We start from the raw sequence: 53738 nt of genomic DNA on the forward strand, positions 1-53738 counted from the left end.
CCTAACTCCCGAACTAAATGCCTCTTATACAATCTTTGTTGTAGGCTCAAATGATACTGCAAAAGGAAATCGAAGTTTAAATACAGTTCCACCACCACCGCCGCCTTCTCCTTGTGCAGGAAGTGTCAATGCCCCTACCACGATAGGAAATTGTGCGACTCATTGTTTGGTAGTTGATTTAGTTGGGAACCAAATGCAATTTACCGCAAAAGCTACCATTGGAACAACAACTGAAGAATATCTATCGCTAGATACAGCAAGCACAACACCAAGTGGAGGAACTGGACCTACTACTTTAGCTTGGAAGGAATTATTTTCTCCCATTGCCGCAGGAGAGTATCAAACAGATTTGCGGACTTTTGATGTAACTACTTATAACCATTCATGTGTGGTCTTGTCGTCTTACCTTGTATTGGATGGTCTAGATGGATTTAGAGATAATTACATATCAGGGAAAATCAATGTCCCATAACTTAAATATTTTTTATTAATCCGAAACTTAAATTTGGATCGGATTTTGATTGAAAGTGGGAAATCGAATTTCAAAAACAGTGCCATTCTTTTTTTCGATTAACATGGTTCCACGTAATTGTTTGACTAAGTTCTTAACAAGAGTCAGTCCAATACCTTTTCCATCAAAAAGTATTTCTTCCATTCCAAGTCCATTGTCTTTAACAACAAAAATAAATTCGTTCTGCCTTTGAGTCAAATTCACTTCAATCCGACCGTGATTTCGATTCAGAAAAGCATGACGAAAGGAATTAGAGACAAGTTCATTTAAAATTAGCCCCATCGGAATCGCCCGATCCAAATCCATCTCCAATCCTTCTTCAATACTTTCAGTCAATTCAATGTTGTTTTTATCAGTCACATACATAACTTTGAGATTAGTCAGAATAGAGTTAAAAATTAAATTTAGATCCACATACAATAAATTCGGTGATCCATAGATAATTTTATGAACCGAAGCAATCGCCATAATTCGATTTTGAACCAAACCCAATGAGGTAGTTAATTTCAAATCATTTTCCGACTCCGCTTGCATTGCCAAAAGACCGGAAATAATTTGTAAGTTGTTATTCACACGGTGATGAATTTCGGTAAGTAATTTTGATTTTAATTGTAGATCGAATTTAATTTGCCTTTCATGTTCTATCCTTTTGGTTTGTTCTTTTTTTACCGAATGGACATACAAAAAAATCAATAAAAACATAACATAAAGATCTTTAAAAAAACCTTCATAATCATCAAAATAATCAATCCCATAACCATGTTCAAATAAATTAGAAATACTAATATAACAAGGAATGATTGCGAGAATTAAAACAAATATACCTTCACCGCGATAGTTTGGCCGACGAACCAAAGTTTTGAAAATTATATAAATTGCGATTCCGTAAACGATCAATGATAAAAAATTAAGAACGACTATCAGATTCATACTAATGTAACGATTCCAAAATTTCTTTTTTTAAACTGATCAAAAACAGAAGGGAGGAAATGAAAAAAAAGGAATGTTCTAAAATATTAAAAAAATCAGGAAAAAAATAACCTTCGACTACAGTAAAAATATTACTGAGCCAAATGCAGAAAAAACCTAAAATCAAAAAATGAAATTTGGGGATAAGTCCCGTCCAAAACAAACGCAAAGTAATGAGCAAACCTACGCTATCAAAAATAAGATTTAATACTTCACTTATTTGATACATATTTCACCAAACCAATCCAATTCATCGATTTCCTAGAGGACAAAGTATAACAGGGTTTTGTTTATGGTAAAGTGATAATTTAGAAAAAAAAGGAACATAAAGTCCGCTAAAAACCTTTTCAAATTCATCTGCTATAAATAAATTCTGATTGATTGGGATTTTAAATCTTACATACAAAAACAAAATGAAAAACTTTCCCTACCTGTCTTTTTCTGCCAAAATTGAAATAATAGGAATCAACCCTTTTGTTTTTTTACCTACTTCCATTTTACAAAAATTAATGTTACAAGCTGGTACAAGTAAGGGCAAAATTAGAGTTTACTTAAAAATCGAAGGTTTCGAATTTACTCAAACGCTCGTTAAATACAGTGGGCACTGGAGGTTGTATTTAAACACACCCATGCGATTAAAAGCAAAAAAAGAAGTTGGGGATAAGGCAAATTTTGAAATTAAGTTTAACCCAGAAGAAAAAATACATCCTGAATCTCCCGAGCTAAAAAATGCTTTAATTCTAAATAAAAAAGCAAAAGTCAAATTCGAAAGTTTAAGCCCTTCTCTTCAAAATGAAATAATGAGATACATTTCTGGACTCAAATCAGAAAAAACCAAGGAAGAAAATGTAGATCGTGCCATTCAATACTTACTAGGCAAAGGAAAATTTTTAGGTAGAGAAACAAAATAATCTCCACCGAAACATTAAAAAACTTTTTTATAGCAAATCGATTGGATTTGTTTTAGCTAACCGCAAAACGTCTGTTAAAAACTTCCTATGACTAATGATTGATTCTTGTTTGGCTTCACGAGCAGGATTAAAGATCCCACGTTTACGAAATACCTTCCATGGGTCTAACTGGATGTCCGACCAAGTCCCAATCTCCAAAGTCAATGGTAAAAATCTGGATCCATTGGAACCAGTTTCTACTTTTACTTTTTGGTATTTATTGTACAATCTATCCCAAAGATCACCATGTGTTGTGTAAGTTTCACTCTGTGGCCCAAATCGATATAAAATATGATTAAATTTTGTTGTTAGATGATTTGCAATTTTCTGAAACAAAGTTTCATCAACACATTGTTCATGAGTTCCTGCATACGGCCACCAAACATGATCGACAACACCAAAACCAGAATGTATATCAACCACCGGAATCATCGCGTTTTCAGCAGGAACAAAATATTCATTATAAAAACGATCTAATACTTTAGATTCTGCTTGTAGAACGTTCCCTCTGTAATAAGGAAACACATTTGATATCTTATGGCCTCCAAAAAAGAAAGGGGCTTTTACTGCCTCCACACCAGAGTTTCTCATTAAATCAACCCCACCGGGATTGGATCGACGTTTGAGAGCAACTCCACCGGGATTTAAAATAGGAATACAAACAATGCCAAGTTCCCCATCCTTAATCTCTCTATACAATTCAGAAGTTTTTCGAGAAAGAAGATCATCCAAAAAATCCAATAAAACTCGAATCCCGATGGTTTCTAATCCATGAACTCCTGCCACAAGACCAGCAAGATTTCTTTTGATTGCTTTTTCTTTTCCAATTTCTAATACATAGATCGGGAAACGAAAACCTTCTTTAGTTTTTGTGGAAAATCCGAACTGTTTAAACCGAACCAGTTTGCCACCTAACTTTACAATTTTTAAAATTCTGTTTTCGTATCGATTGAGACGTTTCATTCCTCTGAGCATTAATGATTAACCTAAAAACCTTTGTTGTTTCACTAAAACGACGGAACCAAAACGAAGAGGCACCGACAGATCTCAATATCTCAAATAGATTGGATTTGGAGAAATTCTATTTAATCAGTTTATATTACAATTTGATTACGAAAAACCAAGTCAGGATTAAGGTAAAAACATAATTACTAACGAATGACCAATAAACCAAATAGAAATTTGTGAATTTCATTTACGTATGAATTAGATTCCTTTTCAGTTTAAACAATGAAACAATCTCTACCAAAAGCCAAACTCCAAAAATTTAAAGAGGAATCCATAACAACCAATGGGATCAAAATCAATTTGGGAATTTGGCCGGGGAACAAACAAACGATTGTTTGTCTACATGGTCTATCGGGAAATTTGTATTCCATGAAATCTTTAGCCGAACGTTTGAATCGTTTGGGATACAAGGTGATTTCCTATGACTTACGTGGTCGAGGAAAGTCAGATAAACCAATTTCTGGATATGGATTTCAAAATCACATCCAAGATCTAAAGGGGATTCTCACTCACTACAAAATCAAAAATCCAATTTTTTTTGCTCATTCTTTTGGTTGTATGATTGCCCTACGTTATGCGATTCTTTATCCAGAATCAGTTCAAGGAATGATACTTATGGATGGAGGAGGACTTCTAACATTACCCAAAAGAATCCAAGTTCTAAAAGTATTAAAACAATCCTTCGAAAGATTAGATGTTACCTTTTCAACGGTATCCGAATATCTAAAATTAATTCAAAACTCTCCACTCATTCCAAAATGGTCCAAAGAAATAGAAGAGTACTTTCGCTTTGAACTGATGAAAACAAAAGATGGTTTTGTTTGTCATATGCCTGGATACGTCATGGAAGAAGAATTAAAAGAAATGGGTGGATCCATGCATTTTAAAAATATACTAAAAAATTTGATTTTTAACCCTAAAAACGTTCTTACAAAAATGAAAGAAAACAGATCTTTGGCCTTTGAAACAATACAAGTCCCTACTCTCATCCTTCGCGCCACAGAAATGAATTTATTTCCAAACGATGATTTATTACCAAAAACTTCCTTTGAATTTATGTTAAAACAAATCTCCAATTCCCGTGGCAAAGAAATCAAAACAAACCACTATGGGATCCTTTTTGATAAAATCAAAGAAAGAGATACCGTTATTGAAGAATTTTTGGCTGGACTTAAAAAAACAAAAATATAACACTAATTAATTTACTTTTCAGGTGAATATTTCATTTACAATAAACTAACAATGCATATATTTTGGAATGAATGAATGTTAGGCTCCTATTTTTACTCTATTTTTGTTGGATGATCCCGTTATTTCCACAGGTAAAACGCCAAGAAATCAAAGAAGAAAAACCAGAAATAACAGATGATCTTTATAAACTAACATTAAAGAAGCCAGATGGCCCCAAATTTTTAACCATCTATCCTGGCTTACAAATCACCACAAACAACATTACAATGAAAACACCATACGGTAGTACGGCCTCTATGACAAATGATACGTCTATTGGTAGGAATCTCCGTTTTTTCTTCGATCTAAAATCACCAGAATGGCAAACAGGAAAATATGTAGGGTTCTTTTTGTTCAATCGGAACGGTAAGTTTCAATTAACAAGTCAGGTAATCAAACGAAATGAATTTGCTGCTGCTCAGGAAGGTGAAGAACAAAATAGCACTTACACTGCAAGTATCGGTACAGAAGTAAGTGGCTCTTACTCAATGGTTTTACCAGTCATGTATTTTGGTGAAAAAGGATCTGACCACTTCCGAATTGGACTTGGGTATGGAATATCTCAAGTTAATATAAAAGGTACTAGCGACTTCAATAATGGGCAATCACTCCAGAACAATACTTTAATTTACTTATATGGAGGTTCAACCTTAGAGAGTAGAGTCGATACAATAGGAAGGTATTCTTTGTTAAGCACAGGAAACATCGATAGAGATCCATATCGAGCCTATCTTTTAAGTAATTTATCAACAGGCAAAAATCTCGAAATCCTTGGTCTCTATTCGGCTCTACAAGGAGAGATGACACCTAAATCATTTGATCCTTTGGTTTTATATATGTTTAATTCATTAACCAATGGCCAATTGAATCCAATAGAACTTTATGCTTTAAGTACATTATTAAAAGGAAGAGTGAATACAGCTTCTAAGTATGCCCAAACGTATTATTTCTTCTGGGAAGTTCCGTTTGGTCCAATCAACTGGAGAGTTGGTGTAGGCATAATCGATTACAAACAAAATCACTTTGATGTTCAACTACGAAACTTTGAAACAGCGTTATATGTTCCAATCGACCTTTAAAATAACCAACATCAATAAATCATAACGACATTTAAAAAAGAGGGAATTTCCGCGCAGCAAAATTCCCGCCCTATCAATCCTCAAGGATGGCCTTTTCCCTTACACTTTCCACCCTTCACTGTAGAATCCCAATAACAATCAGGGTTTTTCAAACATTTAGTGCTGTCTGGTTTTTTTGTGCAAAGTTTATGAACGTTATCTTCCACCTTATCAGGGTTTAATGCTGGTTCATTTTCAGCCGTTTCGACTTTTCCTTGCATTTGACAAGCGAGATCATTTTCTTCACATTCTTCCGCAAATATTGGAGAAAAAGAAAAAAGGAAAACCACTAGTAACTCTAGAATGAATGATCGATTCATACCTGCTCCTTAAACTTCTAAATTTGATAGAGGGTAAGTGTATCAAATACCACAAACAATAGGCAATAATTTTTTTACCTTCTTTTAAACAATGATACAAATCTAACTTGGTTCCCTTGGAGACCAAAGATATACATTCGCATTGACTAATTTTCGTACAATTCCTAAGTTATGTTGAGATATGAAAGAAACGGAATCAGAACGTTGTTCCTGGTGTTTGAAATTTGACCAATACATAAAGTATCATGATGAAGAATGGGGAGTGCCCGTCCATGAGGATCAAATTCATTTTGAGTTTTTAATTCTTGAAGGTGCACAAGCAGGACTCAGTTGGTCTACCATCTTAAAAAAACGTGAAGGTTACAGAAAGGTGTTCGCAAACTTTGATCCAATAAAAGTAGCAAAGTTCACCGATAAAAAATTAGAAAAAATCCTCTTAGATCCATCAATCGTTCGTAACCGATTGAAAGTATATGCTGCAGTAAATAATGCAAAACGGTTTTTAGAAATTCAAAAAGAATTCGGCTCCTTTGACAAATACATTTGGAGTTTTGTAAATCACAAACCAATTCAAAATCGGAGAAAAAGTTTAAAAGAGGTTCCTGCTACAACCAAAGAATCAGATCTTTTGAGTAAAGATTTAATCAAACGTGGTTTTAAGTTTGTCGGTAGTACGGTAATTTATGCGCATATGCAAGCATGTGGCCTTGTCAATGACCACATTGAAAGTTGTTTTCGATATAAAGAAATACTTTCTATCTCTTAAGCACTCCATAAAAAATAACATTCACAACTTCAGCTTGAAACTCATGTATATTCAAAGGAATTGTGATTGAATTTTTGTTGCTAAGTATCATCTCAATAGACGAAAGAAAAAGATGTACGGCAACTTCGGGCATATATCCCTCTCGAAGTTCACCTTTCATTTTTGCCATTTGGAAAATTTTTCCAATAGACTCAGGAATTTCTTTTTCTCTCCTTTTTTTAAATCGCTCTAATTGTTGAGGAAACATTTCCGATACTTCTCTAATAAACAAATCATTCATTACATAAGGAGATTCTTCTATTAACGATTGATGGAGTTTCGAAAACTTCTGTACCGCTGTTAAAGATTCGTCATTCGCTATTTGTTGAATGACTTTTTGAATCTCATTTTGTCTATACTCCATAAAAAATTCCATAAGGTCTTGTTTATTAGAGTAGTATTTATACAATGTTTTGCGGCTGATTTTCAAAGAACTTGCTATTTCTTCCATTTTTGTTTTGGAATATCCATACTTTGAAAATAATTCTTCAGCTTTTTCTAATATTCTAACTTGAACAGGATCCAAATCAAAACCCTCACTTCTTTTTTTTGTTCATAGAATCAATAAAACGAGTAATATATTGATACACAGCAGGAATCACATACAACGTCAAAATTGTGGAAGAGATTAAACCTCCAATCACTGTTACACCCATACTGGTTCTTTGTTTGGATGCTTCATTGAGACCAATGGCCACAGGCAACATCCCCGCAATGAGAGCAATTGATGTCATCAAAATAGGTCTAAGCCTCGCCCTACCCGCTTCTATTAATGCAGTCCGTGTATCCACTCCAGTATTTCGTAAGTCTTTAGCAAAATCAATGAGAAGAATCGAATTTTTGGTGGCCAAACCAAAAAGTAAAATCATTCCAATGTTGGCAAAGATATCCATTGATTTTCCTGTGAGAAATAAACCCCAAAAAGCTCCCGTCATCGCTAAAGGAATTACCACAAGTATCGAAATGGGAATGATAAAACTTTCGTATAAGGAAGCAAGGACTAGATAAATAAACACAACTCCTAATCCCAAAGCAATGGCCATGTTCTTTCCCGTAGATTCTAAATTTTCCGTTTGCCCACTATACGATACTTTTAGTCCATCTGGCATCGGTAACTCTTCTTTTAGAATTCTTTGTAGTTCTGCCATTGTATATCCTGAACCTCGACCATTGGGATTGGTATCAGCAGAAATTTCCACGGAACGATTTCTATTTTGTCTTTGGATGGTTGCAGGCCCCGTTGTGGAAATCCCAGCACTCACAAAAGACAATGGAACCATATAACCATTGATATTTGGAACAACCACTTGGTGGAAGTTCTTTTCAATATTCCTTTGGTCTTCTAACATACGAACACGAATATCATATTCAAGATTATTCTCTCTGAATACTGCTTGTGTGTCACCTTCTACAATGATCCTTAGTTCTTTACCCAAAGATTGTGGATTCACCCCTAATTTTACAATTTGTTCTCCTTTGGGAACAATTTTGAATTCCGGAGCACCTTCCCGCAAACTAATGTCTGGATCTGTTAGGTCAGGCATTAGTTTTATTTTTTCAAAAACTAATTTACTATACGATTCTACTTTTTCTGCATCATTTCCAGTGATGACAAATGAAAAAGATCTTTGTCCGCCACCAATCGCATCATAGTTTTTTACGATCGGTTTCGCATAAGAATAAGGTATGAGTTCTTTTCTTATGTATTCTTTAAATTGTGGTGTATTTAATTTTCTCTGTTTTGATGAGACCAACTCCACATAAATATCAATTTTGTTTTGTTTTACATATCCCGCAGTCAAAAATACTTCTTTTTTAGATCGAAGAAGTTCACTCACCTTTTTGTTTAACTCTTTTGTTGCTTCCACACTGGCACCAGGAGGTAACTCGAAGGTAACAGTAAACTGACCCAAATCTTGTGTGGGAATAAACTCAGATTTTAATGTTTTAGAGATAAATATACTACTTATAAAAATCAAAACAGCTACAGACAATACAAATAACGGACGTTTGGTTGATACTACTAAAGTTTTAACATAAAGATTAGTCAGTTTATCCTGAAATTTATCAAAAGTCCGAAGTGGAACTGAGAGAATTTTTTCTATTCGGCCTGGTTCTTTTGGATTATGTTCTCCGCCGAAGTAGGCAGACATCATCGGTGCAATGGTTAAGGCATCGTATAAGGAAATCAACAATGCAAAACATACAGTAAGTCCGAAGGGGCATAAAATTTGTCCAATCACTCCATCGATAAAAGCGATGGGACCAAATACAGCAAGGATGGCAAATGTAGTGGCAAGTACGGCAAGAGTCACTTCTTTTGTGCCATCCAAAGCAGCTTGTTTGCTATCCTTACCCATTTCTTTATGTCTATGTATGTTTTCTCTGACAACAATGGCATCATCAATGAGCAGTCCTACCGCAAGAGACATCGCGAGTAATGTCATTTGATTGATGGTAAACCCCGCTAGTTTCATCAAAATGAAGGAACCAAGTAAAGATGTAGGAAGGGCAAGCCCTGTGATAAGTGTGGATCTGACACTCCCTAAAAAAAACAAAACAACAATAATGGTCAGAACAATTCCAATATAAATAGATTCCTCAACGTCCCAAACATTGTCTTTTACTACTTTAGAAGAGTCGTTATAATAATCAAAAGTTACATTTGGAAACTCTTTCTGCAGATCAGTAACTTTCTTTTTTACTGCCTCAGCCACCTGAACAGAGTTAGCTCCTGATTGTTTATACACTAACAAAAATAGTGCCGGTTTTCCATTCCAATATGCTAAGGATGTCACTTCTTCAGAAGCTTCAACCACTCGGCCTACATCTGATAATTGAATGGGAATTTCGTTATTCATAAAACTAATAGGAACATTTCGGATTTCATCAAAACTTCGATATTCATTAATAGTTCGAAAAGACAAATCAGATTGTTCACCACGGATTTTTCCGGCAGGTATGTTCGCACCACCAGCGGCAATTTTTTGTGAAACTTGTGAAGCCGATAAATTTCTTGATTTCAATCGGTTCCGATCAAGTTCCACCCAAATTTCTTTTTTTCGACCTCCCACAATATCCACAGAACCAACATTTGAAATAGAGATTAATCTTTGTTTTATAGTCTCTGATGCAAAATCATAAAACTCATTATCTGCTAACTCCGATTGTAAGGAAATACTAATGATTGGTTGGTCAGCTGGATCCAAACGTTTAATAACCGGTTCTTCTAGTTCCGCCGGAAGTTTTTTCTTGGCAAAAGCCACCTTATCTCTAATTTGTTGTTCCGCATAACTAATCACAGTTTCAGAAGTAAATTCAGCCACAATCACAGCAGAACCTTCATTACAAATAGATCTTAATTTTTTTAATCCAGAAATGGTTGAAAGTTCATCTTCAATTGGTTTGGCAACCAAAGTCTCGATTTCATTCGGTGCTGCACCTGGGTATGTGACATTGATCGAAATTGTAGGAATACTCATGTCTGGAAAGTTTTCAACGCCGAGTTTACCAAAACTTACAATCCCAACGACTACGATAAGGATGACCGTACAGGCAATAAATACAGGTCTTTGAATGGATAATTTTGCTAAATTCATTGGTTTTCCTCTGTGTTCAGTAAAGATAATTGTTCGGGATCTAAAGAGTATTTTTCAAAGAAAGTTCCTTTAGAAATTTCGTATTGGACAATTGCTATATTGTAGGTGATTAAAGATTGTGAGTGATTGGACTGAGATCTTACATAAGCATCCATTGCATTTTTTAATACTAGAGATGTCCCTCTTCCATTACGAAAGGCAGACAAGGCCTTATAATAAAAAAGTTTACTTTCCTGTTTGTTTTTCTTTGCTTCTAAAAAAAGTTCATAACTCACTGTTAAATTTTCTCGTTTCGATAATAGGTCGGCCCTTACTTTGTTTTGAGTTTCCGTCCATTCCAACTGAGCTTGTCTTTTTTCAGATTCAGCTTTTTTGTATTCTGCTTCCGCAATTTCATTTCCTAAGGGATATTCTAATTTGAACTCTGCAGTATTTTGGTTAAACCTTCCGCCAAGGATTCCATAAAAATCTTGAGGAAACTGTTGGTCGTAATTTTTAAAATTATAAGTTCCACCGACAGAAAACTTCGGCAACAAACCATTGTCTGCCGCCTTTAAATTGTCTTCAGAATTCTTTAATTGTAATAAAGAAGCACGCACATCATATCGTTTCTCAAGAGCGCTTAAAACTTCTTCTTCATAATTGGAAGTCACCTCCAACTTTTCTTCATTCAAAATTGGCAAAAAAGAAAAGTTTCCATCAGGTTCTTTACCTAAAGATGTCAGCAGATCTCTTCTGTTTCTATTTCTTTCTAACTCAGAATTTTTAACGGCACTGGTTGCAGAAAGTACGATAGAATTCCATTGATGAATATCACCGGTGGTATCAAATCCGAAGTTTGCTTTTTTGGAATAGATATCACGAATTAACTTTGCATTTCCAAGTAAAGAAGTATTGGTTTCAAGAACCTCTTCCGCCAAACTCAAGTTCCAAAATTCAATTAACGAGTTTACCAAACTTTTCGATAATGAATCAAGTGTATTTAATCGTTGGATCGATGATGATCGTCTAGCACTCGCTAATTTCAATCTATCTTGATACCCAAAAAAGTTTTTTAATAGATCCTGGCTAATATTGATTCCGACGGTTGCAAAATGATAGGATGGTTGTGCAAAACTAGAGAACCCACTTGAACTTTGTGTTTTACCAGCATTGGTTTCAAATCTGTTGTCAATGACAGCAATCCCAAGTGAAGTTCCCGTATTAAACTTTTTATTGATCCCCGCCTGTAAGCTATTATCTGTAATCCTTGTTCCTTGGATGGCATATTGCGGGAGGTTAAAGTTTGTGGTGTTTTTGGCCGTTCCCTTTGCCTCAGCCGTCCAGGCGTAAGCCCCATTTGCCTTTTCCCACTCGTAATTCGTGGTTTTTAGCTGCAACTTCAATGTTTGTAGGCTGACCTGGTTATCCCAAGCCATCTTCAGGATGTCATCCATTCGTAAGGATGTGGTGGGAGCGGGTTCCTTCGCAGAAATTGGCATGATAAAGCCAAAAAGGAGGAAGGCCATTGCCATCCGCCAATGGGTGGGAGTGAAAATCTTCATTTCGTTCATTTGCTTTGGAAACATTTTTTGTATCCTTTGTATCTACAGGAAACAAATTTTGACTTCTTTGTTTCCTGGCAAGCAAAAAACGAATTTTTAATGAATGGGCCCAAATGCTAGGATTACTACGGAAAATAAAGGGAAAATGTAGGGAGAATTATGAATTTGGGAATTCTTACTTTCTTTTGGAACTTCAGATTCCCCGCTTGCAGGAAAATTTTAGAGAAAATGAAAGAGCTGTCCTTAAGCACTTTTTTCGGAATTACTCTGTAAGGTCGGACTTTAACCCGTTTAAGAATGGTATCCATCAACGAATTTGCAAAATTTCAAATAAAATAATATAAAGTTTTAGCAATATTCTTTTTACCCTATTTTTGTTTACCGTTAGGTTGTAAATGAGGAAGTGTTCATACTGCAACTTTGTTAGTTGCTACATAAAGAAAACTCAAAAAGGAAACCTAATGGTAAAAAAAATAGAACTGCTTGTATTGATGATATTTATAATTAGTTTAACTCTAAACTGTCCTAAAGAATCTAAAAAAGATGATTCCGCTGCATTGTTGATCCTACTAGCGGCAAACTCAAGTGGAACAGGTTGTAATGTTACAATTAGTGGTTCATCCGATAATTTTGCACTCACACATGCCACATCTGTAGTTCAAACCATTAATAGAACAGAATCATCTTCCGGTGCCTTATGGGTAGTCAGCGCTAAAGGATTATCGGCAAACTCAAAAGTTGTTTTTACTGATGATCCAGGTTCAGTGAATGTTTACAAACAATCAGATTGTCCGATTGTCTTTGGACAAAATAGTGCTTTCCAAGGTATAAACTATCAGCTTGTAACAAATTCTTCAACGCAAACCTATACAATCATTACTCCAGGAGATTATTTATTTATTGGAGTTTCATCAACAGGGAAAATACCGAAAGTTCAGATCCAATAACCAATCCGTTTTGTGTCAGCTAGGATGGTTCGACCTAGTTGACACATTGTTTCACTAGGTTTATTTTTTTTCCGCAGCTACAACAGCTTTGATCATCTTCCATTCACCTTCTTCAAAGTAGAAGGTATACATAGATTGGAATTTCATAACCTTACTTTCCAAATCCGCTTTCACAAAACCGAACTTGTCCAAAAAATCAATAGAATGGATATTCACCGCCCTTTCCACTCCTCCGATTTTTCCATCCTTTAACGACTCAATGTACTTAATTTTATTGGAACTGAAAATGAGATCACTCCCTTTGATATATACACTATCTGAATACTCAGTATGAAACTTTTTTTCTACTGCCGAGGTATTACCCTCATCAATGTTTTTCATTAACATAAGAAATTCTTCTTTTAAAGAATCCTCATTCATTTCAGCCTTTATTTGATTTGTGATCATAGTTTCCTCCTTTAATCACGAAAGTTTTAAGATTTAATCATTCATAAAAAACTCTATTTGTTGCTATAGCAACAAATAGTAAAAAAAATTAATCTATCGATTCTTCATAAATTTGATCAATAATTCGTTTGAAAGTTTTAAAATCTTGTGTTGATAATTTTTTAAACATTCGTTTTCGTTCCTCCGTCACAACAGAAGCCATCAAATGATAGATCTCAGAACCTTTTTTGGTTGGATACACTTGATTTTTTCTACGATCTTCTGGATCGGCTTGGATTTTGATCCAACCCTTTTCTTCCATATTGCGAAGGGCTCTTGCCATGGAAGGCCTATCATCAAAATCTCGCCCCAAATCCGACTGGCTACATCCAGGTTGTTTCATCAAACGAACTAGAACAAACCACTGTTCGGGAAAGAGATCAAGCCCATTTGCTGCTGCCAAACGCATAAACTGACGTCGCAAAGAGCGCACCGTCCGATAAATCAGATAAGCATAGGAGTTTTCTAAATCAAATGAATCCGACATATTGTTGCTATAGCAACATTATTTCTCTATTAAATCCTGTCAATACGAATCGGATCTAATCGAATTTGGAGAAAATGCCCCGGAATTTCCGGGACATCGAAGAAGATTAAAAGATTAAATCAAACCACCAAAAGAATAAAAGATCAGCAAATCCGTAGAAAATTTCTCTTCCTTCTTTCTTCAAAACAAATTCCGGTTTTTGTATGTCAGGAAACTTCTCTAATAATAATTTCTGTGCTTCTTTTGCTTCCGGATTTTCGTAAGCAAAAATCCTTTGAAATGCCGTTCTGTTCGAAGTTTGGATTTTGTGATGTAAAATATCTAAATCAATATCTTTTTTTAAAACTTCCTTCAACATTTCCAAAGATAATTTTCTTACTCGTTCCTCTTTAGAATTCAAATTATAGAACCCAATCATAGGAGCTTGCACTCGGTTACAACAATTCAAATTCAGTTTTTTTTCCATATACGATCTAAACAAATCGATAGAATCAAAATAAGCAGGATAGTAACTTATGATTTCGGCAGCCAACGATTCATTCGAATAATCTAACTTACTATTTAAAGAAGACACAAACTCAATAACTTGTTTGGCTTTTCCTTTTTCTTCGATTCCTCGTGCTGATGAATCATTAGAAAACAAACCTTTTTTCCAAGCGATAGTCATGATTGTATAGTTCCTATATGTTTTCGCGTTTATGTTTGCACCTTTTGAAATTAAATACTTCGCAACTTCAATATGTCCATAATCGATTGCAAGATGTAACGGAGTTTGATAACCTTCCTTTTTCCCAAATGTATAAAAAGTTCCCGACTCGGCATTCACATCGGCGCCTTTTTCGATTAGTTTCTTAACCAAGTCCAAATGTCCATACTCAGAAGCATAATGCAAAGGAGTTAATCCAAATTTGCCTTCTTTATCCCACTCAGGTGAATTGTTTTCAATCGACTCAGCCGCTTGAGTAACTTCGCCCGCCTTAATATTTTTAATCAAAACTGTATCACTTGAACAATTAACCAAAAACAACAAAACAAATGAAATGGAAATAGTTAGCTTCATATACACCTTTTATTAACTCCTTTTTACAAATGTAACTAAAACCACATTTAACATGCGTTTTTTCAATGTCTTTTTAATTTCAAATTCAGAACCAATAGATTTACAACAACACCGAACCGATAACAATCTTCTTGACGAAAAAGACATCCTAAATATAGTCTAAAGTTTTTGCCTAAAATATATTGGAGTATTGAATATGAATACTAAAAATAAAATCTATATGACTCATTTTGATTATCATCGACTAAAAACAATGGTTCTTGATTATAAAAAGAGAAATATAACAAACAACAATCTAAAAGATCTGTTGGGAGAAATGGAAAGAGCTCAAAAAGTGGACTCTCATTCAATTCCACCTAACTACGTCACTATGAATTCTGTGATTGAACTTAAAAATCTAGAAGAACTAGAGTTTCAAGAATTTCGATTGGTATTTCCAGAAGATGCAAATACCGAAGAAAACAAAATTTCCGTACTCGCACCCATCGGAACTGCTGTTTTAGGTTATAAAACTGGAGATGTCATCCATTGGAAAGTCCCTGGCGGAGAAAACCAGTTCCAAATTACCAAAATCAAATACCAACCAGAAGCCAACGGAGACTTCCATCTTTAAGTGAAGTTACAAAAATAACTCTAGTTAGTTTGGCGTTCCCAATCAAATCTAAGATATAACTCTAATAGATCAATGGGCCGGGCTCCTTCGGGGTCCGCTCACGCTCCCGTCTGCCTTATCGGCAGACCAAGCCCTTCAGATCCCTAACGTTTGTCATACTTCATTTAAAACCGTTTTACACTGATTGGATATTGATGTCTCATGTTGAAATAAACATTTTAAAATACGGCCACCGCCAGGAATGATCCAACGGCAATATTCACTTACATCTTCTTTACAAAAACCTTGTGACTTAGTTTTCATTGTATCCGAAAGTGTACTTTGGGCATTTTCACACGCGTCTGATAAATTTTTCCCACGTTCCTTTAAACATTGTAAAATTCGAGCCTTTGTTTGTTTTACTCCCTGACAGTAAGTAACGATCTCAGGTTGGCAAACTTCATAAATGGTTTTTGCCTCTGCAAACAAACCAAACTGAAAACAAAAAATAAGAATCAGTGACAAACGTTTCATATACAAATGAATCCTTTATATCTAGAATGATTTTCTATAGTTTCTACAATTTTCATTTTCGTATCCGTAAATTGACAAAACAAGTCCATTATTTTGAATCAATTGTAGTTTTTATTGATCAAAAATGTTACCATTACCGAATTCCTCACTCCAAAATATTACTTTTGCAGAATCTTCCCTATCTCTGGTACAAAGAGAACAATAGCGATGACGGCAGGTGGAGGAAATGGCCAAATTTCAAGATTTGATTGAGTAATGACTGTTTTATGACACCATTTTTGGTGTAACGGTGCGCGGAAGTAATAGCAGGATACGGAAGCAAAACTGGCCACAATATTTTTCTAAACTTTAAACTTAATTCGGTGTCCTCAAATATTGCTTCAATACTTAAATCCGACTTCCACAACCTGCGATCAAAAAAAACACAATGATCAAGATAAACAATTCCTTTCCACTTCAAACGAATGAAGTTGGAATACCATGAGATAAAACGCAAAAGAAAGTGGTTCTTGTCAAATTGATGGAAACATCCACCCCAAACCATTTCCCTACTCGAATCACAACTTAACTTGATTAGGTGATCAATTGCTTCTTTCGGAAGCCCAGTTCTTGGGTGATGAAACAGCACCACCTCACCTGTAGATCGATGAAAACCAATATTCAATCTTTCAGCCCTTGTAAATGCTTCTTTGGTGGATATTAAAATGATTTCAACTTGGGGATGTTTCCAATACACTTGGAGAGAATCCTGAAATAATGAATTTTCTCCGTTGTCTGTGGGGATGACGATACTTAACATCGAAACGATCCTTCTGGATTTAAGGTAAAAAAATCCAGAAGGTTGAATAGCATATTTTTTTAATACTCTGGATTCTCTAAAACCATTGCAATGCCTTGTCCACCACCAATACAAAGGGAAGCCACCCCATATCTCAATTTTTTTCTCCGCAGCGCATAAGCGAGTGTCAGTATCACACGTGTTCCGCTTGCTCCAAGTGGATGCCCGATAGCAATGGCTCCTCCATTTACATTTGTTTTTTCTGGATCTAAATTCAACTCTTGGATTACCGCTAGTGTTTGCGCTGCATAAGCTTCATTGATTTCATAGAGATCCACTTCTTCTATACGAAGCCCCGCATTTTGTAATGCCTTGGGGATGGCAAATACGGGTCCAAGGCCCATCATTTTTGGGTCGCAACCAACATTCGCATATCCTAATATTTTAGCGAGTGGCCGAATGTTTTTGGAACGAGACCATTCTTCAGAGCTTATCAATAAAGATGCCGCTCCATCATTGATCCCTGATGAATTTCCAGCTGTGACAGTTCCTTCTTTAGAAAAAGCAGTGGGAAGTTTTTGTAAACTTTCAACACAAGATAACCCTCGGATCTGCTCATCTCTTTGAATGAGTGAAACATTTTTTCCTTTGCTCGGGATTGGAATCATTTCATCAGAAAAAATTCCATCCTCACTTGCCTTTTCGGCTCTGACTTGTGAGATAACAGCCCATTCATCTTGTTTAGACCTAGAAATTTTGAAATGGTTTGCAATGTTTTCTGCTGTCAAACCCATCGTCAGATCTACATAACAATCAGTAAGACTTTGAGCCAAACGATCTTCCACAGGAGTATCACCATATTTATTCCCCCATCGAAGATTTTTCATAACAAAAGGGGCATTACTCATAGATTCTGTTCCCCCAACAAGGATTAGGTTGTTTTCTCCTGAAAGAATTTTACGGGAACCGATGACTACACTTTCCATTCCCGATCCGCACAAACGATTCACGGTAAGCCCACTGGAACTTTCTTTAAGACCTGACTTTAGTCCAATATGCCTTGCTAAGTAAGCAGAATCTTTATTATCTTGAATTACATTCCCGTAAATCGATTCTTCAATTTCTTCCGGATCCAAACCCGTTTTACGAATTGTTTCTTTTGCGGTAATAACTCCGAGCTCAGAAGAACTGTAATCTTTCAGCCCTCCACCAAATTTTCCAAAGGGAGTTCTCACTCCTTCCAAAATGACTACCATACTTAACTCCTTTTTTATAGTGTATATACACTATATACTCATAATTTTCAAAAATCTATACAATCATTCTTCTAACTTTCTTCTGTTGGATCTATTTCTAAGACTGGGAGGTTTCTTAATTCGGCAAGAATTTTTAAAGTTTGTTTGAATTCTGATTTTCCGAGATTATCTGTAATTGTTTTTTGAGTTTGTTTCCAAAGTTCAACTGCTTTTGTTAGCGACAACTCACCTTTTTTTGTCAGTGAAATGTTACGTACATTGCCTATTTCTTTTTTTTCAATTTTGATCAAACCATCTCGATTCAAAATATCCAAACTTCTCTGTAGAGTTGTCCTATCAATATCCGTAAGACGTGCTAAATCGGTAATACTGGGTTCCGTTTCATATGCAATAGCAGCCAAAAGAGTAAACTGTGTGATTCGAAGACCAGAAGGTCTTAATGCTGAATCGTAATAATTAGTAATTAACCTGCTTGTGCGACGAAGGCTTAAATTTAGACAGGACGATCCAATATGTTTTAAGTCTTCTTGAGAAAATCTCATTGTGGCCTACTTAATTCCAAAATATAGTGTATATACATCATATTGTCAACCAGCTTTTAGAATTTCTGTCAAATCGTAAACAAACGGGGCAACTTGGGTATTGTTAGGGTTTGACACCATAGTTTTTATAAACTTTTCTTTCGAACCATCCACTCTGCTACCAAAAAGTTAATGAGCCAACCCGCTCCCATCATCAAATCTCTGGGAATTCCAGAAGGATCTCCTCCAACAAAAATAAACCAAGGTAAATGTGTAAATACTTGAGTTCCTGCACCCATACCTATGGCATAACCTCGAATCATCCAATGGCTATGACGAACGACATTTTTTTGTCGAATTGACCTGTATCCCCAAATGATACAAAAGGCCATCCAAATTCCAACCACCAAACGAATGCTAAATAACCAATCTCCATCAGTCGGAACTTTTGGATACATGATGGTTAACCACAATCCTGACAAAGCAGAGAAAAGCCCCAAACCCACAAGAACCTTACCTGTTCTACGGTGCCAAACTATATGTTTCTTACGAAAACCTGGTGCAAATTGAAAGGCACCCAATATACTAAAAACAATAACAGCAACAATATGAACGAATACCGGAATGGGATCATTGAAAAACCGCTGATTCTCTACAGTATAGTTTGCACCAGTAACTAGTTGGAGCAGACGAATGGCTCCGGCAATACTAGGAACCAAACTTAAAAACAGAAGGGAGCCGATGATCCAATAATCTTTTTTAGTATATTTTGGCATAAGGAAATCTGGTTTATCAAAGAGTTACAATCGAGTTAAGGCAAGAAAAAAAATATAAATGAGTTTGCAATTTCCCTCGAATATTCATATGGTCGATTCAATTCTCATAAATGTCACAATTCAAATACCTAACAATTGTTTTCTGTTTTTTTAACGTCCTCACCTGCAGGTCAACTAATCATTATATTTTAAATCGAGGGATAGATTTATCTGACTCTTTTACTTTGGGAGTAGAAACAAATCATTATGGTGCTGGAGTTTGGATTTGGTGTTTGGGTGGAGGCATTCATATCAACCAAAACGCAAAAGGAATTGGGATGCGTAACGGACAACTTGGTTTATACAAAGCAGGTGGTGTTGACGATATCGGCATTTTGGGTGGCCAAACAAACAGATCCTTTACAAACCAAATGGGAAATTCATTTTTAATGATCAACTCAAACCAACATAGACCTATTTATCCTGATTCAAAAAGAAACCGTCAGAAATCTTATGATGCATCCAACGTGTTGATGTTAGTATTTTTTTCGGATAAAAAAAATAGTTCCGGTAAAAAACACTGCAACCAACCAGTAAGTGTCGAAGTATCCTTAGGTTTATTTCTTGGAGTTCGAGCCGGCTTTAATTTTAGTGAATTTGCAGACTTCTTATTAGGATTTACTACTTATGATTTTATGGAAGACGATGTAACAATCGAATAAATAATACCAATATTTATTTCTAACTGACTAAAAAGGAAAAAAGAAAAAATCATTTCTTCATCGTTTGCGATTTTACCTCTTCCAAAATCTCTTGGTAAACACTCATACCTAAGTTGTATTCAATATCAGATTTTCCTTTTCCTGTAATAAATTCTGCAAAAGTCCAATCATAACGGTTGGGATCTTTTCCTGAATCAAACCAATCTTTAAAGATAACGTTGTTTCCTTCTAAAATCACCTCCACCAAATGATAGGGTTCCGAATTTTTCCAATACCTTCTTTCTGTCATCACCAAGCCAAACCTTTACTATAGATTCATATCAATAAAAATTTCTTTCATCTTTTTCTGTAAAAAACAAGAAATATAGATACATCATTGACAAGGTGTTTATGATTCTATAAATACTAGGATCTTATGAAAAAGAAAACCTTACTCATTGTAGTTGCCGTTATGACATTTCTTTTTGCAACCATTACTTATTTATTTTCGCCTAGTGATGACAGTTCATTTTCAAAAGTAATTTCACGAGACGGAACCACAATTGCTTATGATAAAATTGGATCCGGTCCACCCCTCATTTTTGTTACTGGTGCCATTTGTCACAGAAAGTTCCAACCAATCATTGATGATGCCAATACTCTAAGTCAAAATTTTACCGTTTATAACTACGATAGACGCGGGCGTGGTGATAGCGGAGATAAAGAAATTTATTCAGTCCAATCAGAAGTAGAAGACATCGAAGCACTGATAAATTCTGCAGGTGGTTCTGCATATATTTATGGTCATTCTTCAGGTGCGGTATTGGCTTTGGAAACGGCTTTGGCCTTACCTAACAAAGTTAAAAAAGTTTTTATTTACGACCCACCTTACGTTTCTAACGAAAAAGAACGGAACGAATACCAACTTACAAAAGAAAAAATCAAATTTCTACTGAGCGATAAAAAATATTCAGACGCCATTGATGAATTTCTTGTTTCCATTGGTATGCCAAAAATATTTACATACGTTTTACCATTAACACCAGGTTGGAAACGAACCGTTCAACTTGCACCCACCCTTCTTTATGATATCACTCTCACTGAAAATTTGCCTCCCATTGAAAGACTATCAAAGATAAAAACACCAGTTTGTATTGCTTATGGTGAAGAGAGTCCGGAAGAAATTAAAAGAGTGACGAATATCCTTGCAAAGAACATACAAAATTCTGAATTACAGACAATATTAAAACAAGATCATTCAGTAGATACAAAGATCCTTCTACCGAAGATGATTCAATTTTTTAATGAATGAAAATCAAAAAAATAAAAACATCGAATTAGAATTACCTTGCAATTTTCGTCTCAATAAAAACCAATCACTTCCATAAGAAGGTTAATTTCGAATGATCATATTTCAATGCCCTACCGCTGTGACAGAATACTTAGAAGATAAAAAGATCGTTGTTCTCACGCAAAATGGAAAAAATACAGGGGCGAATTTAAAAGATAGTTTGAACAAAGGTGTGGAAGCACTCATTCAAAACAAAGCAGTTAAGTGGTTGTCCGACAATCGTAATATGGGCACTCATACAGCAGAAGATGTAGAATGGTTGAACAACGACTGGACTCCTCGGGCCATCAAAGCCGGTTGGAAAAAATGGGCTCTCATCCAACCTCAATCAGCATTGTCAGCAATGTCCGAAAAGAACTTAGTAGATTTTTTTGCTACAAATGGAATCGAAGTCAAAATTTTTGAATCACCTGAAGAAGGGTACAAATGGTTGGATTCAGTTTAGATTCCATTCATGAAACATAGTAAAACAACTCAATACATAGTTTTATCGTTAACACTGCTCACTACACAACTCGGATCATTGACATACCAACTCTTTGGTATCTCTGATCCAAGTTGGATCATGGTTATTTTGTTGGTGGCTGGACTTGTTTTTTCTGTAGTAACAGTGATGTTTGCTTTATTGCAAATAAAGAAATATAAAAAACAATTTTTAATTATCAAAAAAACTATTTCAGCTGCCATCAACGGCAATTTACACGTTGAGCCTACTCTTAAATCGAACTTAAAAAAACGCAACGAAGTCGATGCGATTCTAATTTCTTTATTTGAATTATTACATATTTTTCAAGACATCATTTCACTTCTAAAAGATGCAACAATAGGTCTATCATCATCTGTTGATAATGCAAAGCTTGCAGATGATTCTTTTCATTCTAGTTTACATAGACAAAAAGATTATTCACAAAACTTAGAAGCAACGGTCCGCAAGATGACTGACAATATGACAAATATTGAAAATGCATCATCAAACAATTATTCAACTTTGATTCGTGTTTCCGAAAGTATTAAACTTTTGTCAGATCATATCAATGAATCAGAAGAGAACAGTAACCTCTCAAAAAAGTTAACCTTTGGCATTTCGGAAAAAATTCAAAAAGGGAATAAAGCGATGGAGGAAATGGCAACTGTCATTGAAAACATTGCAACGAGTTCTGGGAAAATAGAAGGTATGGTCATTGTGATCAAAGAAATCTCAGAACGTGTGAATTTACTGGCATTAAACGCTTCGATTGAAGCTGCACGTGCTGGAGAGTATGGAAGTGGATTTGCTGTTGTTGCACAAGAAGTGTCTAAACTAGCAACTCAGACCTCCAATAGTATCAAAGAAATTGATGCGAATGTAAAACGGAACAAAGAAGAAGTTACACTCAATCGTCAAAAAATCAACGAAACAAACCAATTATACAAAGAAATCATCAGCGAAGTAAAACAAATTTTCGAGAAAATAGATTTCATTTCTGAATCAGCAACAAACCAAATGCAAATCAAAGAAAAGTTATTATTTGATTCAGAACAACTTTCTCAGATGTTAGCAGAGATCAAACAAAACATAGGTGATCAAAACAATTCACAAAAATTGATTTCCGATGTTGCTCACGCAATGGACTCAAGTGTCAACGCAACATTTTCAGAGGGAGAAAATCTTTCTAAACTTTTAGAAAAAATAAAATCCACCAGTGATGATATTGGCGGAGTCATTTTATTATTTAAGTAAAAACATAAATAGAGAAAAGAAAAATAACATCTGTTTGTTTGATTACAACAGATAAAGTTTTCCCATTTAAACTCTATTACCGAACTTTGTTCGCATATCATGGATTCAAATTTATTGCATAGCTCTTGAAAATAAATTGACAATTTTGCCATTTTTAGTCAATAAATTAGTTCTTGTACTAAGAAGGATGCAAAAAAAGGCACATCATTGCATTTATTACAGCGATACCACTACAGAAGTGTATTTTCTGATTGCAGATACTGAAGGTCTATGGTGTTCTTCCTTTTACACTTTTTCGCCACAACGATGGAATGAATTAAATGGAAACGAACGAGTTTAGGCCGGAAAAGAATTCCCAAAACAAACCAGATTTTATTTCTAATTTCCAAAGTATCTTTCAATCCCTTCCTGAACTCTATATGCTCTTAGATTTAGATTTTCATATCATCGACATTAGCGATGCTTATGCGAAAGCCACACTGATTGAAAGAGAAAAAGTAATCGGTCATCACATTTTTGAAATATTTCCTGACAACCCAGATGACAAAAATGCGGATGGAGTCAAACAACTTAAACTTTCTTTACTACAAGTGCTGAACTACAAAGTGACGAGCACAATGACAATGCAAAAGTATGACATTTCCAAACCAGATGGAAGTGGATTCGAAGTAAGGTATTGGAGTCCTAGAAACTCACCCGTATTTGATAAAGAAGGAAACTTAATCTGTATTGTCCACCGCGTAGAGGATGTTACTGAATTTGTTTATCTAAAACAACAAAAATTAGAACAATCGGAAGTCACAGAAGAAATGACGGAACGGATTGCCAAAATGGAATCCGAAGTTCTGACCCGCGCTAAAGAAGTTATCGAAAAAAACGAAGCTTTATTAAATAGCGAACAAAACTTATCCATCACCTTAAGTTCCATTGGTGATGCCGTTCTTGCTACTGATGAAAAGGGAATCATCAATCGTTTGAATCCAGTAGCAGAAGGTTTAACGGGATGGAGTGAAAGTGAAGCCATTGGCCACAATGTCAGTGAAGTTTTGAAATTGGTTTCTGCAAAAACCGATTTACCAAAAGAAATTCCTATCTTTGAAGTTTTAACAACGGGAAAGGCAAAAGGAAATAGTTTAGATGGAATTTTAATCCATCGGAATGGCAGAAGGATCAATATTTCAGACAACTGTGCACCGATCCGAAACAAAGCCGGCAAAATCATTGGATCCATTTTGGTATTTCGTGATATATCAGAAGAGTTTGCTGCCAAAACATTTTTAGAAAAAGCAAAAGAAAACGCTGAACTAGCAAACAAAGCTAAGGATTCTTTCCTTGCTACAATGAGTCACGAAATTCGTACACCACTCAGTGGGTTGTTAGGGATGTTAGAGTTACTTTTTCAAACCCCACTCAGTGAAGACCAACAAAGTTTGGTTAAAAATGCTTTGGGATCAGGCAATAGTTTATTACGAATTCTCAGTGACATTCTCGATTTGTCAAAAATTGAAGAAGGTAAATTAGAATTATCACTACAACCAACATCCATCCAGCAACTCCTCTCTGAAGTTGTCACAACGTATTTACAAATTGCCAGTGCAAAAGGTTTAACTTTATCATTTAGCGTTGATGAAAATATTCTAGGCGCACATATTATGGATCCTTTGAGGCTTTCACAAATCATAAACAACTTTGTTAGTAACGGAATTAAATTTACTTCCAAAGGTAATATCAAAGTTTCCGCTAACCTTGTTAAAAATCTTGCCAATGAACAACAAATTCGATTTTCAGTGACTGATACAGGCATTGGTCTTAGTAAAAAAAACCAAGCAAAACTGTTCCAAACATATACTCAAGCCACTGCAGATACCGCGAGGTTGTATGGTGGCACTGGCCTTGGTCTTGCAATCTGCCAACGTTTGAGTGATTTAATGGATGGCAATATAACAATCGATAGTGCACCTGGCATTGGTTCTACATTTAGTATCACATTGTCTCTTCCAACAGCTGATCTTGATCTCAATCATCTAAGCCCTATCACAAAAGAAGAAGGAATCATCGAACCTATTGCCAATTCCCAATCCTATATCCCTAAAATTTTAGCAGTAGATGACAATTCAGTGAATTTAGAACTTTTAGCACGCCAACTGCAAATCTTAGGTCTTCAAGTAGATAGGGCAGACGATGGAGAAAAAGCACTTTCGTTATGGTTATCAAATAGATATGACCTCATCATTACCGATTGTCATATGCCAATCAAAGATGGGTATATGTTAACAAAAGAAATTAGAAACATTGAAACTTTTAGTTACCAAAAACGAATTCCTATTATAGGTTATACTGCCAATGCTTTAAGCGAAGAAAAGGAACACTGCCTTTCCGTTGGGATGGATGAATTATTAATCAAACCGGCTCGTTTAACAAACCTTAGAAAAACTCTTCTCAAATGGTTGCCAACAATCATTCCAGCTCCTAATAAGACCTAACTTCCAAAAACCATAAATTCTGTATCTCACCTACCATCACCGAACTTTGTTCGTATAACCCAAGTTTTGATTTATTGCATAGACCTTTAAAAAAGTTTATAATTTTCATTTTTTTTATCAATTCGTTAACTACAAAACGAATCAAAACCAACTCGATTGAATTTATCATAAATTTTATTACAACTATCACTTCACAGAAGTTACATTTTCTGATTGCTTAATTTAAAGTTTTATGCTGCTCTTCTTCTTTACGCTTTTTAATACTGCTATGGAATTAAAGACATGGATACAAAAGAGCTAAGGTTGGACGATACATCTAAAAACAAAATCAAAGCTCAGTTTGATTTCCAAAGTATCTTTCAATCCCTTCCCGAACTTTATATGCTCTTAGATTTAGATTTTCATATCATCGACATCAGCGATGCTTATGCGAAAGCCACACTGATTGAAAGAGAAAAAGTAATCGGACATAATATTTTCGAAATATTCCCCGACAATCCAACAGATAAAAATGCAGATGGAGTCAAACAACTTAAGTTTTCACTCATGCAAGTGCTGAACTACAAAGTTTCTAGCACAATGACGATGCAAAAGTATGACATCTCCAAACCAGATGGTAGTGGGTTCGAAGTAAGGTATTGGAGTCCTAGAAACTCACCTGTATTTGATAAAGAAGGAAACTTAATCTGTATTGTCCACCGCGCAGAAGATGTTACCGAATTTGTTTATCTAAAACAACAAAAATTAGAACAATCAGAAGTCACTGAGGATATGTCTGAACGGATTGCCAAAATGGAATCCGAAGTTCTGACCCGCGCCAAAGAAGTTATCGAAAAAAATGAAGCTTTATTGAATAGCGAACAAAACTTATCCATCACCTTAAGTTCCATTGGTGATGCTGTTCTTGCTACCGATGAAAAGGGCATCATCAATCGTTTGAATCCAGTAGCAGAAGGTTTAACAGGATGGAGTGAAAGCGAAGCCATTGGTCACAATGTCAGTGAAGTTTTAAAATTAGTTTCTGCAAAAACCGATTTACCAAAAGAAATTCCTATCTTTGAAGTTTTAACAACGGGAAAGGCAAAAGGAAATAGTTTAGATGGGATCTTAATCCACCGGAATGGCAGAAGGATCAATATTTCAGACAACTGTGCACCGATCAGAAACAAAGCCGGTAAAATCATTGGATCCATTTTGGTATTTCGTGATATATCAGAAGAGTTTGCTGCCAAAACATTTTTAGAAAAAGCAAAAGAAAATGCTGAGCTAGCAAACAAAGCTAAGGATTCATTTCTTGCTACAATGAGTCACGAAATTCGTACTCCACTCAGTGGACTCATCGGAATGTTAGAATTACTATCACAAACATCCCTTAACGGGGACCAAGAAAGTTTGGTCAAAAATGCTTTGGGATCAGGGAATAGTTTATTACGAATTCTAAGCGACATTCTCGACTGGTCAAAAATCGAAGAAGGTAAATTAGAATTATCACTACAACCAACACCCATTAGTCGGCTTCTCTCAGAAGTTGTCACAACATACACAAATATTGCAAGTTCCAAAGGATTGATTTTATCATTTAGCGTTGATGAAAATATTCTAGGCGCACATATTATGGATCCTTTGAGGCTTTCGCAAATCATAAACAACTTTGTTAGTAATGGAATTAAATTTACTTCCAAGGGTAATATCAAAGTTTCCGCAGAGTTAGTTAAAAATTTAACCCACGCACAACAAATTCGATTTTCAGTGACTGATACAGGGATTGGTCTCAGCAAAAAAGACCAATCAAGATTATTCCAAACATATACCCAAGCCACTGCGGATACCGCGAGGTTGTATGGTGGCACTGGTCTTGGTCTTGCAATCTGTCGACGTTTGGCAGACCTACTGGATGGAGTGATTACAATCGACAGTACACCTGGCATTGGTTCTACATTTAGTATCACATTGTCTCTCCCTGCGGTTGATCTTGATGTAAATCATATAGATCCAATCACAAAAGAAGAAGGATCTGTGGAACCCATTGCGCGTTTCGAGTCTTACACACCTAGAGTTCTAGCTGTTGATGACCATTCAGTGAATTTAGAACTTTTAATACGCCAATTGGAAATGTTTGGACTTCAGGTGGATGGTGCGGACGACGGAGACAAGGCCCTAATGTTATGGCTCACAAACAAGTATGACCTAATCATTACCGATTGCCATATGCCAATCAAAGATGGATATATGTTAACAAAGGAAATTAGAAACATTGAAACTTTTAGTTACCAAAAACGAATTCCTATTATAGGATATACTGCCAATGTCTTAAGCGAAGAAAACGAACACTGCCTTTCCGTTGGGATGGATGAAGTATTAATCAAACCGGCTCGTTTAACAAACCTTAGAAAAACCCTTCTCAAATGGTTACCAACAATCATTTATCCAACTCAGACTAACACATCGGATGTACTTGTTAGCACGGAATCACCTATCGACATAAGTGAACTCAAAAATATTGTATCTAACAAAAAAGATCAAATCTCCATTTTAAAAAAATTCAAAACTCATCATAAGAACGATTTAACAAAACTCGTCGACGAACTTTCGAAAATGAATGTAAACGAAGCAGCACGCCTTGCCCACCGCCTTAAAGGTTCAAGCCAAGTAGCTGGAGCAAGAGACCTAGTAAATGGATACAAAAAAATCGAATCATTTATTAAAGAAAACGAAATAGATAAAGCCCTAAAGGAAATTGAAATAATGAAAGAAGATGTTCGAAACATTGAATCTTTTATTGATATCTTATAAGATGATTTTGACTGAATTAAGGTGATATTATGGTTGCAGAGGAATTAAAATTTTTAGTGATTGAAGACGATGATTTTCAGAGGGAAATCATTGTTGATATATTAGGAAGATTAGGTGCGATGAAGGTTACCGAAGCCCGAACGGGAACAGAAGCACTCAACTATTTAAACGATGAAAAACCTAACTCTATTGACATCATTCTCTGTGACTTAAATATGCCGGAGATGGATGGAATGGAATTTCTTCGCCATATCGGAAATTCTCACTCTTCCATTGCAACGATCATCATGAGTGCTCTCGATGGTGCATTGATTGATTCCGTCCGAAAAATGGCCAGTGCTTATGGAACTTATTTACTCGGCGCGATCGAAAAACCAATCACACCAGCTAACTTAGAAACATTATTTTCTCTCTTCAAATCTCGAGACGTAAAACAAAGAAAAGAATTAAACCAAGGATCCCTTTTTACATTAGGAGAAATTCTAGAAGGTTTAACCAACGGAGATTTTGTACCTTTTTTCCAACCCAAAATTCAATTATCTTCAGGTAGGTTGATTGGAGCAGAAGCCTTAGCAAGGTGGGTTCATCCAGAACGTGGTGTGATAGCACCTTATGCGTTCATTGATTTGTTAGAAAAATCAGGAAACATTGACATACTAACATTTATTATGTTAGAAGAATCAGCGAAGGCATGTAAATTAATTCATGCGCAAGGCCACAAAATATCCATCTCAGTCAACCTTTCCCTTACATCACTTGCCGACACAAAACTTGCAGATAAAATCACTCGAGTGGTATCGGAATCAGGGTTGGATCCGAAATACATCATTCTCGAAATTACAGAAACAGCAGCCATGACGGAAATGGCACCGGCACTTGAAAACTTAGCACGCCTTCGTATGAAAGGATTTGGCCTTTCCATAGATGATTATGGAACAGGATATTCAAGTATGCAACAAATCGCTCGGATTGCGTTTACTGAATTAAAGATCGATCAATCCTTTGTTCGTGAAATGACAACAAGTAATGTTTCCAAAGTATTGATTAATTCAAGCATTGAGATGGCAACAAGGTTACAAATAAAATGTACAGCGGAAGGCATCGAAACAAAAAATGACCTCGAACAACTAAAAGGTATGAATTGTGACTTAGGGCAAGGTTACTACATAGCAAAACCGATGAGCTTTGAAAACTTTTTGAAGTTTTGTAACCAAAGTTTAAGTAACTAAAAAACAAATTCTAAATATGATCTTTTTTCTTTTGGAACAGTAAAATGTTTTAAGAGACCATTATTTTATGCGATTACAGAATTTTCTCAAATGATTCGATTTACATCCATATATATAGAATAAATATAAACACATTACTCTCTATATTATTTTTCCGGAATCAAAAATATGCCCACAAACACAGAATTAGAAACATTAGAAGCTGTACAAAATTATTATGGAAAAGTTCTTAAAACAAACAAAGACTTAAAAACCAGTGCCTGCTGCAGCGTAGAATCCTTACCAGCGACATATTCACCGTTATTATCAAAAATTCATCCAGTTGTGAAAGAAAAATTTTATGGATGTGGGTTTCCTTTCCCGCAAGCACTTGAAGGTAGAAAAGTTTTGGATTTAGGTTGTGGGTCAGGTAGGGATGTTTATTTATTATCCCAATTAGTTGGTGAATCAGGAACCGTCATTGGCATTGATATGACAGAGGAACAGTTAAATGTTGCAAACAATTACCTTGATTATCACAGAGAACAATTTGGTTTTAAAAAATCAAACGTAACCTTTCACAAAGGTTTTATCGAAAACTTAAAGGCAACTGGAATTGAAGATAACTCCATTGACTTAGTGGTTTCTAATTGTGTTACCAATCTTTCACCTAACAAAAAAATGGTTTTTTCCGAAATATTTAGAGTCTTAAAACCTGGTGGTGAATTGTATTTTTCTGATGTTTTTACTGACAAAAGGATTCCAGAGAATCTCAAAGAAGACCCAATTTTACTTGGAGAATGTTTAGGTGGTGCACTTTATACGGAAGACTTCAGAAGGTTACTTGCCGAAATTGGGATTTACGATTTTCGGGTTATATCCAAATCAAAAATAGATCTTTTAAACCCAGAAATTGAAGAAAAAGTAGGGAATATCAATTTTTATTCAATCACATTTAGAGTATTTAACATTCCGCTAGAAGACCGATGTGAAGACTATGGCCAAGTCGCTTACTACAAAGGAACTATCAATGGAGTTCCGCATCAGTTTAAATTAGACGACCACCATGTTCTTGAAACAGGCAAACCAATGTTAGTTTGTGGTAATACAGCAGATATGCTTTGCAAAACACATTATAAAGATCATTTTCAGATCATAGGAGACAAATCAAAACACTTTGGACTCTTTGATTGTGGCCCAACTTCATCAATATCTTCTGACAATGGAGCCGCTGGTGCTTGTTGTTGATTGGTATTTTGAATTAGAGCATTGATTAGGACTTAAAGCTACGGAGAGAAAACAAACCATTCAGCCATTAAATCAGAATAGGTCTCTATTTTAGAAATAATCCAAACAGAGACCTATCATCCAATTTTATTTTATTGAAATTGTAGTAGAATTTTCATCCAAAAGAATTAATTTTTCAGGCGAAATTACTTTAGGTAAAAAGTAAATAAGGGTTCGGGTAGCTGCTTCATTTGGTTTCAAGGTTAGTTTTGTTTCGACTTTACCAGTGGCAAAATTGTTTCCAGAAACATCTTCTTTTACATCATTCCAAACATCTACTTCGAAATGTCTAACGAAGGTAGGTGAGTTTAACTTTTTCACTTCTTTCCCTTTGTCATCCATAATTGTCACGTAAGTGGGTTCCAATGCAATTCGAGAAAACACAATTTCGTGATCAACCGATTTTAAATTCTTAAAAGAAACAGTGACATGGATCAATCGTAGTTCATCTGAATTTGGGTAGAAGTTTTTCCCACCGGATGCAAAACTGTTTGGTCCATCAGTAACCTTAAGAACTTCAATCTCTAGATTTTTTGATTTTGATTTAATATTTTGTTTCAATATAAGTGGTGTTGCACAATTGATGAGAACAAAAAAAGGCAAAAGAAATGCTGTCAATTTAAGGGTTTTCATAAAAACAAAAACCATCCAGAATCTGATCCAGTCAAATACTTTTCTTAATATTCGTTAGTTGCAAAATTTGATTTTTTATAAAAATTTTTAAAAAATTTGCAATATTTTGTGCATTACATTTTAAAAACGAATTTCATTTCATTAAGCGAAATCAGATAATGATTACCCAATCTAATACTAAGATTCAGAAATCATCGCAAAACAATTTTTATATACAAGCTTGGAAATTAGTTTTCGAACGTTTGCTTTATTTTAGCCATCTGCTTACGATTTTTACAATATGCCTTAAAATTTAATCTCACCTAGCAAGTAGATAATATTCATAAGTTTGAATTTTCCGATTTACTATTTTTTGAATACCATTTAACTTTGTATATGCTATGAGAACGATCCTACTAATTACTATTATTTCCTGTTTTTTCAACTGTAAAAAAAAGGACTCTTCGAATACGGAAGAATTACTTTTAGGGTTATACCTACTCCAACCCACGGATTTGATTTTGGAACTAGGATATCCCGGATCACAAAACCAAATTCAAAACGAAGCTCTCGCTGGCAAAATTTCCGGAGTCACTGTGAAAGTAGGAGGTGTGACCGCTACAGGTGTGTCGGCTGTTAATTCAGACACCATTCAATTTACGATGCCTACCATTCCTGGGATTACAGAAAACACCCCTGTTGATTTTGCCGTTGAAAAAGATGGCGCGGCAGTATTTTCTACGAAGGTGCGTTATAGACCACTACTCGGTTGGGCAATCAACGAACCACATGGAACATTTCGTTATATTGATGGAAGGGATAACAAAAGTTTTTTTCAGATCACAGCAACAACGGCAACCCATGTATTCAATACATTTGGGCATGGTGGTTCCGATCTAGATATCTACTATTTTACAAGTTTGAATGGGACTATGATTCCTTTTGCCGAAAAAAGAAGAAACGGAGCGGAATTCAATCGAGTGGCACTCAATGCAGGAACTGTTTATGTTATGATCAAACACATTAGTGGATTTGGTGGAACTTATAATTTACAGGTCGCTAACGCGGGTGTGGTTGCGTCCAGCTCGGCAACTCTTTACACTCCAGCTTCTCTTTGTTATGATACAATGGGAACAGGACCTGCAACAGGGAATAACTGTGCAGTTCTAATGGATGCAACAGTTCAAGCAGGATTTGCACGGACTGGTCGTTGCACTTATCCTGGAGACGATGGTCTCACGACACGCAACTATTATCAGAATGGATTTGGAACAGCTTATGCACAAAACACATGCCTAAATCCTGGTGGCGGCTCCTCAAATGAGGCGGAATCCATTTTTCTTTCCAATTAAAATAGAATTATAGATTAAAGAAAACAATGGTAATAACAACTGGCGGATAATTCATTCGAGTTGTTATTACCTTAAGAAGATATTTTTATTCTTTAATCAACGGATACTTTAACTTTTTCTGCGTACATAGAATCAATGAGTGACTGGTATTTTGCTGTGATGATATGCCTTTTCATTGAAAGTTTTGCGGATAATTCATCACCTACTTCAAAAACCTTTGGCAAAAGTCGCACCTCACCAATTTTTTCAAAACTCTTAAATCCGTTTTCTATACGTATAATGTTTTTTATTTCTTTTTCAATTTTCTCAAGAACTACTTTGTTTGTTGCAAGTTCTTCATAAGTGGATCCATATTCCGAAAAATTTCCAAGTCCAGGCAAAACCAAAGCACCCAAAAACTTTTGGTCCTGCCCAACAACCATAACATGATCAATGAGTGGAGATTGGATGATTTTGTTTTCAATAGGTACCGGCTCTATATTCTCTCCGTTCAGTAACACAATTGTTTCTTTGGTTCTACCAACAATTTTAAGAGTATGATTATAAGTCATAATGCCAAGATCACCAGTATTAAACCAACCGTCATCTGACAATACTTTGGCGGTAATATCTGGTCTTTTGTAATAACCTTTCATAATCTGTGGCCCACGCACATACACTTCTCCTTTTTGTCCTTTTTTCGGAGGATAAATGACGGCGCCAGTTTCTATATCCTTCAATTGAATTTCAGTTTTTGGAAACAAAGGCCCTACACTACCAATGACTAAATGTTTTGGTGTTCGAAAAGCAAGACCCGGAGAAGTTTCTGTGAGACCATACCCTTCATACACAGGAATTCCAACCGTATTAAAAAATTCATCAATATGAAAAGGCAAAGAACCACCACCGGAAACAGACCCCCTTAATTTTCCGCCTGTCACTTGTCTAATTTTCCTTAATACGATGAAATCCATAATCAAATAAGGAAAGAGGAACACTACGATCGAAACTAAAGAATAAAATGCAATGAACGCGGATTGAATCAAACTCCTTCCCTGTAAATCCAATCGATTCCCTTTCAAAAAATGAAGAGGCCTTTGGAAGTTGAGAGCGGTGACATAAGCAATCTTAAAAAGTAATTTCATTGTCAGAGATCCTGATTGAATTTTCATCTGCATCGCTTGGTATAAATTTTCCCAAAGTCTTGGTGCCGAAGCCATAAACGTAGGTTTCACGATCGATAAGTCTTCGCGGATATTTCTTACATTCGTATAATATTGAACAGCACCCATCGCGATGGTTCCCATTTGAAATACTCTTTCAAAACTATGCCATACAGGTAGAATGGAAAGAAATCGATCTTTTGGACCGATATGGATCGGGATATTTTTTAACTGCGAAATCATATTTGAATGAGTTAACATAACTCCCTTAGGTTCTCCCGTAGTTCCGGAAGTATAAATGATTGTAAATAAATCCTCTGGTTGTATTCTAGTTATTCGTTCTTCTACCCTTTTGTCACCTAACTCCCGCAAATTTTTTCCTTTGGTTATCAATTCACTCATTAAAATGACTTGAGGGTTTGTTTTGGATTTTGAATCTAACGAAATTTGATTATCTAACTTATTTTTTGAATGATTACTGAAAGAATCAAGATCCATAAGAATCACGTGAGTGATGTTTGGCAAAAATCGAAAATTTCTCTCCAGTTTTTGCAAAGTCGTTTCATTTTCGACAAACACCATTTTCGCATCAGAATGTGGAAGGATGTATTGAATGTCACCGTCTGTTACGTCTGTACCACGAGGAACATCAGCACAACCAGAAAGAATGATTCCATAATTGCTTATGATCCATTCTTTTCTATTTTCAGAAAGTACAGCAACATGATCACGTGCCTCCAAACCAAGTGCAATGAGCCCAGTGGCAAGTGCCACACCAGTTTCATAAAGCTCAAGGAAACTCATTGTAGAAAATTGTTTGTTTTTATTTCGAGTGCGAAACGCAGGTTTATCACCATATAACATAGCACTCTGATAAAACATCTCCGCTAAATTTTTCGCCAAAACTTTCGAACTCATATCTATTTCTCCGATGCAAATAGACTAACAGATCTATTGAAAACGTTCTTGAACGTAGCGGCTATTTAGAAAAGAAAATGGCTGTGAATGGTTCGTTCTTTTTTGTGAAACTGGAGGGTGTTACACCGAATGATCTTAAAAAAACACGAGTAAAATGAGATTGATCAGCAAATCCGCCCTGATAAGCCGCATCAAGTAAATGTGGATGGTTCGCTAAATAATCCACTGCCTTTTTGGTTTTTAACCAAAGTCGATACGCAGAAAAAGGAACGCCCACTTCCTGACTAAAAAGATGACGAAAACGGTCTACCGATAAACCTGCGTCAGCTGCCAAACGAACAAGAGAAAAATCCTCAAGCTCTATATTTTTGATACTTTGACCAATACGTGGATCAATTACCTGTTTTTTAGGTTTTACAAAATCCTGATGGATGATATCAAGAAGTTTTGTTCGAACTTCCATATTTGATAAACTTAAGATTTGTTTTATTTTTTGTTTCACAGTCTCCGTAAACAAATCTCCAACCTCAAATAACGATTGTTTTGCCCTTAAACTTCTATCATAAAAAAGTTGGTATCCTGTTGTCAGTGGATCCAAATAGATTAAAGTTAAATCTCCCTCCCCTGCTCGCATTTCATGACTGACTCCAGAGGGAATACAAACAGCATTGTATTTTTTCCACTCTCCATCTTTAGTTCTCAGTTCCACATACCCCGAATCCGGCAAACTGATTTGAATGTAAAAATGACTATGCCGATGGCTTGAAAATCCATCACCACGATAAGTAGCAAAATCATCCCAAATCAAAAATTGTTTCATGGTTTTAAATTCAGAAAAAATCCGTTAAGTTTTCTAGAACTTGCGATACAAAATAAGGCTACGAATTCCAAAATAAACAAAAAATAGAGAAACAAATCCCATCATTATTTCTGCTACGTAACCATTCGATCCAGAAATCCAAGTACAAAGTATACTGGCACCTGCAAAAAAAGAAATTAGTCCATTAAACCACTGTTTTTTGATAAAAAATTCCAATGACAAAACAAAGGTTGCGATGGCAATCGCTCCCCATTTCCACCAAGTAGCAACTTCTAATTGTGGAAACAAATCACTCACATCTTTTAGTGAGTCCAAACGAAACAAAATTTGATCAAGAATATAATTCTCATATAGATCAAAAGGAATGATGATGCTACTTGCAACAAGACCCACCAATACCAAAAGATTTATTTTTTTAGATTCAGAGTAGATCAAAGAGAAAATCAAACCGGCATAGAAAAAAGGAAATAGAATGTCTAATTTTTGACCAGCCCGCATCTCGGATCGTATTTTTTTAGGTTCTTCTTCATTTCCTGTTATGAACTTTATATCATCAGCGGACTTGGCAAATTCAAATGCAATGATAGGAGTTCTAAAACCTTTGTTAAGAGCCGCCTGACTCGGATATACAAAAATCCCAATGAGAGACAGAAACAATGTCAAAAATCCAAAGAAAACAATTATTTTTTTTGTGAACTTCGACCTCATTGCCATACACTCCTTTGAACTATTTCATTTATCAAAAACATAATTGATGTTAAACGGAACATAGTTAAAATTTTTTGGAGCGTTCCCAATCCCATCTATGTTTTCAATTTTCCATTCGTAAGGGTCGGGCTCATCCGGGGTGCGCTAACGCTCCCGTCCGCCAAATAGCGAAGCGGCGGACCAAGCCCTTCTGATCCCTTACGCGGATTTTTTCTTTGACTTCAATTACTGAAAAGCATCTTCCAATGATTTAAATGTTTCTCGGCTAACACCTACAGGCATAAAAAAACCAATTGTATCTACTGATTTTGAAGAACCTCCATAAATCTCAATTGCCACGGAAGTTACAGCCGATTCAGCAATTAAAATTTCTTGGAACTTAGGATAAACTTTCGTTGGTGCTATAAAATAAGATAAAAAATTCTTAAAAGGGAATGAAGCACTGAGTCCATTCATTTTAGGAATCGAAAAAGTTTTGAACTTGGCAGAAACTTGTTTCTTTTGTTCTGCAGAAAGTCCATCCAATCGACAACCTAAAACCGATCTTAATTTAGAAGGTTCTGTATCCGGACTGTCCAAATAAATTGCCAAACTATCACAATCAGTAATCCCGATTGATTCCCAATCTTTCTGAAAACTTTCCCAACTTTTGCCTATATTTTCGTAGGCTCCTTTATGGGTTGAATAATAAATTTCCGTTTGTCCAAAGGATTCACGGCTCACAGCCACTTGTTTAAAACCGCCCATAAATCCGTAGAACGCTAGTCCCAGTAGAATTAACGTTACAATGGTGATTCCAATGTATTTTAATTTTTTCATTTTGTTCTCCCTGATCCAGAAAAAACTTTAGATCATTCCAGGTATTAATTATAGTAAAGTAGTAATTTAGTGCATCAGGAAAAAACTCTCGCTTTTCCATTTCTTTCTGCAACACTTACCCCCGAGGTATACACATGAATTTTATTTTCTCTAATATCAAATGGATCATGCTCGGTTCCGGAATCATTACCTGTTCCATGATCCTTTCCGCCTTACATCCGACCCTTGGACTCACTTTAACATTTGGGGATACATTAAATGGTGATTTGGCTAATATCATCGTTCGTAACTGGGGTGCCCTCATCACAATTACTGGCGGGATGTTGGTATATGGTGCTTACCATGAACCAAATCGTAATTTAATTCTTGTGGTTTCTTCCATTAGCAAAAGTACATTCGTTTTACTCAATTTGATTTATGGACAAACATTCTTTGCAAAGTCTGGGATTGCTCTTGTGTTTGATTCCATCCTTGTGGTTATTTTTGTTTCTTATCTTTTCCTTCAGAAATCAAAGAAATAAAATGATTTGAATTCAAAAAAAAAAAAGAAAAGTTCTTTTGGCTTAATCGAATAGCCTACACCACGAGAGAAACCAACTCAAACCAGAAGAACTTTTTATTTCAAACTATGACTTTAGGTTCAACTAACTCTTTTCGTTTTACAAATCTCCGCATAACGCATACCGCTCTTACGGATTTTCCTACTCATATTCTTATAATCCACTTCGACAAGCCCAAACTTTGGTCCATACCCATCGTTCCATTCTAAATTATCCAAAAACGACCAATAGTAATAACGTTCGACAGACACACCTTCATCGATCAACCGACGAATCTCCGCTAAATGGTCGACAATATACTTTTCTCTTTTTTCATCTTTCTCGTCGGGAATCCCATTTTCTGTAATATAGATGGGAAGTTTATACTCATCCCAAATCCGATGACAAACTTTAGAGAGTCCTTCCGGATAAATCTCCCAACCCAAATCATTTTTGCGAGAATCTGGACAATTCGGATCGACCATGGGAACGGCAAATAGGTTTCCTGGATTGTAACTGGCTTTAAAAAGATGACGAGAGTAATAATTGATTCCAATGAAATCACAAAAGACACCCTTTCCTTCCGGATAACCAAAGCCAACGGGAAAGGATAATTTCCCTTCCACAAAACCTTTTGTTTGAATTTCATGAAATAGATAATCACTTAAAAAACAACCAAGACGTGCCAAAGGATGGGATGTTAGAGGTGCAAAAACAGCCAGATGGTGCGCAAAACCAACCTTAGTTTGTCCTGCAAAACCAGATTCTGTTCGAATTTTATGAATGAGTTTATAGGATTTGAGGTGAGAAAGAATGAGGCGGCGAGTTACTTTTAGATAGGCAGGGATATCACCATGGCTTCCCGGAGGGTATTTACCGTCCACATAACTATCATTAGCAAAAACATTAGGTTCGTTGATGGTGCACCATTCGGAAACAAGATCACCAAATTGTTTCACGGAAAATTCAACAAAGGAAAGGAACTCCTTCACCGCATCCTTTCCTAACCATCCCCCTTTTTTTTGAAACCATTCTGGACAAGAAAAATGATGGAGTGTAACTAAAGGCTGGATCCCCGCTTCCAGAAGAAGCCGAAACTCATCACGATAATGGGCCACTGCTTCCATGGACCATTCCCCTTCGGAGGGTTCGATCCGACTCCATTCAATACTCATCCGATAACATTCTTGATTGAGTTTTGATAAAAGTTTTACATCTTCCACATAACGAGCATAATGATCGGCACCAGTGAAACTGGATTCACCATTCCCAACCTTTCCAGCGAGAGACCAATGATACCAATTATTATTGATATCTCCTCCTTCAATTTGAGTGGCAGCCGTTGCTGAACCTAATAAAAAATCTTTGGGAAGTTCAAAACTTTTTGACATTCCTATCTCCTTTAAGTTTTTCAATTGGAATCTATAACCATTTTATATTATTTTTTTGCCATAGTTTCTTCTAGAAATTGATTCAGAGGGTAAATGGTTCGAAAACTCTGGATCGCATCATCCATAAAATGATTGGATGTTAAATCAGAATTTTTTATCTTTTTTCCCACAGCAAATCCTTTGTATTTCAAAAACTCAATTGCTGGATGGTCTTTGGCAAAACCTTTAGGAGCTGTTTTTAACTTTTCCGCATAAAAGGTGGTTCCAAAATTTTGAACAAATTTTTGATTCTCTATAATTTTTCGAAATGATTTTGTATTGACCAAAATCCTTTCTCTAATTTGTTGTAAGGCCTTGGGTTCCGGTTGGTAACAACCGCCACCGAGTAAAGATCCATCAGGTTCTATATGTAAATAATATCCAGTTCCATCAATCTTTCGATTTCCTCCTCGCATAAAAATCCCGAAATGAGTTTTATAGGGACTTTTATCTTTAGAAAAACGAACATCCTTATAGATTCTAAAAATACAAGATTTAGGATCGACTCCTTTAAGAGTTTTATCAAACTTTTCTATTTCACCTAATAAAGAACCAGTGAGCATGATCAACTCATTTTGAATTTCCTGAAACCTAACTTTGTTTTCTAAAAACCAGTTTCGATTGTTATTTATTTTTAATTCAGAAAGGAATTGTAAAATATTTTTGCCAATTTTCATTACTGATGAATTTCCTATTTGACCATCCTCTCGTCAATTTTGAAACAACTCGTTAGCGTGCGTTACGTTGGAAATCTAAATGATCTTCGTTTGGGAGGTAGTGAAAAACAAGAATGCGTATATATCCTTAGTTATATTTTCGCCGACAAAAGCCGAAGATTGCCCATATTTGTCATTTATTTCTTTACGAAAGTCTCAATCCTGTAAAAAGATGATCCGTAGATGGAATATACATACCAATTACCTAACATTGATGCAGTTGGAGATGCGTGGACATATTTTTGGTTACAACTTCCATACGGAATCCCTGGAATTATATCTCTAGTAGTTGGATTTTTTTTAAGCGCCTTTAGTTTTCGTAGGATTTTTCACACAAAAGGTGAAGATCGAATTTTATCTCTCAATGTTGCCATTTCCTTTTTCGGATACGGAATTCTTGGGCTCGTTCTCTCTCTCAGAGCTTGGATTTTGGATCGTGAACTTCTACTGGTTCTAAACAATTGGCTTTATCTATTCATCATCCTCATTTTACCTTCGAATTTTTACATTTGTTATGCGCTCTCTAGAAAAAAGATATTTTTGTATTATACCTATCTTTGTTGGGTAAGTGTCGCCTTTGGGTATGTGGGACTTTTGCAAGGATTGGGTTTTCATAATGAATGGTTTGATTACCAATTTGGTAAATACCCAAAAGCTACAAATTACATAAAACCTTTTGGAATCATCCCTCTCGTTGGTTACTTTGTTCTGGTATTGCCATTTTTTACCTTCCAATGGAAAATTTTATTAAAACGAATCCATAAATCACTTTTCATTGGTTATAATGTTTTGTTTCTCATGACAATTTCGAATGCACCAGTTTTGCTAGGATACAATGTGTACCCTGGATCCTTTTTTATCTTCATTCCACTCATCTTAATTGCTTACGGTATTTTTCGCTCCGATTTCCTAGATGTAAACGAACTGCTCTTTGATCGGAATGGACTATTTTATATTTTGTTTGGTGTGGTTTCTTTTTCTCTCATCGTGCTCAGTGGAACAGTTGCTTTAGGCCTTAGCCACAGCGCCTATTTAAATGACAATTGGTTTCCTCATGCCCTTCCTCCGACTATATCCTTTTTTGTTGCCATTTTTATGGCCATCATCGTGGCAGGAAGTAACCCACAAGCAAAGATCAACCAGTTATGTGCTTTTTCTTTGATCATCACTGCATTTTATAATTTACAATCCATTCCTACGAAACTGGAACTCAATTATCTAATTTTACTTCGTATATCCCAGGTTAGTTTTCTAATATTTTCTCTTGCTCCGAGTATCTTATCTCGATTTGTGATCAAGGCAATTGGCAGCGAAAGACCTAAATCACTACTTGTTGTCGATTTGTTATCCGTTCTATGTTCATTTTTATCCATCACTCCTTTTTTACATAATGGTTACTACCGTTATGATTATGGAATCATCCACAAAGGTTCTTTCGTTCCTTATCTACTAGGTGTTGCTGGTTTTTTTGCCTTTGTCATTGTGGGCAGAGAGATTCGCAAACGTTGGAAAAAATTACCGAACGAATCCATTGTTGCTTTAGGTTCTGTTTTACTTTCAGGAGTATTTTTATTAACCGCATTTTTTCCATCACATGGATTCAATATCCCTCCCATTTCTGATTATCTATTTATACCCACCACCTTACTCGGATTTGCTGTTTTAAAGTTGGGTGCATTTTCATTACCAGGAAGAACCATTCGATTCAGCCAAAAACTTGCCAATTTGGGTATTTTTTCCATTTTATTTGCCAGTTTACTCCAAATGCCAAAGTTTTTAGAAAAATTAGCATTCGGTGAAAGTCTATTCCATATAACTCTAGTTACGCTACCACTTGTTTTATTTAACTATTTACTTGTTTATGTTTTTGCACGTCCCTTAGCAGAAGAATTAGATAGAAGTTATATCCTTTTGGAAAAAGCCAAAAAGGAAGCGGAACTTGCCGGCGAAGAATCAGAAAAACTATTATTAAACATTCTTCCTAAATCAGTCGCAGAAGAAATCAAAGTCAATGGGTATTGTGAACCAAAATCCTTTGAAGAGGCAACCATCCTTTTTACTGATTTTCGTGGTTTCACAGAAGTTGCCCAAAACATGGAATCAAACGAACTCATCACAGAACTCGATGCATGTTTTACGCAATTTGATGAAATCATTTTTAGAAACCAATTGGAAAAACTCAAAACGATTGGTGACTCTTATATGTGTGCTGGTGGTTTACCAGACCCAAACTACACACACCCAATTGATGCTTGTTTGGCGGCACTTGAAATCAGATCCTTTATGGACCAAATGAAAGATATCAAATCCCAGTTAGACCTTCCTTATTGGGAACTTAGAATTGGAATTCATACCGGTTCCGTGATTGCTGGTGTTGTGGGACGATTTAAATTTGCCTATGACATTTGGGGGAGTAGTGTCAACACCGCATCCCGAATGGAAAGTTCCGGAATTGTTGGCGAAATCAATATCTCACAATCTACGTACGACAAAGTTCGGTTTTTATTCCATTGTGATCACAGAGGTAAGATCGTCGATAAAAATGGAGAGAAACATGATATGTATCTTTTGAAACAGATCAAATCTAAGTTTTCCAAAGATGGACTTGTTCCCAACGAACTGTTTTGGTCGATTTATCAAAAAGTCAAACAAGGCAGTAAAATTGTTTTAAAATCAAAATTAGAACCAGAAAGTATCACTTAAGTTTCTGGATCACTTCCAAACATAATTCAACCAAACAAAAACTATGCCTTTTCTAAAATCTAAAATGCCATTTTTCAACCGAATCCAATGGCAAACACTCCATACAATTTGGAAATCTCTCTGTGCCAAAGAAGTAATTCCTTTTTTATTTTATTTCCTTAAGGAACGATTCCGTTTGCATCGATCTACCTTTGGAAAGGAATGGAAAACGAAAAGACCTACCAATCCAAACCAAATAAATCCAATCGATTTGATCGCATTTTACATTGCTTACAAAGAAGTGACAAGCCATGAACGAGCCCTTCTTCTATTGTTAAAGATTTTGAAACAACAATCTGCAGGAGTCTTTTTGGAAATGGTAGAGGTATTTCGCAGGTATGGGATAAAGATTTTGTAGGTGGGGGATTTTTCCTGCTCACGCGGACATCCTAGCCAAGATTCGCAAACACCGCATTCCTTGCTCCGCTTCCATCAGAAAAGCATTCTGACTTGGGTTACTAATGGAATTTCTAAATCATTCCCCAGACATAAAAAAAGCCTCCGATCTTTCGACCAAAGGCTTCTCCCAACATTTGTATACGACATGTAAATAAGCAAACAATGCTATTGTCTAGATTTGCATGTTAAGCACATGCAAATTGTAATATGGTCAAGCTCTGGCGATTCGTATCACTTGGCTGATCCAGCGCTTCGCGACTGAACTTATACCTGTGACCTATCAACCAAGTCGTCTGCCTGGACTACAACAGGTGCGATCTTATCTTCAGGTGGGCTTCCCACTTATATGCTTTCAGCGGTTATCCCGACCGAACACAGGAGCCATGCCACTGGTGTGGCAACAGATGCACAGTGTCCCTTCGGGTCAGACGCTGGGCCGCCAAACTCGCATTCTCGCTCCCTATGGGTCGCTGCGAATGGTTCGACCAACCCAGTCCTCTGACTTGATTTTAAAGATAAGGGCGTTCCCGATGGGATTTCTATATCATTGATTGAAAGTTTAATGGTCGGGCTCTCCCTCGACGAGGGCGCTCGGTCGATCCCTAACGCGGGAATTTTATACTGAGTAAATTACAATAGACTACAGATTTAAATTTTGGGAAAGATGATCCAAAAACCTTTTAATTAACAAATCGTATACTTCTTTCGGCAACTCTCCAAGGATCCCTTCGATTCTACCTTCCTCTAAGTAAGAGACAAACCCAAATTTGATGGATGAAGATGTCTTTAGTCCTGTCCGATCACAAAACTCCATCTCAGAACTTATAATTTCATCAAAGCCAAAAACCAAATCATAAGTTTTACGAGATACACCGCATACAAACCAATGGTCTCGGTCAGGCAATTTAGATAATATTAATACTGGTCTCTTTTTCTTCCTTCCATCCACTTGTGGAAGTTCCGCCAAACAAATTTTACCTGGATGGATCATACTTTGGATTTTTCCAAATTATATCCTTCGTGGTATACTCAGGCTCTTCCTCCGAATATGAATCATTTAACATAACAGGAATAAATGGAATCTCGTCTTTTTCAACATATGGAAATTCTATTTTATTAAAGAACAAATCATTGAATGCATGAAAATCATCGATGATTTCATTCGATTTTTGTTCTAATGAAGTTGGGATCATTTTTGAACCTCCTCGAGTTGTTTTTTCAGAGTTTCAATTTCTAGAGTCAAAGATTTCAGAATTAATTCTTTTTCTTTTTCCAATGATTCAATTTTTAACTTTTGATTTTCTATCTCATACGATTGAGTTTTATTCTGAGCGATTAACTGATGATTTATATTTTCAAGGTTAGCCGTTTTGATTCTAAAACTCTCAATTGCCTTTTGAAAGCTATTAAGACTTCGGATCAGCTGTTCTCTATCTTGTAAAAGTGCTTCGATATCCTTTTTTGACCTTTCCAACTGACCTTGGGTTTGCTGCTGTTTCGAAGCTTGAATGAGATTTCCGATGAGGCTCCCAAATGTAACAAGTCCATTCCAATCTATTTCTTCGTCTTTTGGCATCGATGCTAATCCCATTCCATTACAGGTAGGAAAGTGTCAAAATTGCACTCAAAAAATGCCTGTCCAAATAATTTCAGTGAAACTTATGAGTTTTATTTTGTTGCTAAACTTTCCAGCTTAGTTACCCATTCATTAAAATGTGGGCACTCGCTTCTGATCTTATCCAATCCAATTCCTAAAATTCCTATATTTCCCATTATTGGTTTTTCATAGTCTTTCATAATAGATAAGATTCTTTTTGAAGGAGCGGTTTCCGGTGAATCGTTTATATCTTCTGGAGTTGCAAACCCATTTCGTATAGATTTAAATTGAGAAACAAATTCTCTATTGTTGATTGAATCCAGAAAGACATCACAATCGCTAAATAAAAGGGATTCAAACTCATGAATCAAAGTAAAAGGAACGAATCTTTTTGAATTAAATTCAGCACCCATTCTTTGGACTATATCACCATGCATTGATTTTTCAACATGTCTCGCTTTGTCTATAGAGGAAGGGATTCTCTTTGCCTCTTCTCTACCTGGCCATGATTGATTTCCTATCGCGGGCATTCCGTAAAAATCAACCATAGTTGTAACATATATTTGTTCATCTTGAGATAGCTGACGGATAAACTCTTCGCTGATAGATTGCCATGAGCCAACACCACCCCGTCTATTCCTTTGCCTTGCGTTACCAAAGATTCTAGCACTAACTTTTCCATATCCCTTTTTATACAAGTGCCCTGAAAGGACTTCATTTACAAATGTTTCTTCTGTTTGACCTTCTACATTGATAAGAAGTCGAATCACTTTGGTCTACCGCCAAAATGATTTTTTTCCCAGAGTTGACCTAGGCTGAACTCATCCATCCATTTATCTAAATCATCAGGATCTAAACGATGAAAAGCTGTATTTTCATTTTCTCGATCAGCAACAAGTATATCTTCTGGTTGAAAATGATCCAGTAACAAAGCCGATTGTGTAGATACAATCACTTGCGTTTCATGTGCTGCTTGTTTTATCAATGATGCTAATATGGTAATGGCAGAAGGATGGAGTCCCAGCTCCGGTTCGTCGACCATGATAATAGATGGCCGAAATTCTTCTGGTTGCAAAAATAACACAGTTAAGGCGATAAAACGTATAGATCCATCTGATAGTGCGGATGCTCCAAAATACTTATCGGAGTCTTTATGAACCCAAGCCAAACGAATGTGTTCAAGACTCAATGGATCAGCAACCAAATTAAAATCTTCAAAAAATGGAATCGCCAATCGAATCGTTTTACGAATCATTAGATAAGAATCAGAGTATTTTTCTTTTAATAAATATAGAAATGAGGGTAAGTTGGATCCATCGTATCTTAAGAATTGATTGTCATGTAACTGTGCGGTTTTCCTTAAAGGAGAAGAAGTACTAGTATCGTGAAAATGATACAATCTCCATCGGCCTAAGCGCGTTCTTATCCAATCTGCGATACGTTCGGCTTTCGGATTACTGATCCCTGCTTCTGTTCCGCCATTCCTTGCTGGTAAAAACGTTTCATATGGTTTAGGATGTTTACCTTTATCCCAAAACTTTGTAATCTCTCGATCGGGATATAAATTGTCTTCCGAATCAGGTCTTAAAGCAATTTCATATTGATTTAGTTGATTCTCAAAGGAAAGCTCTATTATGATTTCTTTTGTTACTTTAGAGCCAAAATGTAATACATTCTCAGCGCCACCCGCCTCTCGGATGTATGAATTCAAACGACCTTCACGAATTGCATGAAGAAAGGAAAAAACACCTAAAAAATTAGACTTACCGGAGCCATTGGCTCCTATGATGACATTGATCGGCCCTAGTTCAAGTTTTTCAATGGAGGAAATACTCTTAAAACCTCGAACTGTAATATAGTCAATTTCGTGTCTTTTCATTGGTCAGCTGGATAGGTTCTGATTTTACAATATAATCGAATGATTTTTGAAAACAAAACTAATTTTGTTTCGTTTTGTTCATATTTCTTACCGAAATCTCATTTAATCCACCCCCTACCCCTTTGGAACGACTCCAACTTCTTTCATACGATTAAAAACCTTTTTCACTTCCAACTCATCAAATTCCTTTTTATGTTCCGACCACTCATAAAATCTTTGAAAGAGGAGAATCTCAGAAAAGGTCTCTTTTTGATTCAGTATGTTTTCGTAACAAGCATACAAAGTAGCCACAATCTCAACCTTATCAGAACTTGTAGTTTTAAACTTCGTGATGAGATAGTGAATCTGATCTTTTTGATTTCCATAATACTTTATAAAGTCTTTTTGGTGTTCCCCAGCCTTCTCAAGTTTTCTATATTTGAGAGCTTGGGTTGGTTCGTATTGGAACCATTTTTTATCCTTCAACTGTTTATCGATGGATCTCATCAAACTAGGATCAAACGGTCCCATTGCCTGCTTTAAAAAATTAACGGGCAACTGCATATCCGCTGACTTGATACACAGATACATCAATTTCTGTAATTTCAAATGCCCAAGTGTTGCTTCTTTATGCAACTGCCAAACGATCTCAGCAGCGAGGACAGTCCTTTTATAATAATCTACATTGGTAGGTTTAAATTCAATTATGTTTGATGATGGCAAAGAATCACTTGCTTCAGTGATAGAAGTTTTGTTCTTAATAGCCGGTTCTTTCTCAGCTTTTGGATTTTTAGCAGCAGCATGTTGTGTTTCTCCCCCCAGCTCCCCCCGAAACGCCCTCTGGCTCAAACTCCCATACAAGTGTTCCAATTCCACCAAACTCTTTTGGTACGTCTCTTTCAATGCCTCCACCTTTTCGACCACCGCCGCAAATTGGTTTTGGAGAGTTAAGGGAGGAGCGATAAACTCAATTATTCTTACATCCCTTAAATTTATCTGTTTTAGAGCTATACCATATGTCTTTTCTTGAATTTTTTTCTGCATTGATTGTGATTTAATTTGAGCCATTGCAAACCAATTATTAAAACTATCATTAAACCAAATTGGAGTTATTCCACGAGTTACATTTGCACCTTTCAAATCAATACCTGCAATCGAAACAATTCCCGTTGTCCCACGAACACACATTAGTAGTTCTCCACCTTTGAGTCTTGTTCGAATATATTTCCTTTCAATCTTTGGATCAATTCGTTTTAATCCATCAATGTGAATGATATCGGATGTTAAATCAACGGGTCTTACTATAATAACCCCATCTTTGAATTCTTCACCGGGCTGTACAATTCCATACGTTAAGGGACAATCTGGTGCAACAATTTCAGAAAACTGCTTCACCCCCCACCCCTTCTCATTTCGCACCGGATCCCCAAACATCTCCAAAAACACACTCTTCAAATACGCATCTAACAACGCCAAACTCTCTTTTCGTTTGGCGATGAGTGCCTCGGCCCCAGACAAAACGTTCGCAATATGGATTTGTTCTGGCAGGGGAGGGAGGGGGATTTGGAAGTTTTTTAAGTCTTCTTTATTGAATCCAGCCTGGGCAGCTCGACCTCCAATATTTCCAATAAAAGACTGAAATTTTGAATCTTTTAGAATATAGTATAAATATGATTTATTTAATTTCTTCTCATCTGGTGTAGTTTTAACAATTGCAACATTATAAGCACCGGGAAGTCCTGTTAAAATTTTTCCAATAGAAGCACCGTATCTTCCAATTAGAATATCATCTGCTTCACAAGTTTTAATTTTATTAGAAATTTTTACATATTCGATATGCTCAAGTTTTTTCTGAGTAAAATCACGAATTTGCAGCATCCGCACATATCCTGGCTTAAGCTGGCTATCCCATTCTTCTTTGGGAGGTTGTGTGCCGCCTTGAAAATCACAAACATCGGTTATTGGAATAAAATTCAAGTTCTCATACCCGCTCTGTTAATGAAGTTGATAAATACAAGTGTTTGAAATCCCTTACAAATCTCTTGGTTGATTCCTTCGCTTTTAAAAATAGGTTCTTCACTTTTCTTTAAATTTCGGAATTTCAAATTATAAAGGGGAAGAGAAAAAGTCTTCCACACTCTTTCAACTCCAAACCGGTTGCTTCGATACGCTTCGCCACTCAGCGTCCGGGACTTGTTTCGATATAATGGGGATGCTGAGTAGAATCCGTAGGATTCGTATCGAAGCATCACCGCATCATCCCCGCAAGCTCTTCCAATTCCTTCCTAATCTCTTCTTCCAAACCTTTTAGTTTTTCCAAAATCACTTTTGGTGATTCATAACTCACTTCTTCGAAGACATCTTCTTTGAATTTACTCATAGAAAGGTCGTAACCTTCGGCTACGATCTCGGACTTGGGAACAAAAAAATACTTCGCCTTGCGGTCGTTTGGTTTTTTGGGGTCGCGCGATTGGAATTGGGTGACGATGTCGGGAAGGTCAGAGGTATCGATTTTGGTGCGTTTGTCATCGAGAGTATACCCGTCGGCTACCATATCATAAAACCATACTTGTTCGGTGGTTCCCCCTTTCGTAAAAAGAAGGATGGCGGTACTCACCCCAGCATAAGGCTTAAAAACACCACTCGGCATGGTGATGACAGCTTTCAATTCCGATTGTTCGACAAGGATTTTACGAGCCTCAACAAATGCCTTACCGCTTCCAAAAAGAACCCCTTGAGGCACAATCACTGCCGATGTGCCTCCAATCTTTAACATCCGAAAAATTCGTTCGATAAACAAGAGTTCGGTTTTGGTTGTGGGGAGGTTAAAACCTTCATTGATATCTCCCTTATCGATATTGCCTGTAAAGGGAGGATTGGCAAGCACCACATCAAACTGGCTATCTTCATTATAAGATTTACTGAGTGTGTCCTTATAATCAATATGCGGTTGGTCAATGCCATGCATCATCAGGTTCATCAGCCCAAGGCGCACCATAGTCGTATCAATATCAAATCCATAAAAACTAGATTCCAAAATGGCTTTGGCTTTTTCGGTTAGCCCCGAACTGATCACTGCCCTTTCAAACCCATCTTCATCCACTTCAGTAACCTTAGCCGTTTTGGATTTGTGATTCTTTTTAGCAAGGTCGGTCAAAATGTACTGATAAGCGCCTAACAAAAACCCACCAGTTCCGCAAGCAGGATCAGCAACTCTTTGTCCGAGTTGTGGGCTTACAAGTTCCGCCATCAGTTTGATGATATGCCTCGGTGTGCGAAATTGTCCGTTTTTACCCGAAGTGGCAATTTCACTGAGGAGCATTTCATACACATCCCCTTGGATGTCTTGGAAGGCATGACCACCCTCCGTGGCATCTCTTTCAATCTCTTCAAAGATTTTTTCAATGATCCCAATCGCTTCCACAAGAAGGGAAGGTTTTGGCATAATAAAAACAGCATTGGCCATTGACTTTGTAAAAGGTGAGCCGCCATCCAGTTCCTTTAAAAAAGGAAACACTTTGGTTTGGACATGGAGTAACATCTCTTCGGCGGGTTTGTGTTTGAATTCACTCCAGCGTAACTCTGATTTTGCGATTGCATCACTACTCCCAGGAACCTTATACTTACCCTGAAACCGAGAGACAAATTTTTCGCCTGTAAATTCAGCGTCTCGCATCCGTTTGGTGTCCAAATCATCAATCTGTTTCATAAAGATCAGATAGGTAATTTGTTCAATGGCAGTGAGTGGATTGGAAATCCCACCACTCCAAAATAGATTCCATAGTTTGTCGATTTGTGCTTTGAGAGTGGAATTAAAAGAGACCATTATGCGGCGAGTACCTTATCTGTTAATATTAATATTTCATCGATTTCTTTCGGAGTAAAAACTCCTCGAATCCCATCGGGATGGATCTGCGTAAACGGAGCTTGGATCAAATCTTTTTTGGTGAGTGTTTCCCGTTCCAAAATAAAGTGTTTCAAAAGATCCAAAAACTGCATCTGTCTTGCAGATAAATAACTATGTTCCTGGGTAAAATGTGCAAAGGATTGGGTCACGATTTCAGGAAAACTGGGAAGCCTCTCAATGCCAAGGATATGTTTCAAAAATTGAACAAGTTTTGCCTTTCTGTTTTGGTACACCCGGCGCAAAAGATCTACTGTGATGTTAGGATGTTCTTCATGCAGTTCTTCGGCAAGCGAATGAACTTCCGATTCCGAAAGCACATTTCCCGATTGGAGTTTTTGTAAGATGGGATTCGATGATGTGAGCTCTTTGATCTTTTCTTCTACAAGTTCTTTATAACGAGTGATACTCACCGATTCGTGTTGCGGGCCAAATTCCACATATTCTTTTTCTACCACAACATCTCGCAAATCAAACTTGGCGAACGCTCGCGTCTCTCCGCTAGCTTCTATAAATTTTAATAGAGGAGAAAGTCGAGCGACCAAATTGTCAAAGTCACTTTCGGATGCTTTGGCCCAATAGGCATTGGTCTGCGCTTTGCGAATCAATTCCTCTTCCAAAGCCACCGTATTTACGGACAAGGGAAGTTCTGAGATGGTTTCTATCACACCCATTTTTAAGGTTTCAAATTTTTCGACATCCTCGTCTAACTTGGCAATGGAAACTTCAAGCACATCCCTTTCGAATCGCATGGCTTTGAAATCAACATTGGATACAGTGCGAAAGAGTGGTTTGATCACTTCTCGTAAAATTCGAATCGATTCCTTTCCCGCACCTCCCGAAAAGGAATTCCAAAAATTCGGATCTTTTGTCCGTTCTAAATCGGACTTTGCATCTTTAATCACAATGGAATTTTCTGGTAAGGTTTCGATCTGTAGTTTTAGTTTATCGATTTCATTGGAAATAATACTTGCTTCACCAAGCTCCATTGCCTTTTCCAATTTATCCACTCGAAGCCCAAACAATTTCACAGGAATCGGAATTTGATTTTTTAGCTCTTTTCCCTTTGGATTCAACTTAAAGTATTCAAAATTATCCCAACAATCTAGGACAAGAAATTGGTCTTTTTGCAAACACCAAGGAATCGTCTTTTCGGAATCAAGTAGCCGAGTCCCTCGACCGATCATCTGCCAAAACTTTGTATAGGAATACACTGGTTTGGCGAAGACCAAATTCACAAGTTCGCGAATGTCAATCCCTGTATCCAACATATCCACACTAATCCCAATCCGTGGCATATCTTGTTTTTTAAATTGATCGAGAAGTCCACCTTTACCATGCACTCTCGGATCTTCCGATACAATGACCTTTGCCAGTTCTCCTTTATACTCAGGATACAGTGTATTGAAAATAGATTCAATGGCACGGGCATGTTTGATATTCACACAAAAGAAAATACTCTTCCCAGGGATCACTCCATTGGGATCTTTAATGCACTCATCCATAAATTGTTTCACAATGAGAGTGTTAGTTCCAAGGTTTGTGACTGTTTTTTCTAATTCAGTGCCTTCGTAGTTGATTTCTTCAATTTCCTTTCCATCCAAAATCAATTGTTTTTGGTCTTCCAAAGAAATGGTTCGTTTGTTAATTCCTTCACTTTGAAACTTGGTTTTGATTTTCATCACTTGAAACGAACACAGATAAGGTGGAATATGATTCACCGCCTCTTCATAAGAATAGGCAAAGGTAGGAACTCCATCCTCGCATTCGAAGAGTTTAAAGGTATTATGATCAATGACATTGGTGGGGGTGGCAGTAAGCCCAAGCACCATCGTACTAAAATAATCCAAAATTTCTTGGTAAGTATTATAGATACTGCGATGGCTTTCATCCACGACCACCAAATCAAAAAAATGCGGAGAGAGTGGATTATTCTCATCCCGAATGATATTCAGCATTGTAGGATACGTAGAAACATAAACCCGACGATCCTTCGCAATCTCTGTTTCACCAGAATGAGGCCAACTTGGTTCATTTGGAATAAATTCTTTAAAAGCATCCAAGGCCTGTTCTCTTAAAGAAATACGATCCACCAAAAATAAAACTCGTTCCGCCCAACCTGCCCTCATCAGGGTTTCGACAAGAGCAATACAGGTTCTTGTTTTCCCTGTTCCTGTGGCCATCACAAGGAGGAATTTTCTCTTTTTCTTATCTACTGCTTCTAATACAGAACGGATTGCTTGGATCTGGAAGTCTCTTCCTGCAATCCGAGTATTAATGAATTCACCAGTAAGAGGTCGCCTAGCCCTTCTTAAATAAGCATACCGTTCCAAATCATCACGCGTTGGAAAACCATACACTTTCCTTGGGGGGCTATGTTCGATTTCCCAAAAATAAATATCATGGCCATTTGTATAAAGGCAAAAGGGAAGTTCTCCTCCCTTGGATTTTTGAATCTGATAACAGTATTGTTTTGCTTGTTCTCTTCCGATCTCCGCATCAACCGATGATTTCTTTGCTTCTACTACAGCAATGGGTTTGCCATCTTTTGCCAATAGAACATAATCGCTAAAACGTAACCCATGATAGACGGAATTTGGATTTTCAGATTGATTGATAGGCTCTACAACGATTTCAAACTCACATAAGACTTGAGAATGATCATCAACATTCCAGCCTGCTTCAAACAAGCGTTTGTCTATGATTTGTTTGCGAGTTTCCTTTTCTGAGGACATTTCGGATAGTTTTCCTCGCGTTATACTATCGGAAAACTAACTTTATTCAATTATTTTTATATGTTAGTAAAAGGATCTGCCTCGGATTAACTTCCAAATATCCCCAAGGACATAAAAAAAGCCTCACATCTTTCGACGTAAGGCTTCTTCTTCTCTTACTCTTCTTCAACTATATACGACAAAGGTTCTTTCTCCCCGATGAGGGAAAGCCGGCGGAGCAAAAAGCAGCAATGCTGCGACTGCGAGCCTGGCACTCGAAGCGTGAGCCACGAGCTCTAGCTTCGAAGTGCATCGGCGAAGACCGCCAAACAGAACAAAGTAAAACAGACAACGCTAACAATGATATACACGATCGCAATCGTGTATATTGTAATATGGTCAAGCCGATCGAGCGATTAGTATCACTTGGCTGAATCCATTACTGAACTTACACC

The 53738-nt window shown here is 36.4% G+C and carries 50 protein-coding genes and 1 other annotated feature (1 of these 51 running past the window's edge); of the genes, 19 read left to right on the plus strand and 31 right to left on the minus strand.

Going from position 1 to position 53738, the window contains the following annotated elements:
- Nucleotides 1-472, plus strand: partial view of a hypothetical protein gene (locus tag EHQ16_RS09270; RefSeq protein ID WP_135631709.1) — the end only. 719 nt of this gene lie to the left of the window's left edge; 472 of the gene's 1191 nt are visible here — the last part of the coding sequence; its start codon lies off the left edge, out of view; it ends in the stop codon at nucleotides 470-472.
- A 27-nt stretch (nucleotides 473-499) separates the two neighbouring features.
- On the opposite strand, the gene EHQ16_RS09275 is transcribed toward EHQ16_RS09270, so the two are convergent.
- The gene (locus tag EHQ16_RS09275; protein ID WP_135631710.1) at nucleotides 500-1441 is read right to left on the minus strand and encodes a sensor histidine kinase; all 942 of its coding nucleotides are present in this window, start codon (nucleotides 1439-1441) and stop codon (nucleotides 500-502) included.
- A gap of 1 nt (nucleotide 1442) precedes the next feature.
- Nucleotides 1443-1709, minus strand: a complete 267-nt coding sequence (locus EHQ16_RS09280; protein WP_135631711.1) for a hypothetical protein — start codon at nucleotides 1707-1709, stop codon at nucleotides 1443-1445.
- 184 nt (nucleotides 1710-1893) lie between these two features.
- Here EHQ16_RS09280 and EHQ16_RS09285 point away from each other — a divergent pair, with 184 nt between their 5' ends.
- Entirely contained in the window at nucleotides 1894-2391 is a 498-nt protein-coding gene (locus EHQ16_RS09285; RefSeq protein ID WP_135631712.1) for a YdeI/OmpD-associated family protein, read from the plus strand.
- 27 nt (nucleotides 2392-2418) lie between these two features.
- Here the strand turns inward: EHQ16_RS09285 and EHQ16_RS09290 are convergent, their stop codons facing one another.
- Nucleotides 2419-3405: a M14 family zinc carboxypeptidase gene (locus EHQ16_RS09290; RefSeq protein ID WP_135631713.1), complete on the minus strand. Its 987-nt coding sequence runs from the start codon at nucleotides 3403-3405 to the stop codon at nucleotides 2419-2421.
- Between the two features lie 255 nt (nucleotides 3406-3660).
- Between EHQ16_RS09290 and EHQ16_RS09295 the strand changes: the two genes are divergently transcribed.
- Both EHQ16_RS09295 and EHQ16_RS09300 read left to right on the plus strand, forming a co-directional pair.
- Nucleotides 3661-4629, plus strand: a complete 969-nt coding sequence (locus tag EHQ16_RS09295) for an alpha/beta hydrolase (RefSeq protein ID WP_135631714.1) — start codon at nucleotides 3661-3663, stop codon at nucleotides 4627-4629.
- Between the two features lie 71 nt (nucleotides 4630-4700).
- Nucleotides 4701-5747: a hypothetical protein gene (locus tag EHQ16_RS09300; protein WP_244242018.1), complete on the plus strand. Its 1047-nt coding sequence runs from the start codon at nucleotides 4701-4703 to the stop codon at nucleotides 5745-5747.
- An 80-nt stretch (nucleotides 5748-5827) separates the two neighbouring features.
- Here EHQ16_RS09300 and EHQ16_RS09305 read toward each other — a convergent pair whose 3' ends face one another.
- Nucleotides 5828-6106 (minus strand): hypothetical protein, encoded by a 279-nt coding sequence (locus EHQ16_RS09305; RefSeq protein WP_135631715.1) that lies wholly within the window; start codon nucleotides 6104-6106, stop codon nucleotides 5828-5830.
- A gap of 181 nt (nucleotides 6107-6287) precedes the next feature.
- Between EHQ16_RS09305 and EHQ16_RS09310 the strand changes: the two genes are divergently transcribed.
- Complete coding sequence (locus EHQ16_RS09310) at nucleotides 6288-6872, plus strand: DNA-3-methyladenine glycosylase I (protein WP_135631716.1); 585 nt, start codon at nucleotides 6288-6290, stop codon at nucleotides 6870-6872.
- Here EHQ16_RS09310 and EHQ16_RS09315 read toward each other — a convergent pair.
- From EHQ16_RS09315 to EHQ16_RS09325, 3 genes are read right to left on the minus strand one after another with little or no spacing between them, the layout of a single operon-like run.
- On the minus strand, nucleotides 6862-7437 hold the full coding sequence (locus EHQ16_RS09315) for a TetR/AcrR family transcriptional regulator (protein WP_135631717.1): 576 nt from the start codon (nucleotides 7435-7437) through the stop codon (nucleotides 6862-6864). The genes EHQ16_RS09310 and EHQ16_RS09315 overlap by 11 nt on opposite strands.
- A gap of 10 nt (nucleotides 7438-7447) precedes the next feature.
- Nucleotides 7448-10510 carry an efflux RND transporter permease subunit gene (locus EHQ16_RS09320; RefSeq protein WP_135631718.1) on the minus strand — a complete coding sequence of 1021 codons (3063 nt, stop codon included), beginning with the start codon at nucleotides 10508-10510 and terminating at the stop codon, nucleotides 7448-7450.
- On the minus strand, nucleotides 10507-12078 hold the full coding sequence (locus EHQ16_RS09325) for a TolC family protein (protein ID WP_135631719.1): 1572 nt from the start codon (nucleotides 12076-12078) through the stop codon (nucleotides 10507-10509). The genes EHQ16_RS09320 and EHQ16_RS09325 overlap by 4 nt, the downstream gene beginning before the upstream one ends.
- A gap of 437 nt (nucleotides 12079-12515) precedes the next feature.
- On the opposite strand from EHQ16_RS09325, the gene EHQ16_RS09330 reads away from it, so the two are divergent.
- Entirely contained in the window at nucleotides 12516-13001 is a 486-nt protein-coding gene (locus EHQ16_RS09330) for a hypothetical protein (RefSeq protein ID WP_135631720.1), read from the plus strand.
- A gap of 60 nt (nucleotides 13002-13061) precedes the next feature.
- On the opposite strand, the gene EHQ16_RS09335 is transcribed toward EHQ16_RS09330, so the two are convergent.
- The 3 genes from EHQ16_RS09335 to EHQ16_RS09345 form a co-directional block, all read right to left on the minus strand.
- Nucleotides 13062-13448, minus strand: a complete 387-nt coding sequence (locus tag EHQ16_RS09335; protein ID WP_135631721.1) for a nuclear transport factor 2 family protein — start codon at nucleotides 13446-13448, stop codon at nucleotides 13062-13064.
- 88 nt (nucleotides 13449-13536) lie between these two features.
- A complete protein-coding gene (locus tag EHQ16_RS09340; protein ID WP_135602734.1) occupies nucleotides 13537-13974 on the minus strand; it encodes a MarR family winged helix-turn-helix transcriptional regulator in 438 nt (145 codons plus the stop codon).
- A 106-nt stretch (nucleotides 13975-14080) separates the two neighbouring features.
- Nucleotides 14081-15034, minus strand: coding sequence for an ankyrin repeat domain-containing protein (locus tag EHQ16_RS09345; RefSeq protein WP_135631722.1), 954 nt, complete (start codon nucleotides 15032-15034; stop codon nucleotides 14081-14083).
- A gap of 196 nt (nucleotides 15035-15230) precedes the next feature.
- Between EHQ16_RS09345 and rnk the strand changes: the two genes are divergently transcribed.
- Nucleotides 15231-15647, plus strand: coding sequence for a nucleoside diphosphate kinase regulator (gene rnk, locus EHQ16_RS09350; protein WP_135631723.1), 417 nt, complete (start codon nucleotides 15231-15233; stop codon nucleotides 15645-15647).
- Nucleotides 15648-15800: 153 nt separating this feature from the next.
- Here rnk and EHQ16_RS09355 read toward each other — a convergent pair whose 3' ends face one another.
- From EHQ16_RS09355 to EHQ16_RS09375, 5 genes are all read right to left on the minus strand, one after another.
- A complete protein-coding gene (locus tag EHQ16_RS09355) occupies nucleotides 15801-16160 on the minus strand; it encodes a cysteine rich repeat-containing protein (RefSeq protein ID WP_135631724.1) in 360 nt (119 codons plus the stop codon).
- A gap of 178 nt (nucleotides 16161-16338) precedes the next feature.
- On the minus strand, nucleotides 16339-16959 hold the full coding sequence (locus EHQ16_RS09360; RefSeq protein ID WP_135631725.1) for a glycosyltransferase family protein: 621 nt from the start codon (nucleotides 16957-16959) through the stop codon (nucleotides 16339-16341).
- Nucleotides 16960-17018: 59 nt separating this feature from the next.
- Nucleotides 17019-18194, minus strand: a complete 1176-nt coding sequence (locus tag EHQ16_RS09365; protein ID WP_135631726.1) for a thiolase family protein — start codon at nucleotides 18192-18194, stop codon at nucleotides 17019-17021.
- A gap of 71 nt (nucleotides 18195-18265) precedes the next feature.
- Entirely contained in the window at nucleotides 18266-18736 is a 471-nt protein-coding gene (locus tag EHQ16_RS09370) for a MarR family winged helix-turn-helix transcriptional regulator (RefSeq protein WP_135631727.1), read from the minus strand.
- 125 nt (nucleotides 18737-18861) lie between these two features.
- Nucleotides 18862-19491, minus strand: coding sequence for a DUF2306 domain-containing protein (locus tag EHQ16_RS09375; RefSeq protein ID WP_135631728.1), 630 nt, complete (start codon nucleotides 19489-19491; stop codon nucleotides 18862-18864).
- Between the two features lie 110 nt (nucleotides 19492-19601).
- Here EHQ16_RS09375 and EHQ16_RS09380 point away from each other — a divergent pair, with 110 nt between their 5' ends.
- Nucleotides 19602-20192 carry a hypothetical protein gene (locus EHQ16_RS09380; protein WP_135631729.1) on the plus strand — a complete coding sequence of 197 codons (591 nt, stop codon included), beginning with the start codon at nucleotides 19602-19604 and terminating at the stop codon, nucleotides 20190-20192.
- A gap of 49 nt (nucleotides 20193-20241) precedes the next feature.
- Here EHQ16_RS09380 and EHQ16_RS09385 read toward each other — a convergent pair whose 3' ends face one another.
- A complete protein-coding gene (locus EHQ16_RS09385) occupies nucleotides 20242-20481 on the minus strand; it encodes a hypothetical protein (RefSeq protein ID WP_135631730.1) in 240 nt (79 codons plus the stop codon).
- 126 nt (nucleotides 20482-20607) lie between these two features.
- Here EHQ16_RS09385 and EHQ16_RS09390 point away from each other — a divergent pair, with 126 nt between their 5' ends.
- The 7 genes from EHQ16_RS09390 to EHQ16_RS09420 all read left to right on the plus strand — a co-directional run bounded on the left by EHQ16_RS09390 (nucleotide 20608) and on the right by EHQ16_RS09420 (nucleotide 30974).
- Nucleotides 20608-21483 carry an alpha/beta fold hydrolase gene (locus EHQ16_RS09390; protein WP_208742274.1) on the plus strand — a complete coding sequence of 292 codons (876 nt, stop codon included), beginning with the start codon at nucleotides 20608-20610 and terminating at the stop codon, nucleotides 21481-21483.
- Nucleotides 21484-21574: 91 nt separating this feature from the next.
- Nucleotides 21575-21967 carry an STAS/SEC14 domain-containing protein gene (locus EHQ16_RS09395; protein ID WP_135631731.1) on the plus strand — a complete coding sequence of 131 codons (393 nt, stop codon included), beginning with the start codon at nucleotides 21575-21577 and terminating at the stop codon, nucleotides 21965-21967.
- 9 nt (nucleotides 21968-21976) lie between these two features.
- Nucleotides 21977-23242, plus strand: a complete 1266-nt coding sequence (locus tag EHQ16_RS09400) for a methyl-accepting chemotaxis protein (RefSeq protein ID WP_135631732.1) — start codon at nucleotides 21977-21979, stop codon at nucleotides 23240-23242.
- A gap of 320 nt (nucleotides 23243-23562) precedes the next feature.
- The gene (locus EHQ16_RS09405; RefSeq protein ID WP_135631733.1) at nucleotides 23563-25725 is read left to right on the plus strand and encodes a PAS domain-containing hybrid sensor histidine kinase/response regulator; all 2163 of its coding nucleotides are present in this window, start codon (nucleotides 23563-23565) and stop codon (nucleotides 25723-25725) included.
- Nucleotides 25726-26007: 282 nt separating this feature from the next.
- Nucleotides 26008-28518 carry an ATP-binding protein gene (locus EHQ16_RS09410; protein WP_135631734.1) on the plus strand — a complete coding sequence of 837 codons (2511 nt, stop codon included), beginning with the start codon at nucleotides 26008-26010 and terminating at the stop codon, nucleotides 28516-28518.
- A 29-nt stretch (nucleotides 28519-28547) separates the two neighbouring features.
- Nucleotides 28548-29747 (plus strand): EAL domain-containing response regulator, encoded by a 1200-nt coding sequence (locus EHQ16_RS09415; protein ID WP_135631735.1) that lies wholly within the window; start codon nucleotides 28548-28550, stop codon nucleotides 29745-29747.
- 168 nt (nucleotides 29748-29915) lie between these two features.
- Entirely contained in the window at nucleotides 29916-30974 is a 1059-nt protein-coding gene (locus EHQ16_RS09420) for a methyltransferase domain-containing protein (RefSeq protein WP_135631736.1), read from the plus strand.
- A gap of 126 nt (nucleotides 30975-31100) precedes the next feature.
- Here the strand turns inward: EHQ16_RS09420 and EHQ16_RS09425 are convergent, their stop codons facing one another.
- Nucleotides 31101-31646: a hypothetical protein gene (locus EHQ16_RS09425; protein WP_135631737.1), complete on the minus strand. Its 546-nt coding sequence runs from the start codon at nucleotides 31644-31646 to the stop codon at nucleotides 31101-31103.
- Nucleotides 31647-32026: 380 nt separating this feature from the next.
- Between EHQ16_RS09425 and EHQ16_RS09430 the strand changes: the two genes are divergently transcribed.
- Entirely contained in the window at nucleotides 32027-32977 is a 951-nt protein-coding gene (locus EHQ16_RS09430) for a hypothetical protein (RefSeq protein WP_135631738.1), read from the plus strand.
- A 92-nt stretch (nucleotides 32978-33069) separates the two neighbouring features.
- Here EHQ16_RS09430 and EHQ16_RS09435 read toward each other — a convergent pair whose 3' ends face one another.
- The 4 genes from EHQ16_RS09435 to EHQ16_RS09450 all read right to left on the minus strand — a co-directional run bounded on the left by EHQ16_RS09435 (nucleotide 33070) and on the right by EHQ16_RS09450 (nucleotide 37384).
- Nucleotides 33070-35037 (minus strand): AMP-dependent synthetase/ligase, encoded by a 1968-nt coding sequence (locus EHQ16_RS09435; RefSeq protein WP_135631739.1) that lies wholly within the window; start codon nucleotides 35035-35037, stop codon nucleotides 33070-33072.
- Between the two features lie 61 nt (nucleotides 35038-35098).
- Nucleotides 35099-35857, minus strand: a complete 759-nt coding sequence (locus EHQ16_RS09440; protein WP_135631740.1) for an AraC family transcriptional regulator — start codon at nucleotides 35855-35857, stop codon at nucleotides 35099-35101.
- A gap of 33 nt (nucleotides 35858-35890) precedes the next feature.
- Nucleotides 35891-36565, minus strand: a complete 675-nt coding sequence (locus EHQ16_RS09445; RefSeq protein ID WP_135631741.1) for a hypothetical protein — start codon at nucleotides 36563-36565, stop codon at nucleotides 35891-35893.
- A 225-nt stretch (nucleotides 36566-36790) separates the two neighbouring features.
- Nucleotides 36791-37384 carry a hypothetical protein gene (locus tag EHQ16_RS09450; protein ID WP_135631742.1) on the minus strand — a complete coding sequence of 198 codons (594 nt, stop codon included), beginning with the start codon at nucleotides 37382-37384 and terminating at the stop codon, nucleotides 36791-36793.
- 134 nt (nucleotides 37385-37518) lie between these two features.
- On the opposite strand from EHQ16_RS09450, the gene EHQ16_RS09455 reads away from it, so the two are divergent.
- Nucleotides 37519-37905 (plus strand): hypothetical protein, encoded by a 387-nt coding sequence (locus EHQ16_RS09455; RefSeq protein WP_135631743.1) that lies wholly within the window; start codon nucleotides 37519-37521, stop codon nucleotides 37903-37905.
- 119 nt (nucleotides 37906-38024) lie between these two features.
- Here the strand turns inward: EHQ16_RS09455 and EHQ16_RS09460 are convergent, their stop codons facing one another.
- The gene (locus tag EHQ16_RS09460) at nucleotides 38025-39314 is read right to left on the minus strand and encodes a glycoside hydrolase family 1 protein (protein WP_135631744.1); all 1290 of its coding nucleotides are present in this window, start codon (nucleotides 39312-39314) and stop codon (nucleotides 38025-38027) included.
- Nucleotides 39315-39361: 47 nt separating this feature from the next.
- Nucleotides 39362-40030 carry a DUF2461 domain-containing protein gene (locus EHQ16_RS09465; RefSeq protein ID WP_135631745.1) on the minus strand — a complete coding sequence of 223 codons (669 nt, stop codon included), beginning with the start codon at nucleotides 40028-40030 and terminating at the stop codon, nucleotides 39362-39364.
- 222 nt (nucleotides 40031-40252) lie between these two features.
- Between EHQ16_RS09465 and EHQ16_RS09470 the strand changes: the two genes are divergently transcribed.
- Entirely contained in the window at nucleotides 40253-42772 is a 2520-nt protein-coding gene (locus EHQ16_RS09470; protein WP_135631746.1) for an adenylate/guanylate cyclase domain-containing protein, read from the plus strand.
- 64 nt (nucleotides 42773-42836) lie between these two features.
- Nucleotides 42837-43169, plus strand: coding sequence for a hypothetical protein (locus EHQ16_RS09475; RefSeq protein WP_244242019.1), 333 nt, complete (start codon nucleotides 42837-42839; stop codon nucleotides 43167-43169).
- A 258-nt stretch (nucleotides 43170-43427) separates the two neighbouring features.
- Nucleotides 43428-43663: a sequence feature (23S ribosomal RNA rRNA prediction is too short), on the minus strand.
- A gap of 187 nt (nucleotides 43664-43850) precedes the next feature.
- On the opposite strand, the gene EHQ16_RS09480 is transcribed toward EHQ16_RS09475, so the two are convergent.
- The 8 genes from EHQ16_RS09480 to EHQ16_RS09515 form a co-directional block, all read right to left on the minus strand.
- Nucleotides 43851-44201, minus strand: coding sequence for a type II toxin-antitoxin system PemK/MazF family toxin (locus EHQ16_RS09480; RefSeq protein ID WP_135631748.1), 351 nt, complete (start codon nucleotides 44199-44201; stop codon nucleotides 43851-43853).
- Nucleotides 44185-44403 (minus strand): hypothetical protein, encoded by a 219-nt coding sequence (locus EHQ16_RS09485; protein ID WP_135631749.1) that lies wholly within the window; start codon nucleotides 44401-44403, stop codon nucleotides 44185-44187. Before EHQ16_RS09485 ends, EHQ16_RS09480 begins: the two co-directional genes overlap by 17 nt.
- Nucleotides 44400-44786, minus strand: a complete 387-nt coding sequence (locus EHQ16_RS09490) for a hypothetical protein (protein WP_135631750.1) — start codon at nucleotides 44784-44786, stop codon at nucleotides 44400-44402. The genes EHQ16_RS09485 and EHQ16_RS09490 overlap by 4 nt, the downstream gene beginning before the upstream one ends.
- A 92-nt stretch (nucleotides 44787-44878) precedes the next feature.
- Complete coding sequence (locus EHQ16_RS09495) at nucleotides 44879-45577, minus strand: DUF4276 family protein (RefSeq protein ID WP_135631751.1); 699 nt, start codon at nucleotides 45575-45577, stop codon at nucleotides 44879-44881.
- On the minus strand, nucleotides 45574-46686 hold the full coding sequence (locus EHQ16_RS09500) for an AAA family ATPase (protein WP_135631752.1): 1113 nt from the start codon (nucleotides 46684-46686) through the stop codon (nucleotides 45574-45576). The genes EHQ16_RS09495 and EHQ16_RS09500 overlap by 4 nt, the downstream gene beginning before the upstream one ends.
- 114 nt (nucleotides 46687-46800) lie before the next feature.
- Nucleotides 46801-48642: a restriction endonuclease subunit S gene (locus tag EHQ16_RS09505; protein ID WP_135631753.1), complete on the minus strand. Its 1842-nt coding sequence runs from the start codon at nucleotides 48640-48642 to the stop codon at nucleotides 46801-46803.
- A gap of 271 nt (nucleotides 48643-48913) precedes the next feature.
- Nucleotides 48914-50491, minus strand: coding sequence for a type I restriction-modification system subunit M (locus tag EHQ16_RS09510; RefSeq protein WP_135631754.1), 1578 nt, complete (start codon nucleotides 50489-50491; stop codon nucleotides 48914-48916).
- A complete protein-coding gene (locus EHQ16_RS09515; RefSeq protein WP_135631755.1) occupies nucleotides 50491-53304 on the minus strand; it encodes a type I restriction endonuclease subunit R in 2814 nt (937 codons plus the stop codon). The genes EHQ16_RS09510 and EHQ16_RS09515 overlap by 1 nt, the downstream gene beginning before the upstream one ends.
- Between the last annotated feature and the right edge of the window lie 434 nt (nucleotides 53305-53738).

Origin of the sequence: Leptospira kanakyensis, assembly GCF_004769235.1 — a bacterium.
In the GTDB taxonomy this organism is placed as follows: domain Bacteria; phylum Spirochaetota; class Leptospiria; order Leptospirales; family Leptospiraceae; genus Leptospira_A; species Leptospira_A kanakyensis.

What these genes read in the sequence shown, in the direction of transcription:
- EHQ16_RS09425 (WP_135631737.1), bottom strand. Translation starts at nt 31,646, where the DNA reads ATGAAAACCCTTAAATTGACAGCATTTCTTTTGCCTTTTTTTGTTCTC.
- EHQ16_RS09420 (WP_135631736.1), top strand. Translation starts at nt 29,916, where the DNA reads ATGCCCACAAACACAGAATTAGAAACATTAGAAGCTGTACAAAATTAT.
- EHQ16_RS09440 (WP_135631740.1), bottom strand. Translation starts at nt 35,857, where the DNA reads ATGAAACAATTTTTGATTTGGGATGATTTTGCTACTTATCGTGGTGAT.
- EHQ16_RS09455 (WP_135631743.1), top strand. Translation starts at nt 37,519, where the DNA reads ATGAATTTTATTTTCTCTAATATCAAATGGATCATGCTCGGTTCCGGA.
- EHQ16_RS09275 (WP_135631710.1), bottom strand. Translation starts at nt 1,441, where the DNA reads ATGAATCTGATAGTCGTTCTTAATTTTTTATCATTGATCGTTTACGGA.
- EHQ16_RS09330 (WP_135631720.1), top strand. Translation starts at nt 12,516, where the DNA reads ATGGTAAAAAAAATAGAACTGCTTGTATTGATGATATTTATAATTAGT.
- EHQ16_RS09515 (WP_135631755.1), bottom strand. Translation starts at nt 53,304, where the DNA reads ATGTCCTCAGAAAAGGAAACTCGCAAACAAATCATAGACAAACGCTTG.
- EHQ16_RS09290 (WP_135631713.1), bottom strand. Translation starts at nt 3,405, where the DNA reads ATGCTCAGAGGAATGAAACGTCTCAATCGATACGAAAACAGAATTTTA.
- EHQ16_RS09335 (WP_135631721.1), bottom strand. Translation starts at nt 13,448, where the DNA reads ATGATCACAAATCAAATAAAGGCTGAAATGAATGAGGATTCTTTAAAA.
- EHQ16_RS09480 (WP_135631748.1), bottom strand. Translation starts at nt 44,201, where the DNA reads ATGATCCATCCAGGTAAAATTTGTTTGGCGGAACTTCCACAAGTGGAT.
- EHQ16_RS09430 (WP_135631738.1), top strand. Translation starts at nt 32,027, where the DNA reads ATGAGAACGATCCTACTAATTACTATTATTTCCTGTTTTTTCAACTGT.
- EHQ16_RS09285 (WP_135631712.1), top strand. Translation starts at nt 1,894, where the DNA reads ATGAAAAACTTTCCCTACCTGTCTTTTTCTGCCAAAATTGAAATAATA.
- EHQ16_RS09310 (WP_135631716.1), top strand. Translation starts at nt 6,288, where the DNA reads ATGAAAGAAACGGAATCAGAACGTTGTTCCTGGTGTTTGAAATTTGAC.
- EHQ16_RS09345 (WP_135631722.1), bottom strand. Translation starts at nt 15,034, where the DNA reads ATGAAGCTAACTATTTCCATTTCATTTGTTTTGTTGTTTTTGGTTAAT.
- EHQ16_RS09365 (WP_135631726.1), bottom strand. Translation starts at nt 18,194, where the DNA reads ATGGTAGTCATTTTGGAAGGAGTGAGAACTCCCTTTGGAAAATTTGGT.
- EHQ16_RS09470 (WP_135631746.1), top strand. Translation starts at nt 40,253, where the DNA reads ATGGAATATACATACCAATTACCTAACATTGATGCAGTTGGAGATGCG.
- EHQ16_RS09325 (WP_135631719.1), bottom strand. Translation starts at nt 12,078, where the DNA reads ATGTTTCCAAAGCAAATGAACGAAATGAAGATTTTCACTCCCACCCAT.
- EHQ16_RS09400 (WP_135631732.1), top strand. Translation starts at nt 21,977, where the DNA reads ATGAAACATAGTAAAACAACTCAATACATAGTTTTATCGTTAACACTG.
- EHQ16_RS09300 (WP_244242018.1), top strand. Translation starts at nt 4,701, where the DNA reads ATGAATGTTAGGCTCCTATTTTTACTCTATTTTTGTTGGATGATCCCG.
- EHQ16_RS09405 (WP_135631733.1), top strand. Translation starts at nt 23,563, where the DNA reads ATGGAAACGAACGAGTTTAGGCCGGAAAAGAATTCCCAAAACAAACCA.
- EHQ16_RS09485 (WP_135631749.1), bottom strand. Translation starts at nt 44,403, where the DNA reads ATGATCCCAACTTCATTAGAACAAAAATCGAATGAAATCATCGATGAT.
- EHQ16_RS09410 (WP_135631734.1), top strand. Translation starts at nt 26,008, where the DNA reads ATGGATACAAAAGAGCTAAGGTTGGACGATACATCTAAAAACAAAATC.
- EHQ16_RS09450 (WP_135631742.1), bottom strand. Translation starts at nt 37,384, where the DNA reads ATGAAAAAATTAAAATACATTGGAATCACCATTGTAACGTTAATTCTA.
- EHQ16_RS09280 (WP_135631711.1), bottom strand. Translation starts at nt 1,709, where the DNA reads ATGTATCAAATAAGTGAAGTATTAAATCTTATTTTTGATAGCGTAGGT.
- EHQ16_RS09305 (WP_135631715.1), bottom strand. Translation starts at nt 6,106, where the DNA reads ATGAATCGATCATTCATTCTAGAGTTACTAGTGGTTTTCCTTTTTTCT.
- EHQ16_RS09500 (WP_135631752.1), bottom strand. Translation starts at nt 46,686, where the DNA reads ATGAAAAGACACGAAATTGACTATATTACAGTTCGAGGTTTTAAGAGT.
- EHQ16_RS09295 (WP_135631714.1), top strand. Translation starts at nt 3,661, where the DNA reads ATGAAACAATCTCTACCAAAAGCCAAACTCCAAAAATTTAAAGAGGAA.
- EHQ16_RS09460 (WP_135631744.1), bottom strand. Translation starts at nt 39,314, where the DNA reads ATGTCAAAAAGTTTTGAACTTCCCAAAGATTTTTTATTAGGTTCAGCA.
- EHQ16_RS09375 (WP_135631728.1), bottom strand. Translation starts at nt 19,491, where the DNA reads ATGCCAAAATATACTAAAAAAGATTATTGGATCATCGGCTCCCTTCTG.
- EHQ16_RS09510 (WP_135631754.1), bottom strand. Translation starts at nt 50,491, where the DNA reads ATGGTCTCTTTTAATTCCACTCTCAAAGCACAAATCGACAAACTATGG.
- EHQ16_RS09475 (WP_244242019.1), top strand. Translation starts at nt 42,837, where the DNA reads ATGCCATTTTTCAACCGAATCCAATGGCAAACACTCCATACAATTTGG.
- EHQ16_RS09385 (WP_135631730.1), bottom strand. Translation starts at nt 20,481, where the DNA reads ATGACAGAAAGAAGGTATTGGAAAAATTCGGAACCCTATCATTTGGTG.
- EHQ16_RS09370 (WP_135631727.1), bottom strand. Translation starts at nt 18,736, where the DNA reads ATGAGATTTTCTCAAGAAGACTTAAAACATATTGGATCGTCCTGTCTA.
- rnk (WP_135631723.1), top strand. Translation starts at nt 15,231, where the DNA reads ATGAATACTAAAAATAAAATCTATATGACTCATTTTGATTATCATCGA.
- EHQ16_RS09435 (WP_135631739.1), bottom strand. Translation starts at nt 35,037, where the DNA reads ATGAGTTCGAAAGTTTTGGCGAAAAATTTAGCGGAGATGTTTTATCAG.
- EHQ16_RS09445 (WP_135631741.1), bottom strand. Translation starts at nt 36,565, where the DNA reads ATGAGGTCGAAGTTCACAAAAAAAATAATTGTTTTCTTTGGATTTTTG.
- EHQ16_RS09390 (WP_208742274.1), top strand. Translation starts at nt 20,608, where the DNA reads ATGAAAAAGAAAACCTTACTCATTGTAGTTGCCGTTATGACATTTCTT.
- EHQ16_RS09465 (WP_135631745.1), bottom strand. Translation starts at nt 40,030, where the DNA reads ATGAAAATTGGCAAAAATATTTTACAATTCCTTTCTGAATTAAAAATA.
- EHQ16_RS09320 (WP_135631718.1), bottom strand. Translation starts at nt 10,510, where the DNA reads ATGAATTTAGCAAAATTATCCATTCAAAGACCTGTATTTATTGCCTGT.
- EHQ16_RS09395 (WP_135631731.1), top strand. Translation starts at nt 21,575, where the DNA reads ATGATCATATTTCAATGCCCTACCGCTGTGACAGAATACTTAGAAGAT.
- EHQ16_RS09490 (WP_135631750.1), bottom strand. Translation starts at nt 44,786, where the DNA reads ATGCCAAAAGACGAAGAAATAGATTGGAATGGACTTGTTACATTTGGG.
- EHQ16_RS09340 (WP_135602734.1), bottom strand. Translation starts at nt 13,974, where the DNA reads ATGTCGGATTCATTTGATTTAGAAAACTCCTATGCTTATCTGATTTAT.
- EHQ16_RS09355 (WP_135631724.1), bottom strand. Translation starts at nt 16,160, where the DNA reads ATGAAACGTTTGTCACTGATTCTTATTTTTTGTTTTCAGTTTGGTTTG.
- EHQ16_RS09380 (WP_135631729.1), top strand. Translation starts at nt 19,602, where the DNA reads ATGTCACAATTCAAATACCTAACAATTGTTTTCTGTTTTTTTAACGTC.
- EHQ16_RS09415 (WP_135631735.1), top strand. Translation starts at nt 28,548, where the DNA reads ATGGTTGCAGAGGAATTAAAATTTTTAGTGATTGAAGACGATGATTTT.
- EHQ16_RS09360 (WP_135631725.1), bottom strand. Translation starts at nt 16,959, where the DNA reads ATGTTAAGTATCGTCATCCCCACAGACAACGGAGAAAATTCATTATTT.